Source organism: Chryseobacterium sp. SN22, from assembly GCF_008329705.1.
Taxonomy (GTDB): Bacteria; Bacteroidota; Bacteroidia; order Flavobacteriales; family Weeksellaceae; genus Chryseobacterium.
This window is the reverse complement of the sequence record NZ_VTSX01000008.1, coordinates 1-57,671: the sequence shown is the minus strand read 5'-3', so window position 1 is coordinate 57,671 and position 57,671 is coordinate 1. Positions and strand designations below refer to the sequence as shown.

Sequence of the window (57,671 nt, the reverse complement as noted above, 5' to 3'; positions counted from 1 at the left end):
GGATCTTAATGACATCACCTTCTTTTACCTCCTTGGAAGATTTTACCACAGAGGCTCCGATGGAAACCCGGTTCTTTTTAATCTCCTCAGTAGCAATGGTTCTGGTTTTATAAAAACGAATGCTCCATAAAAATTTATCTATTCTCATATTTTTTTATACTTTTGTCGTTATATTATTTGTAAAGTAATTAAACTTTTTTTAAAAATGAAAAAAATATTTTTATATATCCTTGCCGGCACGCTGTGTTTTACTGCATGTAAAAAGGATGATCAGGTGGAAACCTTTGTAGAACCGGATGATGTTGCAGTAAGAAATTCATACGATGATCAGGCCATTCAGAAATTCATGAACGACAATTATCTGGACGCGCAGGGAAATATAAAAGCTTTCAGTTCTACAGATGCTTCTGATGACAACCAGAAAAAACTGTCGGAACTTAGTCCGGTTACCCTTCCTTCAGGCGTTATTTATATTATCAGAAACGGGGCGCAGCCTTCATCCGGAGTTACTTTGGAAACCAATTCTACGGCTGCGAATGCAACTCAGATCAGAACGATGATGAGGGCCAATTACTATCTGGCGACCAATACCGACGGCAATATCGCATTCAATACCTCCGGAGCTTTACTGAATACCATCAACGGCAGCGGTTCTCCTGTAACGGACCCGATGTTTTACTACGTTAAAAATACTGTTCTAAATGCGGGTGCAACGGATGCAGCGAAACAGAGAAGCTATTACGAAATCGAAGGTCTTCAGGAAGGCCTCAAGTATTTCCAGGGATTCCAGAATATGGCTGACGGAGATGCTTACAATTTACAGGGGGTAATCATTGTACCATCCAGAGCGGCTTTCGGAAGAAGCGACCATTACAACTACATAGGTTACTCGCTGAAAAATACTTCTTTTGTATTTAATTTCCAGATTTATAAAGCCAACGCAAGGCCTGCAAGCGATCAATAAAACAAAAAGCACTTCATAACGGAGTGCTTTTTTTATATTCTTTCTAAGATCTGGCTTTATGTTTTACGTTGCCTAAAATATCCGGGAAATACAGATCCGAAAGATGATCGAATTCATCGCCTCTCATAAACATGGTGGCGTCCACCTCTTCATAGGAACTTCTTCCCGCAGCGGCAATCAGTTCGTTACAGGTATGCAGCGTGTTTTTATGGAAATGATAAACCCTTTCTGCCTTGTCCGTCACATCCAGTCCTTTGATCAGCATTTTATCCTGGGTAGCAACACCCGTCGGGCATTTGTTGTTATTGCACCGCAGCGCCTGGATGCAGCCTAAAGAAAACATAAATCCTCTTGCATTGTTGCACATATCGGCCCCCATGGCAATGGCTCTCAGAATATCCAGACTTGTCAAAACTTTTCCGCTGGCAATCACCCTTAGTTTTTTTCTTACATTATAATTGTTGAGCGTCCGGTTTACAAAAATCAACGCAGGCTCCAACGGCATCCCGACACCGTCTGAAAATTCCGGCGGCGCAGCTCCGGTACCTCCTTCCGCACCGTCGATGGTAATAAAATCAGGATAGATTTTCAGAACATTCATCTGTACGCAGATGTCCTCGAACTCTTTGGTATCGCCGATGCATAATTTGAATCCAACCGGTTTTCCTCCTGAAAGTTCCCTCAACTGCCGGACAAACCTCAGCAATCCTGCCGCATCCGAAAAGGCAGTATGGGATGGTGGTGAAAGAATGGTCATTCCCGGTGTGACGTGACGGATTTTCGCAATCTCCGGTGTATTCTTAACAGCCGGCAATACCCCTCCGTGACCGGGTTTTGCGCCCTGTGACAATTTGATCTCTATCATTTTCACGGCTGGCATGGTCGAATATTTTTCAAACAATTCAGGATTGAATTTTCCTTCGTCGTCACGACATCCGAAATAACCCGTTCCAATCTGCCAACAGAGATCTCCACCCTCCAGATGGTGCGGGGAAATCCCTCCCTCGCCCGTATTGTGATAGAAATTTCCTTTCTTCGCTCCTCTGTTCAGGGAAATCTGTGCCCTGTCGCTCAAAGCCCCGAAGCTCATCGCGGAAATATTAAACAGCGACGCATGATAAGGCTGAGCGCACTGCTCTCCTCCTACCCATACTCTCGGCAGTTCTTCCATAGGAGATTTTGCGTAAATGGAATGCTTGATCCCTTCGTATTTCCTGTGATTCACTTCCAGCTGGGTTCCAAAAGGCACTGTATCGCTCAGATTCTTGGCCCGTCTGTAAACGGCAGAACGCTGGTTTCTGGGAAAAGGCTTCCCATCGGTTTCCCGCTCAATAAAATATTGCTGCATTTCCGGGGAAATACTTTCAAAAAAATACCGGAAATAACCAAGTACCGGAAAGTTTCTTAAAATCGCGTGCTTGCTTTGGGTAACATTATAAACGCCTATGGCATAAATGATGGTCAGGAAAAAAGGAATCCACCAGTCGGCTTTGATCAGAAAAGCAACCGCCCAGGCAACCGCCAGAATAACGGCTCCCCACAGCAAAAATTTATCTCTCATATCAAGTTGAATTTACTCAAAGTTAAAGAAATTTAATTTGAATAAGTACAACGGAATGAATCAAAAAGTTAACTATTACCCTTTATTTTCATTGTAAATATATTTTAATCCGGTTTAATATGAATTAAAGACAAAGAAATACAGGGCACTATGGGAAAACAGTACTTTTATATTGAACTCATCAAAATAAAAAATGAATTTTTAAATCTTCTCCAGAAAACTTTCAAAAGAATTCATCACCGAAACCGTACCGTCCGCCTCGATTTTCTCCAGCTTCAGCCATTCGATCTGGTTGACGGAAGACGGATCGAAAGCTTTCTGCACCCTTACATAATTTTCGGTAAAGCCGAACATTTTCCCGTCTTTGTTTTCATGCTCCCACAATACAGGAAGTGTTTTTCCGAGCTGCGTCTGGTAAAAGGCCATCTTTTTCTTTTCAGAAAGGATTCTGAGCATTTTGTTACGTCTTTTTCTTTCCGGGACCGGAACAACGCCTTCCATGTCTGCCGCTTCGGTATTTTCCCTTTCAGAATAGGTAAAAACGTGAAGGTAGGTGATCGGAAGTTCATTCAGGAAATTATAGGTCTCCATAAATCTTTCCTCCGTTTCTCCCGGAAAACCGACAATCACATCTACGCCGATAGCCGCATATGGCATCACTTCACGGATCTTATGAACCCGGTCGTAATAGAGTTTTGTTAAGTAACGGCGTTTCATTTTTTTCAGCAGATCATCACTTCCGGACTGCAGCGGAATATGGAAATGCGGAACAAAGCTTTTGCTTTTAGAAACCAGCTCGATGCTTTCGTCTTTTAATAAATTCGGTTCAATGGAGGAAATCCGGATCCTTTCAATGCCTTCTACCTGATCGAGCTCTGAAATTAAATCCAGGAAGGTATGCTCATGCCTTTTGTTCCCGAATTCGCCTTTACCGTAATCACCGATATTAACACCGGTAAGAACAATTTCCTTGATGTCCCTGGCTGCAATTTCCGTTGCATTTTTCAGGACGTTTTCGACGGTATCGGAACGGGAAATACCCCTTGCCAGAGGAATGGTACAGTAGGTACATTTATAGTCGCAGCCATCCTGAACTTTCAGGAAAGCCCGGGTCCTGTCGCCGATGGAATAGCTCCCGATGAAGAAATCGGTTTCCTCGATCTCGCAGGAATGAACGATGCCCTCGCTTTCGGATTTTTCAAGATCGTCAAGATAGCTCAGGATATTGAATTTCTCCTTAGCACCCAAAACCAGGTCCACCCCTTCGATCTGCGAAATTTCTTCAGGCTTCAGCTGTGCATAGCAGCCGACGATGACCACCAGCCCTTCCGGATTGGCTTTCATCGCTCTTTTTACATGAAGCTTGCATTCCCGGTCTGCATTTTCAGTAACCGAACAGGTATTGATGACGTACACATGGGCCTTATCATCAAACCCCACCTTCTCATAACCGGCATCCGTTAATTGTCGGGCAATAGTAGATGTTTCCGCAAAATTTAATTTGCAGCCAAGGGTATGAAATGCGGCAGTTCTGTGATATTGAGACATTTATTGATTCTGAATTTTGTGGGTGCAAAGATAATCATTTTAATATGAATCTGAAATCGATTCATTCTATTGCTTAAATTCATCCCGGATTTCCGGGCTGTCCTGATAACAAACGGGGGAGAAATTAGTTCCAAAATCCTTTCCGGAAAACCTGCTTTCCATCCCGGCATTGAATTCCCCGGATTTATTTCTGGCAATGGAAAGGGTTTTCCAATCGTCATTTTTAAGCATTTTAGCAATGTAAACAATCTGCCCGACATGGTAAGGGTAATGTGCCAACTGCCTTAAGAATGCATCAATAACGGAATGCGCTTCACTTCTGATGTAGATCGTGGCATACAGGTTTTCTTCAGTAATCTGATCCAACGCCCCAAAAAGACAGGCCCAGCCTTTCTCCCAGGATTCAAGAACCTCAGCTTTTGTCGTAAAAGTACTTACAAATTCTTCATCACGGTTCCTCCAGGATTTCTCCCCGTCTTCCGTTAAAAAATTCGTCCACCGCGACAGCATATTTCCCGAAATATGCTTTACAATAAGGGCTATGGAATTGCTTCCCTCATTGTGCTGCCAGAAAATCTCTTCTTCCGAAAGCTGTGCGAAGGCCTGATCGCCCAGCATTTTATAATACTCAAAACGCTTGGTAAACAAATCTTTCATGGGTTATATTTTAATAACTAAGGTAAGAAATTTTACAAATGAAAAACCGCCACAATGTGACGGCTTTATTTAAATATAAATTATTCCCTGTTTTTCACCATGACCCAGCCTGAGTATCTGAATAAAGTATTCTTCTTATCGTTCTCATTCCAGGAAACGGAATACCAGTACGTACCGGTCTTAACTTTTTTTCCTCCGGTGGTACCGTCCCATTTGTAAGCACTGAACCGGTTGGCCTCAAACATCTTGTTTCCGTAACGGTCAAAGATGCTGAATACCAGATTCTGCTTATTTCTCAATACGGAATAGTCGATCACATCGTTTATGCCATCCCCGTTCGGAGTGATTACATTCACCAGGTTTGGAACAACAATGTCTATATCGATAGGATCGCAGTCATACGCATCTTTCACATAAATATGATGGTCACCGCGCGGAACATTGGCAAATGTATTGGAGTCCTGCCATTTCACACCGTCCATAGAATACCGGTAAGGAGCAGTACCGCCTTTAACGTTTATGGTAACGGTATTATTTTTAATATCTACATCCGAAATCACCGGCTGTCCGGATGCATATACTTTTACCGTCTGCATTACCGTACATTCTCCGGTTTTCAGTTTGACCCAATAAGTTCCTACGCCTACATTACTTATCGTCTGGGTAGTTGCGCCGGTACTCCATTCATAAGCCGTAAATCCGGGACCTGCATCCAGCGTCGTTTTATCTTCAATACAGATGGTCTTATCTTTTAAAACAGTTGAATAGACCGATGGGATAACCATTAGGTTGATTTTTGCAATGGCATAACAGCCGTTGGTATCGGTTATTTTTACAAAGACCACGCTATTCGGAGCTATGTAATTCAGGAAAGTGACAATTTCATTGCTGCCGCTCTGTGCATCAGCAAGTGAAGTATAATATTTTTTGGGCAGGGTCTGGGAAGTCACTGCAGCCGTGCTTAAATTGAATAATGCCGTGGAAGGGCTTGTTACAATAGAACATGATCTGAGGGTCGCTTCCGTTATGGCAATAGCCGGATAAAACTTCAGGGTGATCTGGGCAGTGGCCGTACAGCCGTATTGCGAGGTTACTTTTACATAGACCATTCCTTCGACAGATACAAAGGCATTGGCCGGGACGATCGGGTTGATTCCGGCATTAAGGTCGGAGAGCGTACGGTAATACTGCTTTGTAGCGGTCGGATCGCTGAATACCGAAGCCGAAGTAAGATCAAAAGTTGCCGTTCCGGCATTATTGTTATTACAGCTGAATAAAGTAACATTATTCACTGAAATATTTCCGTATTTGAATTTAAAAGCGCCCACCTGCCTGCATGAATTAATCGGGTTGTTGGGGTTAGCTGGATCCTGATAATGGATGCTGTAGTAATACGTAGTGGTTGTACTCGCCGTTATAGGCGTCAGAATAGGATTGGCTCCCGACAGGGCTTCATTCTGTGAACTGTGATAGCTGATCTGGAAATTTGTGTTTCCATTCAGAATTCCTGCTGACAGGGTATTGAAATTAAAAACTGTCGGATTCTGGCAGATTATAATCTCTCTGGGATTTGCCGGGTTTGCTGCGGGTGTTCCGGGAGGGACAAACGGCTGCGTCTGAATCGTGGGGTCTGTAAACGGAGATGCCAGGGTCGCCGTACCGCCCCAGGTGAGGGAAAAAGGAGCCATGGTAGGATTGGTAATATCTACCCAGTTATCGATATACAGATAATAGGTCTGTCCCGGCAGTACATCAAGATATTGGCAGTACGGCGTCAGAGAACCTCCGGCTGCGCTTGTGATAGTACTCGTCATATTCATTCCGGTTGATGCTCCTACTCCTATAACAGTAGCGGCGTTGCAGCGGATCGGTGCGCCGAGGTTCCCACAGTTAACATTCGGTCCGTAGATGGCCCAGTCATAATCCGCATCGGAAGAAGTGGGCACCAGGTCGAAGGTAAGGGTTCCTCCGGTTGCAATAGTAAATTTATACCAGATTGAGTTATGCTCGCCGGTAGAAAGACAGCCGCCCAGATTTTCATTAACGGCACCGATACCGTTCGGAGAATAGGTAATGTTTGAATTTCCGCATACGGACAGCGCCGTAGCACAGTCTGCCTGAGCAAAAATCATATGGGAAACGGCAAAAAAGAAAAGGAATATAGATTTCTTCATATCATTCAGAGTTTTGATTATTAATTAAATAAGGCAATTTATTGCGTATCAAATATAAACAATTCAAAAACAAAAATCACAAATAATCATTAATAATTCAACAAATACAACAAAATAATATGATTAATATAATATCTATTTGATACTTGTTATATTTCCGCAAAGATTTTCAAGGTGGAAAATCTTATGGAAAGGGCTTTTCACCTGCTCCAGGTGTTCTTTATCCCGGATAAAGGTATATCGGGAAGCAATGGAATTCATATCTGAAACGATAACAAGCCAGCATTCGTCAACCGATGTATCATAATAAGGGAATTTTTCGTTCTTTTTTTCAATGAGCTCAACAATTTTCTCGGAGCAAAGCTCATCAAACAGGCTCATGCTGTATTCATGGGTAATGAACACATTCCTGCGGTGGGAAGATTTCCGGATGCTTTTTACATGGCCTGTAGGCTTACCCTTTTTGATGCTTTTGTAAATATTCAAAATTATTTCCTGCCGGTTTTCCTGGGTATCTACCCTGATACCAGAATGGAATTCCAAAAAATAAACACCACGGTATTTTGTAGTATCTTCTTTTTCCAATACTATTTCTGCCTGACGGAAAATTTTGTTGAGATTACTTTCCACCTTCTTCATTTCAAGATGATTGATAACTTCGGTAAGCTCGATTCCTATTTTTTTATCATTGAATTTTGCTATGAAATCCGGGCTCTCACAGGTGAGATCTTCGAACTTCACTTCGGGAAAATGGTGCATGAAGGAATTGAGCAGTAAAATTTCGGCTTTCTTTTTGTACTTCTCCCGGTCGTGAAGCGGGGATGCATCTATGGTACGGTGGTATTTTTCGATCGGCTTCTTTTTCAAATGCCGGTTCAGATAATACAAGCTTAGATTTTTAATTAAATCTTCATCAGAGAATGTCTTTTTCATGTGCTTGAAATATAATGTTATGAAACACATAAAACTCCCGTTTCAGATTATGAAGTTTTGATTATCAAAAAATTACTTATTAAAGGTAAAGAAAAAAAATATTCGGAACAGTGTTTGGAATTAATTTATAAAATAATTAATATAAAATTTACTTTCATAATTGATACGCTTGTTTCTTCACTAATAAACTGTTATGCATGGATTTTAAAAATTTTAAAGTACCCTTTGAGGTCAATCCGCAATACGCTAAAAAAGTAGCTTATTTCTCAATGGAATTTGCCATTGATCAGATGTTGAAAATATATTCGGGCGGCCTCGGGTTTCTAGCAGGCTCTCACATGAGAAGTGCCTATAACCTTAAACAGGACCTTATCGGCATTGGGATCCTCTGGAAGTTCGGTTACTATGACCAAGCCAGAAACCACGATCAGACCTTACAACCAACCTGGACGAAAAAAATGTACAGCTTCCTGGAGGATACGGGTATTAAATTCCGGATCGAGATCCACAGTGCACCGGTTTGGGTAAAGGTATGGTATCTCGATCCTGAGATTTTCCATACGGCACCGATGTTTTTCCTTTCTACCGATGTTCCTGAGAATGACCATGTTTCAAAAACCATCTGCCACAAGCTCTATGATGCCAATGAAGCGACTAAGCTGGCGCAGTATATCCTGCTTGGAAAAGGCGGTGCTCAGCTGCTGGATGAAATGAATATTGAAAGGGAGGTTTACCATTTGAATGAAGCCCATGGGCTTCCTGCAGCATTTCATCTGTTAAAAAAATACAATGGCAATCTGAATAAAGTTAAAGAAAAACTGGTTTTCACTACCCATACACCGGAAGAGGCCGGTAACGAGAAGCATAATTTAAGGCTATGCCATGATATGTCTTATTTTTCAGGCCTTACCATGAATGAGGTAAAACGTATTGAAGGTTCAGATGACGACCGTTTCAACCATTCGTTGTGTGCGCTGAAAATGGCAAGGGAAGCCAATGGGGTCTCCAAACTTCACGGAGATGTTTCCAGAACCATGTGGAGCAAATATCCCGGAATCTGTGACATTACTTCGGTTACGAATGCACAGGAATTTAAATATTGGGCAGATAAACCGCTGTACAAGGCAAAAGAGGAAAATGACGAAAAGGCTTTCGACCATCGCAAAAAGTACTTAAAGAAGAGATTGTTCGATATTGTAGCCGATCAGACCGGAAATTTGTTCGATCCGAATATTTTCACTATTGTCTGGGCCAGAAGGTTTGCAGGATATAAACGCGCTGACCTCCTGCTGCATGATAAAAGCCGGTTTTATAAATTACTGAACCATCCCAAATATCCTATACAAATGATCTGGGCGGGAAAACCATACCCGATGGATTACTCGGCAATTTCCACTTTTAATTCCCTCGTGGAAGAAAGCAAAAAGAATAAACATCTGGCGGTACTTACAGGATATGAGCTTTCTCTGAGCAAATCCCTGAAGCAGGGTTCCGATCTGTGGCTTAACAACCCGCGTGTACCAAGGGAAGCTTCAGGAACTTCAGGAATGACCGCTGCTATGAACGGTTCAGTCAATCTTTCCACGGATGACGGATGGATTCCTGAATTTGCCAAGCATGGCGAAAATTCCTTTGTGGTTCCAAAATGTGATTATGAAAACATGAGTGTTTATGAACAGGATAACTATGATTTGAATAAGTTATACGAGCTCCTCGAAAACGAAATCCTGCCGACCTATTATGATCAGCCCGATCAATGGAGAAAAATCCAGTACAATTCAATGAATGACGTGAAGGATGAGTTCAACAGTGACCGCATGGCAGATGAATATTACAGGCTGCTTTACAATCAGCAGTAGAAGTAATATTGATAAAATATATGAATCCGGCGGAGCCTTTGGCTCTGCCGGATTCATTTTGAAAGTATAATCAGTAATAAAGTTTTCTTTTTTTACTACAACTGTATTAATTTTAACTGCTTATCCTGAAATGTATCCACCATAAAAAAGCTGTCCTACCTAAGTAAAACAGCTTTTAATAATAATTGATTAATCTTTTTTCTTTTTAGGTACTTTTAAACCTTTTTCTTTTGCTTCAGAAATACCAATGGCAACCGCCTGTTTTCTGCTTGTCACCTTTTCTCCGGAAGAAGATTTCAACTTTCCTTCCTTGAATTCGTGCATTACTTTTCCTACTTTGTCCTGAGCTTTCTCTGAATATTTTGTCTTGCCCATGATATATTATTTTAAGATTTTGGTAAAGAAACCGCGATTTCGTAAACGTGCGCCTGCTTGAGGTATTTTGACCGCTCTCTGGAAGTTACCGATTCAAAGTGGCCATTTTTGATCACCACAATCGGGTCTTCCGTATTTTCGATTTCGAAATTGGCCAGGTAACGTTCGTCCGGTGGAGACTGCAGTTGTTTGGCCTTTATTTTCTGTAATTCATCAGCATATTCTCTGAATCCAGGATCTGAAGAATGGATAAACTGGTATTCATCCCCTGCGTCTACAAGATAATGTATCTTTTTATCCAGCAGTCCACCTTCTGTAGTAATCTCAGGATTATCGTTTCCGTCCCGGAATCCGACTTCTACCAATTTACCGCCTTTATTCTGTGCATATTCTTCGGCATCCTGATAGCTCGAAAAACCCGTATATAATATCTGATCGTCAAATTCGTATCGGTTCAGTTCCTGATCGTAAGCATTCTTTTCCATAATGATTATTTGATTTAATGTTTTTAAACATATTCAATTTTTCTGCCAAAGGACTTGTCACAAAATGCTTTTTTCCAACACTTATAAAATTATTATATTTGAATTCTTTAAAATTAGAAATGAAAAAATTCTTACTTACCCTTACGATAGCCGCAGCATTCCAAAGCGTATCGGCTCAGGAAATCACCTTAGATAAAATATATTCAGGATATTACCGCGGCAGAGGCATTGCCGGCATTACTTCCATGAAAAACGGTGAAAATTATCTGGTGATCGAGCAAGGCGGCATTGCCAAATATTCTTACAAAACCTCTCAGAAAGAAGGCAATATTGTAGACGGACAGTTTGAAAGCTATGAGTTTTCGGACGATGAATCCAAAATCCTTTTGCTGAAAGAAAGCCAGCCGATTTACCGGCATTCTTTTTTAGGTAAATTTGAAGTAAAAGACCTCAAGTCCGGAAAAGTAACCAGCCTGAATAACGGAAATACCGTACAGGAACCGAGATTTTCCCCGGATGCAACCAAAGTCGCTTTTATTGCAGATAACAACCTGTTCTATCAGGATTTGAACACCGGTAAAATTACCCAGGTTACAACGGACGGAAAGAAGAATTCCATCCTTAACGGTTTGGCAGACTGGGTATACGAAGAGGAATTCGGACACGCCAGACAATATGAATGGACGAAAAATTCCGATGCGATTGTTTTTGTAAAATCCGATGAGAGCCAGGTTCCGGAAATCTACATTCCTGTTTACGGAAAGACCCTTTACCCTACAGAAATGCGGTACAAATATCCTAAAGCAGGAGAAAAAAATTCGGTTGTTTCCGCACAGTTGTACCGTCTTGACAATGGCAAAACAATGCCGTTAAACTTGGGATCATTTAAAAACTATTATATTCCGAATGTATTCCAGACGGCCAAAGCGGATGAAATCGTCCTGATTACTTCCGGGAGGATACAAAATGCTTCAGACCTGTTAAAAGTAAATACCAAAACCGGAGCGGTACAGAAGTTATTTACCGAAACCGATGAAAAATGGATCGATACCGACAGCCCGACGCTGGAATTCCTGGAAGACGATTCTTTCCTGTGGGCTTCCGAAAGGGACGGCAACCGGCATTTGTACTGGTATGATAAGGACGGTAAACTGAAAAAGCAGGTAACGAAAGGCAATTGGGAAGTAACCGATTATTACGGCTACAATCCGAAGTCAAAAGAAATTTACGTTCAGACTACTGAAAAAGGAAGCATCAACAAAGTGGTTTCCAAGGTAAACATTGAAAACGGAAAATCCCAGCTGATTTCCAATGCGGAAGGAAATAATTCCGCCAGCTTCAGTAAAAACTACAATTATTTTATCGAAACTTCTTCCACCGCTGCAAAACCATACACTTTTATTCTGAAGGACGGAAACGGAAAAGTGGTAAAAGAGCTTCAGAACAATGACGCCCAGCTTCAGAAATTAAAAGCGGACAGCTTTGTGGAAAAAGAGTTCATCACCATTCCGAACGCGGTCGGGGACCAGATGAACGCATGGATCATTAAGCCTAAGAACTTCGATAAAAACAAGAAATATCCTTTATTTATGTTCCAGTATTCGGGGCCGGGCTCCCAGCAGGTTTCCAATTCCTGGGACAATGGAAACGGGATCTGGTTTGAAATGCTTGCCCAGAAAGGGTATGTCGTAGCCTGTGTAGACGGACGCGGGACAGGATATAAAGGTGCCAAATTCAAAAAAGTGACTTATATGGATCTTGGGAAATATGAAATCGAAGACCAGATTACCGCTGCCAAATGGTTCGGGAACCAGCCGTATATCGATAAAACCAGGATCGGAATGTTCGGATGGAGCTTCGGAGGATACATGACGAGCCTTGCCATGACCAAAGGAGCCGATGTTTTCAAAATGGGAATCGCCGTAGCACCGGTGACCAACTGGAGATATTATGACTCGGTTTATACGGAAAGATTCATGAGAACACCACAGGAAAACCCGGACGGTTACGATAAAAATTCACCTACCGAATATGCAAACTTACTGAAAGGGAAATTCCTGCTGATCCACGGAACAGCGGATGACAACGTACATTTCCAGAATTCCATGGAGTTCTCCGAAGCCCTGATTCAAAATAAGAAACAGTTTGATTTTATGGCCTATCCGGATAAAAACCACGGCATTTACGGCGGCCAGACCAGGCCTCAGCTGTATCAGAAAATGACCGATTTTATTCTGGAGAATTTGTAATTTCAGATAAATGTAATGATAAATAAACCCGGAATTCTGATTGAAATCCGGGTTTTACTTTCTGTTTTTCCACTGTTCTGGATTCCTGGAAGTGTGGAAGACTGAAGATATTTCAATACGATTTCCTTTTCATACTAAATGAAATGAATCCCGTAAGAAATCTCTTTAGAAAAAGGATTCTTTAACGGTCATATTTACTTTCAAAAGTCAGAGGATTTTCTTTAATAAAATTAATTTTTGATTTAAATTTATCCCATAACCTTTTATCAATTTTCTTATACCAGTCAGATATTTCTTTTAAATCACTTTTTACAAAGGGGCTATAGATTAATTCAGCCTTCACTTTCAAGATCCTTTAAATCATCATTTATTTCAGATTCGGAAACAAAAGTCTGAGGATTATTCCAACCTTATTCTGCTCTTCTTGTAACCTCATCTTTTTGCCATTCGTGAATTTCATTTGGATTTGCCCTACGATGTTTGTCTTTGAGAAAATCTGTAAATCATTCACTGTAAAAGCTTTCATTCACTGACTCAAGATTTGCTTTTATTGTATCAATTGCAATTCTATTTTTCCTCTTTTTATTCAAAGTTAATAAATCTGATTATTATTTTTAAAATTCTATATTTGTGAAATTTGAAATTTGAACCTATGAAGACTAAACATCCTAAGGGATTGCCTTTTCTCTTTTTTACGGAAATGTGGGAGCGTTTCGGGTATTACCTCATTCTCGGAATTTTTGTACTGTACGTTATTGAACCTGCCGGCATCAAAGGCGGTCTCGGACTTCCCGATAAAACGGCAGATGATATTTTCGGGACTTATATTGCACTGACTTACCTGACGCCCTTCATCGGTGGATTCCTGGCCGACCGTGTCTTAGGCTATATTAAATCCATTTACATCGGAGGTGTCCTGATGGCTGCCGGATACATCGGAATGGGGGTATTCAAAGACCTGACGTTATTTTATTCTTCACTGGCTCTGATTATTATCGGAAACGGATTTTTCAAGCCCACTATTTCTACTTTACTGGGTAATTTATATTCTGAAGAACCTTATAAGGCCAATAAGGATTCGGGGTACAATATTTTCTATATGGGCATCAATATCGGCGCCTTTATCTGCAATATCATCGCAGCCTTCATGAGGAATAAATTCGGTTGGGGTGAAGCCTTCATTACAGCCGGAGTCGGAATGCTGGTAGGGTTGGTTATCTTTACGATCGGCCGAAAGCATTACCTTCATGCTGCCCAGATGAAACCGGTTCAGGAAGGCGACACCAAGCTTTCCGAAATTATGCTTAAAGTATTTTTACCTGCCATTATCGCCGGAGTTATCGGCTGGATCCTTCCCGGAAACATCTTTGGCAGCGACAGTACCGATGCCTTCATCTTTGCGTGTATTCCGGTGATTTACTTTTACGCTTCCTTGTATTTCAAAGCGAAGCCGGAGGAAAAAGCATCCATCGGAGCATTGCTATCGGTTTTCATGATCAGCATGTTTTTCTGGGCGGTGTTTAAACAGAACGGGACCGCTTTAACGAGATGGGCGAATTATTATACCGACCGGAGTGTTCCGGCGGCTATGGAAAAGCCGTTGGAAAGCATTTATATGGTAGACGGGAAAAGCTATGAAGACAAGGAAGTCCCGCTGTATGACAACCAATTCCAGTCGCAAAAAGATAAAGACGGAAAAGCAGTTAAGGTACAGGGAAAAGACGTTTACTTCAAAAATATAACTCCTGAGCAACGGACTGACCTTGAAAATAATCCTGCTAAGAAAGTCTACTTATACAATACCGAATTGTTTCAGTCGATCAATCCGTTCTGGGTAATTGCCCTGACGCCGGTAATTGTCGGTTTCTGGGCACTGCTGAGAAGAAGAGGAAAAGAACCTCTGACACCGACAAAAATCGTATTGGGATTATTCATTTCAGCATTGTCATGCCTGGTGATGGTACTGGCCGTATGGGCCGGAGATAATGGTGCGGTAAAAGTTTCGCCGTGGTGGCTGGTCGCAGGTTACGGTGTCATTACCATCGGGGAACTGTGCCTTTCGCCGATGGGATTGTCTTTTGTTTCTAAACTTTCTCCTGCGAGAATTACCGCTCTGATGATGGGTGGATTCTTCCTGGCCAACTCAGTCGGGAACAAACTCTCGGGAATCCTGGCGAGCACGTGGTACGGTTATGACAATAAAATGAATTATTTCCTGGTGAATTTCGCTCTGTTGATCTTTGCTACCCTTTTGGGACTTTCCATGCTGAAAAGACTCAATCGAATTATGAAAGAAAAAGGGCATTAATCACCATCCTAAATAACAAATCAAGCTGCAGAAACACCCTGCAGCTTTTTTATTGAATTATAAAATTAAAACCTTGCTGAAAACACAAAAAAAACTATATTTGTCAGTCTTAACAAAAATTAACAATAGAAAATGGATAATATTGATGCATTAAGTCCGAAACAGGATGAATTTGTGGAGAATAAAGGTTCCAAACATCCAAAAGGATTATGGGTTCTTTTCGGAACCGAAATGTGGGAGCGTTTCAATTTTTATGGGATGAGAGCCCTTCTGACGCTCTTTATGGTAAACTCCCTATTGATAAAAGAAGCGGATGCAGCAATCATCTACGGCGGATTCTTAGCTTTGTGTTATCTTACCCCGCTTTTGGGTGGGTTTATTGCCGACAAATACATCGGTAACCGGAATGCTATCCTGATTGGAGGGTCGTTAATGGCCATTGGGCAGTTTTTGCTTTTTATCAGTGCTTCAACATTTTCCGGAAGCATAGACAGCGCCAAAACATTCATGTGGCTGGCTTTATTCATTATCATTTTCGGTAACGGATTTTTCAAACCGAACATTTCTTCGATGGTGGGAAGCCTTTATCCGAAGCAGGAAAAATCCAAATTGGATTCTGCATTTACCATCTTCTATATGGGGATCAACATCGGTGCGTTCCTGGGCCAGTTTATTTGTCCTTATGTAGGAGACGTGAAAGATGCGACCACCGGTGTAAGGGATATATTTGCTTTCAAATGGGGATTCCTGGCCGCTTCAATTGCCATGATTATCGGTACCATTACGTTCTTTATTCTTAAAAACAAATATGTAGTTACTCCGGAAGGAAGACCGATCGGTGGACTACCGAAAAATAATACCAGTGCAGACTTTGAAGAAGGAGAAACTCAAACGGCTAAGTTCTCAGGAGCAGCCTTAGGTATTACAGGCGTCCTGTTTGTTATTTTATTCTTTGCTTTCCGGTATCTTTTAGTAGGTGAATTCGGTTTCAATGCGGTAGAAATGGGTCAGCTGATCAAAGGAATTATTTATCCTTTCATTTATGCTGCCGGTATTTCCCTGGCATTTCTGATCATGAGCTCTGCTGAAAATAAAATTGAAAGACAGAGAATCTGGGTAATCTATATCGTATCGTTCTTTATTATTTTCTTCTGGGCCGCTTTTGAGCAGGCTGGTTCTTCACTGACCTTTATTGCAGATAACCAAACCGACAGAAATATTTTAGGATGGAATATGCCGCCTTCCATGGTACAGATTTTCAACGGGATCTTCGTTGTTGCCCTGGCAGTTCCTTTCAGTTTGCTTTGGGATAAACTGAGAGCAAAAGGAAAAGAGCCGGTTTCTCCGATGAAACAGGCCATGGGTCTTGCCCTGATCGCTTTAAGTTATTTCATTATTGCCCATAACGTAAAAGATCTTGGGAACTCAGGATTATTGGCCATCAAATGGTTAATGTTATTATACTTCATCCAGACTTGTGGTGAACTTTGCCTTTCGCCGATCGGTTTATCATTAGTAGGTAAACTGGCTCCGAAAAGATTCGCTTCATTGCTCTACGGGGTATTCTTTATTTCCAATGCGGCAGGATATGCTTTGGCGGGTTCGTTAGGAGCTTTGATTCCGGCTACAGGAGACAAATTCTCCAAAGCCCAGGAAATCGGCGTGAACCTTCAGGATGTCCTTGATAAAAAAGTAACCTTGAACCCAGAGCAGGTTGCCGCTTTCGAAAAGGCACAGCTGCCTTTGGAAAACCCGACTTTTGCAGGATTTGAAATCCACAACCTGTTTGAATTCTTCATGGTATTCGTGGTGCTGTGTGGGATTGCAGCCGTTATTCTGGCTTTAATTTCACCTATTTTAAAGAAAATGATGCACGGTGTAAACTAATCTGCATTAAAATAAAATATATTGTAAACCTCTGCCAAGTCAGAGGTTTTTTTTATTTTCGTAAGATGGAAATTTCTGAGGATTCTTTATTTCAGTCGGTAAAAGAAATTATTATACAGTCGCGCGAAAAGATGTTCCGTATGGCCAATTCTACCCTGCTGCTTACCTATTGGCAGATCGGGAAACTGATTGTTGAAGATGAACAGAAAGGAAAAGAACGTGCTGCATACGGAAAATATACCCTGAAAAATCTTTCTAAAAGGTTAACGCCTGAGTTTGGAAAAGGGTTTGATGAAAGTAATTTAAGAAACATGAGATCTTTTTATCAGGTATTTCCAATATGTGACGCATTGCGTCACGAATTGAGCTGGACCCACTACAGACTGTTAATAAGGCTTAACAATCAGCATAAAATCAACTACTACATTAACGAATCCATCCAAAATAACTGGAACTCGAGAGACCTAAAACGTCAGATCAATGCCCTGGCATATGAAAGAGTGCTGAAACATACGGAAAACACGACTGAAACGATCCATAACGTACTTAAAGACCCCTATATTTTTGAATTCCTCGGATTAAAGCCGGATGAAAAGATTTCCGAAAAGGATCTTGAAACAGCCATTATCGATCACCTTCAGAAATTCTTACTGGAATTCGGGAAAGGTTTTGCTTTCGTAGCCAGGCAGCAGCATATTGCCACCGATACTTCCGATTTTTATATTGATCTTGTATTTTACAATTATATTTTAAAATGCTTCGTTATCATCGACCTGAAAACCGGTGAGCTTTCCCATCAGGATATCGGGCAAATCGACATGTATGTAAGAATGTACGACGATCTTAAACGTGGCGAAGGGGATAATCCTACCATCGGCATTTTATTGTGCTCTGAAAAGGATGAAACGATTGTAAAATATTCCGTTCTCAATGACAAGAATAATCTTTTTGCCAGCAAATACCTTCTCTATCTTCCAAAGGAAGAAGAATTAAAACAGCTCATCGACGAGGACCGCATCCGTTTTGAACTGGGTCAGGATGACCAAACCAACTTTTAATTAAAAATTCCATCATACAATTATGAATTTAACTTTAGACGAAATACAAGATTTTAAAGGAAAATACCCGAAGCAGATCTGGAGCCTTTTCTTTTCTGAAATGTGGGAACGCTTCTGTTTCTACGGAATGAGAGGTATGCTGGTTTTCTTTATGATCTCCCAGCTTAATTTTCATGAAAGTGAAGCCAATCTTCAATACGGCGCCACTCAGGCTTTTGTATATGCTTTTACCTTCATCGGCGGTTTATTTGCTGATAAGATCCTCGGATTCAGGAAATCCCTGTTTTGGGGCGGGCTTCTGATGATTATCGGAAGCTTGATTCTCGCAGCGGACCCGCATCAGTTTTTCTTCTTAGGCATTGCGTTTACCGTTGTGGGTACCGGCTTCTTCAAACCGAATATTTCATCGATGGTCGGCCAACTCTATAAACCGAACGACTCAAGGGCAGATGCAGGGTTTTCGCTTTTCTATGCGGGAATTAACCTTGGAGCCCTGCTTGGAGGATATCTTTGCATTGCCATCGGGAAAGGTGAGATTTTAGCGAAAGTCATTCCAGAAGCTTTACGATGGAATGTTGCTTTCGGACTTGCAGCCATTGTCATGGTTATAAGCTTAATCAATTTCGTCTTTACTCAAAAAATGCTGGGCCCGATCGGACTTCAGCCGGGGCATCCTGAAAATGAAACGCAATCAGCTCCTATCCCAAAATGGGTGGAATACGGCGTTTATGTTTTATCCCTGATTTTTGTACCGGTCATTATGGTTATGGTGGCAAAAACTGAGTATACCGATTATTTTATGTGGACTGTCGGACCTTTAACATTGATCTATTTATTTTATGAAATGACTAAAGTGACTGCTTCAGAGCGTAAGAAACTCTGGGCAGCTCTGGTATTCATATTATTTTCCATTTTATTCTGGGGAATTTATGAGCAGAGCGGTGGTTCTTTAAGTATTTTCGCTGCAAAAAATTTAAATAAAGATTTATTGGGTCTGGATCCGAATGGGGTCAATAATTCCGGAGGGGCATTCTTCATTATTTTCCTTGCACCGCTGATCGGTCTTTTGTGGATCTGGATGAATAAAAGAAAAATCGAACCGAATACCATCATCAAATTCGGATTAGGATTCATATTCCTCGGCCTGGGATACTATATTTTATTTGCGACAAAATTTTTTGCAAACCTACAGGGGATTACTTCGCTTAACTTTTTCACTATTGCCTTACTGGTAATTACCTTGGGAGAGCTCTGCCTCTCTCCTATCGGATTATCGATCATGACAAAACTTTCCACCAAAAACCTTCAGGGAATGATGATGGGCATGTGGTTTCTGGCTTCTGCTTACGGCCAGTATGTCGCAGGAATTATCGGAGCAGGCCTTGCAACAGCGAAAGAAGGATCTACCAATTATGATGCGCTGATTACGTATACCGACGGTTATAAACAATTAGGATTATATGCCGTGATCGCCGGAGTTGTATTAATCATCATTTCTCCTCTTGTAAAAAAATTGATGCAGGATGTAAAATAGACGGAGCAAATGCTTACTTTTACTTAAAATACCAAATCATGAAAAAAGTGATAATCATCATCTGCCTGTTTTGGCTGACTTTCAGTTCCGCACAGGTAAAATGGATGACCATTGAAGAAGCCCTGAAAGCACAGAAAGAGAAGCCTAAAAAAATACTGATTGATTTTTACGCAGACTGGTGCGGCCCATGTAAGATCATGGATAAAAAGACCTATGGCCACCAGGTAATTGCTGATATTTTAAATGAAAATTATTATTCTGTAAAATTCAATGCAGAAGAGAAGAAAACCATTGAAATTTTTGGCAGGAAGTTTTCCAATGACAACAAGGAACACAAAAAAGGCCGAAACTCTTTGCATGAATTTACCCAGTATATGAATGTAGGGGCCGTTCCAAGCACGGTTTTTCTTGATGAAAAAGGCAATCCCATTACCATTCTGCAGGGTGAGCTTTCAGCCAAAGAGCTGGAGCCCTATCTCGAGTTTATCTGCAAAGACCTTTTCAAAAAAATCCGTTCCCGGGAGCAATGGGAAGATTATCAGAAAAAATTTAAATCTAAAATAAAAGATTAACCTTACAAGACTTTCAGACCCGAAAGTCTTTTTTAATTTCTAATTTTTCCCGAAATTCGTGGTTCTTTAAAAATGACGTTAGAAACTTCCATAGAATATGTGAAAGGGATCGGTCCCGAAAAAGCCAAGCTCATCAAAAGTGTATTGGGAATTTCCACGGTGGAAGATCTTCTGAACTTCTTTCCCATCCGCTATCTGGACAAGAGCAAAGTACATAAAATTGCCGAACTAAGCGATCTGACGACTGATGTGCAGCTGAAAGGAAGAATTACCAATGTTCAGGAAATACAGACCGGAAAAATAAAAAGGCTTTCTGCCAAATTCAATGACGATACCGGGTCTATGGACCTTGTCTGGTTTCAATACTCCAAATGGCTGAAAGAGCAGCTTCCGGTGAATAAAGAAGTTTATATTTTCGGGAAAATCAATGTTTTCAACCATCAGTTTTCCATGCCGCATCCGGAAATCGAAGTCGAAGAAAAAAAAGATACCGAAAAACGGTTGAGACCCATCTATCCGAGTTCTGAAAAATTAACCAAACGAGGGCTGAATCAAAGGTTCTTTCAGATGGTTATAAAAAATATATGTAAGGAAATCCCGAATCTGATCTATGAGAATTTTCCGGATTACCTGATGAAAGCTTTTAAGTTTTTATCCAGACAGCATACTTATCTCAACATCCATTTCCCGAAGGATATGGATCATTTTGAAAAGGCCAACTACCGTCTCAAATTTGAGGAGTCTTTCTTTTTTCAGCTGGGATTCGGTCTGAAGAAGCTGCATCATAAAACCCATACTGCCGGAAATCCTTTTCCGGTAATCGGAGATTGTTTCAATGATTTTTATGAAAATCATCTTCCGTTTGAACTCACCGGGGCCCAAAAAAGGGTACTGAAGGAAATCCGTATGGATATGAAGCGGCCGATTCAGATGAACAGATTATTGCAGGGAGATGTGGGTTCAGGAAAGACCATGGTCGCACTCCTTACCATGCTGATCGCCAAAGACAACGGTTTTCAGAGCTGCATTATGGCCCCGACAGAAATTCTGGCCCAGCAGCATTATAACGGTATTAAGGAGCTTCTGGAAAACACAGAAGTCCGTGTCCGGCTTTTAACGGGCTCCAGCAAAAAATCAGAGCGCAATATTATTCATAATGAACTGGAATCCGGCGAACTTTCTATTCTGGTAGGAACCCATGCAATTCTGGAAGATAAGGTTAAATTTAAAAATTTAGGGCTTGCCATTATAGATGAGCAGCATCGCTTCGGCGTGGCGCAGCGGGCAAAACTCTGGGCAAAAAATAAAATTCCGCCGCACATCCTGGTCATGACGGCCACCCCTATTCCGCGGACCCTGGCCATGAGTTTTTACTCAGATCTTGATGTCTCGGTGATCGATGAGCTTCCTATTGGCCGAAAACCAATTATTACCGCACACCGAAGGGAAAAAGACCGGGCATATGTCTACGATTTTTGCCGTGAAGAAATCCTGAAAGGACGGCAGATTTATTTTGTGTATCCTCTGATTGAAGAATCGGAAACACTGGATTACAGAAACCTGATGGAAGGAATGGAGAATATCATGGATAATTTTTCAAAATATAATGTAACCATGCTCCATGGAAAAATGAAACCTGATGAAAAAGATGCGGCGATGACATATTTCGCTTCCGGCAATGCCCAGATTATGGTGGCAACCACTGTAATTGAAGTCGGTGTAAATGTTCCGAATGCTTCGGTTATGGTAATTGAAAGTTCGGAAAGGTTCGGCCTTTCACAGCTTCATCAGCTGCGGGGACGTGTAGGCCGTGGCGCCGAGCAGAGCTACTGTATTCTGATGACTTCCGATAAATTATCCAAAGACAGCAGAACCCGAATTAAAACAATGGTTGAAAGTACTGACGGCTTTAAAATTTCCGAGGTTGATATGCAGCTTCGAGGTCCTGGAGATATTCTGGGGACACAGCAAAGCGGTATCGTCGATTTTAAAAAACTGGATCTTGTGAATGATTCAGCAATTATTCGGACGACCAAGAATACTGTGGAAAAAATTCTGGAAGCCGATCCTCTACTTACAAGGCAGGACAATCAGATCATTAAAAATTACTACCTGAGAAATTATAAAGGTAAAAACAAATGGAGTAAGATTTCATAAAAAAACCGCACAAAGATTTAATCTCCATGCGGTTCCCCTTATAAAACTGTTATTTGAAGAAATTACTTTACTTCGATGATAATTACTTTAATATTTTGTGATTTGGTGTGAAAATATTTATTTAATGTGATTGGGTTAAGCTTCATAAAGTAAAAAACAAAATGAATTATATTCCAACTTGTTATTATAAAAACTAACTGATATTCACCGAAAGGCTGGTAATGAAACGAATATTATACCTTCCGACTACTTTCAAGTTTTCATGATTGTACCGTTTTGTTTAAAGATCTCCTGCGCTTTCTAAATTGGAAATTTAAATTCATTTTGTTTAAACTAACATTGTGATTTATATAAGCTGTTCCGTATACGAAACAAATTCTTACGGTTTACTATCCAAAAGTTACAAAAATTACCTGAATATCCGTAACCATCCGATACCAATTATCACTATCATGTGAATATTATACCACAAAGATAATACAATAATTTTAACTGCAAAATAATTAATAAGTTTTTTTCACACTTTTATGATAAATTATTTTTATCCGGTCGTACATGTGAGATTATCATCTGATGATCGCAGATGATGTGATTGTTTTTCAACGTATTAATTAATTGCCATCTTCATTTCCATAGGGGTTATGACAAAAAAAAACTCCTGCATTTATTGATAAATACAGGAATTTAAACACTAAGGATGAAAAAAATATACTGATAAAAAGCTAAAACAGCTTAGCACCAAGCATATGAATGTATTGTTATACGTGATTTGGTTCTGCAGCAAATATACAAATTATAAATCACTTTTAATAGAAATATTAAATTATTTTTAAAAATTTTCAATTCCCTGATTTTCAAGATAAAATTCCATCAGGTAATCATCCATTACAAAGCCGTTCCCGATGTCAAACACGCCTTCATCATAAACACTGAAACCCTGTGATTCATAGAAATTTCTCGCCTGGTTATATTTGTTTACATTCAGAATAATCCTGCTGTCCCCATATTGGGCTACTTTTTCCTTTAAAAATCCGAGAGCGCTTTTTCCTGCTCCTTTCCCTTTGCTTTCAGGAATCAGATAAATCCGGTGAAGCTTCGTTGTATTTTCTTCATAGCTGTTCTCATAGCCGATAAAACCGTCATACGAATCGTTGCTTTCATCTTTAATTAGATAATAATGGTAACAGGGTTGCTGCAATTGTACTGCAATTTCTTCTGCTGAATACATAGTGGAAAGCATATATTCCATCTGTTCACCGGAAAGTAGTTCGGCATAAGCATGTTCCCATGATCTTCTTGCCAGATCCTGAATTACAGAAATGTCTTTTTCCGTAGCTTTTATCAATTTCATTGAATATTAATATTTATTTTTAACACAAAATTTACAAAGATTTTCTTTAAATACGCTAAGCTCTAACCTCTTACAGGTACTTTGACAGTCTCAGTATAATACGTTTCACTCACCAAAGAACTTAATTAAAAAGGTGAAAAGTATTAACCTTCCACCTTAATCTATTGCTATAATTTAAAATTTATCTGAAAATTCACCATTTACTGCATAGCAGATGCCTTATTCATTTTAAATGTTTGCCATTTCGGCTTTTATTTTAGTATAAAGGTTTTCAGACGCAGGAACCAACGGCAATCGTAAATAGTTTTTTACAATTCCTTTTTCCGTTAAAACGGCTTTGATTCCGCAAGGATTCCCTTCCGCAAAAATCAGCCGTGTAATTTCTACCAGCTTATTGTGGATCTCATAGGCTTCTTTCACTTTACCGTCAAAAGCATGTTGAACCATAGTTGAGAACTCTTTCGGATATGCTTGTCCGATTACGGAGATCACCCCATTTCCGCCAGCCAGTGTAACCGGAAGCGTATATTCGTCATCCCCCGATACCAGATTAAAGCCTTCCGGTTTTTTCCTTAAAATATCGAAATACTGAAGAATATTCGGAGCCGCTTCTTTGATCAGGAATAAATTCGGGAATTCCTTGGCCAGACGCAGGGTTGTTTCCGCTTCGATATTCTGCCCGGTTCGCGACGGAACATTATAAATAATGATATTCTTGCCTGTGGAAGCTAATGCTTTATAATGCTGATACAATCCTTCCTGATTGGGTTTATTGTAATAAGGAGACACGGATAATACCGCTTCGAAAGCAGATAAATCCGCCTCTTCGATCTGTTTCTTTACTTCCAGAGTATTATTTCCGCCAATTCCCAAAACCAGGGGAACGCGTTTATTAGTAACCTTAATGATATGTTTAATTACCTGTTTCTTCTCCTTTGCAGAAAGCGTTGCCGCCTCGGCTGTAGTCCCCAGCACCACTAAATAATTGGTTCCGTTTTCGATGTTGTAGTCTACTAATTTTGTAAGACTGTCGAAATCTACGGATAAATCTTCATTAAAGGGCGTCACCAATGCAACACCTACTCCTTTTAAAATGCTCATCTGTTAGAATTATTTTTGTCAAATTTAATAATTTACGAGAAGAATTTCTAATAATTACTAATGTTTTATTATACATATAATTATATTTGCATATACTAAAAAGACAGGATAAGACTGCCACATAAAAAACCGGCAGCTTTACCTGTAATGATAATTTTGCTGTATATGAAAAATAAATTCTTGTTACTAGGGATTGCCCTGGCTGCACTTTCGGGCTGTAAGACGGCTTCATCGGCCTCTTCCATACACCTCGGAAAAGTGGAGATCCGGAAAAATATTTCTATTAATAATGAGCTAAAGAATGATGAGGAGTTTATAAAAACCATTGAACCTTATAAGCAGAAGCTGGATAAGGAGATGAACCAGAAAATCTCGCACACCAGTGTAGATCTTACAAAACAGGGCGACAACAGCAATCTCGGAAATCTTTTGGCAGACTACACGTTCGACGGAGCCAATGAATGGGCGAAGAAAAACCTGCAGAGAAATATAGATGCCGCACTCATCAATATCGGCGGAATCCGTACCACGATCGGCAAAGGCGATATTTTACTGAAAAGCGTATTTGAAGTCATGCCCTTTGAAAATGAAATAATCATTGTAAAAATGAAAGGAACGGATCTGCAGGGGCTGTTTAACTATTATGCAGAACGCCAGGTGAACAATCCGGTTTCCCACTTATACATCGAAACCAACAAAGGACAAATTACCAAGACGCTGATTGACGGAAAAACTGTAAATACCGACCAGGATTATTACATCGCCACATCCGATTATCTGGCGCTCGGCGGAGACAATATGAAATTTTTCTCTAAAGGGGAAATGATTCCGACAGGACTTAAATTAAGGGATCTTTTTATTGATTATTTCAAAAAAAATCCTGAGGTCGTGCCCCATACAGATGTTCGTTTAAATTTTACCGGTAAGAAATAATGGATAGAAAAAGTTTTTTAAAAGCAATAGGTGGCGGAACCCTGGCAATGGCCTTGGCTCCAAATATGGTGATGGCGGAAGAGTTCAAGATCCTTGATCTGAAATCCGCAAATAAACTGACGATCCTTCATACCAACGATCAGCATAGCAGGATAGAGCCTTTCGACTCAAGCTATACCAGAAATCCCAACCAGGGAGGCTTTGCCAGAAGGGCCAGCCTGATCCAGCAGATCAGAAACCAGGAGCCTAACCTTTTACTTCTGGATTCGGGAGATATTTTTCAGGGAACTCCTTATTTCAATTTTTTTGGAGGAGAACTGGAGTTTAAACTCATGTCCATGATGAAGTATGATGCTTCCACGATGGGAAATCATGATTTTGATAACGGACTGAATGGTTTTTTAAAGGTGCTTCCCAATGCGCAGTTTCCTTTTATCTGTTCCAACTATGATTTTAAAAATACCGTGCTGGAGGGCAAGACTTTGCCCTATAAGATTTTCAATAAAAACGGGATCAAAGTAGGAATTTTCGGAGTGGGCATTAAGCTGGACGGACTGGTAGGAAAAAAGCAGTATGGCGAAACCGTATACTCTGATCCGGTAGAGGTAGCACAACACTATTCCAGTTTTCTTAAAAATGATCAGAAATGTGATCTTGTTATCTGTCTTTCGCATATCGGCTACGAGTACGAAGACGAACCCAATAAACTGAATGATAAGATCCTGGCTGCCAAAACAGAAAATATAGATCTAATTCTGGGAGGGCATACCCATACTTTTTTACCGGAGCCCCAGGCTTTTACCAACAGAGCAGGCAAAAATGTGCTCGTCAATCAGGTAGGATGGGCCGGTCTTTTACTGGGCAGGATAGATTTCTTTTTCGATTCAGATAAAAACGTAAAACATATTTCCTGGAACAACCAGGTAATAGACAGCAGCATAATAGCATAAGCATGAAAAAACTCTCTTTAATTTCTCTTGGTATCTTAGCATCACTGCATGTTGCAAATGCACAGACTATTTCTTCAAAAAAATGGGCCGACTTATTTTCTTACAATAATGTTCTGGCCATGAAAGAAGACAATGGAAAAATAGTCGCAGCAGCGGAAAACGGAGTTTTCTATTATACCATTTCTACAGGTGAAATTACAAAGCTTTCCAAAGCTAACGGCCTGCATGAAGTTAAAATTTCAGCTTTTGATTATAATCCGCAGACCAAAATCGGACTTGTCGGTTATCAGAACGGTTCAATGGACGTTATTACACCGGATGGCATTACTTATATTGTGGATATCCCAATCGCAACCGGCTATAACGGAAGCAAGAAGATCAACCACATTTCAATTACCGGAGATCTGGCTGTGATTTCCGTAGGCTATGGAGTATCTATTTTTGATCTGAAGAAAAAAGAGTTTAAAGATTCAACGTTCTTTCTTTCCGCAGGCGTATACGAAGCGAGCAATGAAGCCACTATTTTCGGTAATAAAGTATATTCTGTTACCAATACCGGCCTAAAAAGCCATGAAATGAATACCAACTTCCCCGTTTATACTACATGGACAACAGAGATACCGGGTTCATTTAAGCATATTGATTCGGAGGGGGTTTTAAGTTTTTCGTCTGCTACTACAGCTTATGTGTCCAACGGCGGAACACCGGTTCCGATTGCCCAGTCATTCACCAATGTACATGATCTGGTGGTAACCTCAGGCAGTATTATTGTTACCGATCTCAGCAGGATCTATACTTTCAATACCAACGGGACCTTCAACAACAATGTAACTTTCGGGGAAGAATGCAACACCGCTACCAAGATCGGAAGCAATGTATACGGAGGAACGATCATGTCTGGCATCAAAAATGAAGGCGGAAATTCGTTCAGGCCGGACGGACCGTATTTAAATTTCGCCTATAAACTGAACGTTTACGGTGATAATCAGATTCTGGTTTCCACCGGGGCAAGAGAGAGCAGGTTCAATACGCCTGTAACCAATACAAAAAACCCTGGCTTTTATTATTTCAACGGAGCTGAATGGATCCATCCTTCTTATTTTAAACCGAACACCAACATCTTCAATGTCCTGGATGTGATGGCCGACCCGGCAAACCCCAATGAGGTTTTCCTCGCGAACTATACATTCGATAGTAACCGCGGAGTATACAAGATGAAATATGACGCAGGCAGCAAAGATTTTACCTTGGTCAAACGATACAATCTGGGTACGGAGGATATTTATTACATGAGGCCTGTGGGCTTTGCTTCCGATGAGGTAAACAACGTTTTTGTGTCCATTGGTTTTGCCAATGACGGACCGCCTACCGCTGCCTATGTGGCCATCGGCGGTTACGACCGGGCAACGGACAATTTCCTGATCAGAAATGCTGCCCAGAATTTCGGGTCAGCCCAAAAACCGCTATATCAGGACGGCCTGCTCTGGCTTCCCAACCCGAGAACCAATAATTTCATTGCCTATGATGCCAAAAAAACCATCAATACCTCTGATGATAAAGAATATCTTTTAACCCAGGCCAACGGTTTTGCCCCAACTTCGGGAGGTACCCTTTCCGTAGCCATTGATAAATCAGGAGATGCATGGATTGGTGGCGATGTAGGTTTAAGAGTGCTGCCGAATGCAGTGAATGCTATAAAAACACCTGCAACGGCCAAAGTGGAACCGATTATTATTGAGCAGAACGGATTAGGGGAAGAGCTTTTCCGGGACGGACAGATCTTACAGATTGAAGTGGATGCCGGTGACCACAAGTGGGTTTCAGTTGACGGCGGAGGCGTCTATTATTTATCTTCAGACGGCCAGCAGACGATCAAGCATTTTACCAAGGAAAATTCCCCGCTGCCAACGAATACCATTACCGATATAAAGGTCGATAAGAAGACCGGAAAAGTTTATTTTGCTTCCTATGAGGGAATTGTAACGTATCAGGGCGATGTTTCAGATGTTACTTCGGATTTCGGAAATGTTCTTGTTTACCCTAATCCGGTAGTATATTCTAATTTCAAGGGTAAAGTAACCATCAAAGGACTTGCAGAAGTGACCAATATCAGAATCGTTGATGCTACAGGAAATATTGTACATTCAGCTGTAGCAAGAGGCGGATATTATGAGTGGGACCTTAACAATCAGCGGGGACAGCGTGTTGCTTCAGGTGTTTATTTTATGCTGATGACCAACGAAGACGGCACTGATAAAGCAACGGCAAAGATTGCTGTGGTAAATTAATGAATTCACAGAACGGATTTTTATTATCATACATAAAATATGGAGAAAACGATGCCGTATTGCATTGTTTTACCGAAGAAGACGGGTTTCAGTCTTATTTTCTGAAAGGAATTTATACCAAGAAAAATAAGAAAAAAGCCCTTCTTCTGCCATTGAGTAAACTCAATTTTTCTTTAAATCCCCTGAAGGGAAACGGAATCCAGACGATTTCAAAATTTGAAATGGTAAAAAGCAACGATATTTATACGGATATCCGGTGCAATACCGTGGTCTTTTTTATTTCAGATTTCCTCAATCAGAATTTAAGGCATGAAAACAAAAACCACACGATTTTCTCTTGCCTGGAAGAATTTATTGATGAACTTCAGAACCGGAATTACCAGTCGCATCTCATTTTTTTAATTAAAATCCTGAAAATTCAGGGAGTGGCTCCGCTGATTAATGACAGCAGGTACCTTGATCCTGAAACCGGAACATTTACTTCCGAAGTAATGCATCAGATGTTTACCGGAGAAATTTCTGCAGTGTGGAAAAGCATTCTTACCATAGAAAATCCTTACCGTATGAGAATTCCTTCGCGGTTCCGGAAAGATTTTTTAGATAGTGTGCTTGTTTACTACCATTATCATATTACGGAATTTAAAATTCCTGCTTCATTAGAAGTTATCCAGCAGATTTTCGAATAAGGCAGATTAAACCTACTTCTTTTCCTGTCTCGATTTTTCCGGCATTTCGGTTTCAGACTCGGCAATTTGTTTTTTGGAGAACCTCGGCATCAGGATTTTGGCAATCAGTCCGGTCCAGCCGGTTTGATGTGAAGCGCCTACTCCACGGCCGTTATCCCCGTGAAAATACTCATAGAACAGGATATAATCCTTGAAATCCGGATCGGTCTGAAATCTCGGATATTGACCGTTGAAAGGTCTTTTTCCGTTTTCATCCATTAAAAATAATTTCGAAAGCCTATGGCTTAAAGCATCCGCAATTTCATCCAGATTGGAATATTTTCCGCTTCCTGTGGGAAACTCCACGAGGAAATCCGGGCTGTAATAAAAGAAAAACCGCTGCAGGCTTTCAATAATTAAAAAATTAATCGGAAACCAGATCGGCCCGCGCCAGTTGCTGTTGCCGCCGAACATTCCGCTGTCACTTTCCGCAGGGGTATATTTTACGGTGTAATCCGTTCCGTTCACCGTCATCGTATAAGGATTGTCTTCATATTCCTTCGATAAGGCACGGACGCCGAAGTCACTCAGAAACTGACCCGGATCCAGCATCCTGCTTAACAGCCTTTTCAAGCGGTGACCACGCAGGAGGGATAATAAATGTTTGGATTCATCACCTTTTACTTCCCAGTGGGAAACCAAGGCAGCAAGCTCCGGCTTGTTTTCCAGTACCCAATTCATTCTTGCCTTAAAATTAGGCAGCTTTTCGATCATCTCGTCATCAATCACCTCAACAGCAAACATCGGGATTAAACCAACAATGGTCCGTAATTTAAGATACATATGACTGCCGTCGTTTGAAGCAATGGCATCATAGAAGAATTCGTCCTGCTCATCCCAAAGGCTGAAACATTCATCCCCCATATTATCTAGGGAATTTGCAATCGCCAGGAAATGTTCAAAGAATTTCATGGCCATTTCTTCATAAATATTATTATAAAGGGCCAACTCAAGGGCAATCCGCATCATGTTCAGGGCAAACATCGCCATCCAGCTGGTTCCGTCAGACTGTTCAAGATGTTCCCCGTCGGGAAGCGGTGCATTCCGGTCGAACACCCCGATGTTATCGAGCCCGAGAAATCCCCCTTCGAAGATATTGTTTCCGTTATGATCTTTTTTATTCACCCACCAGGTAAAATTCATCAGCAGCTTTTGAAAGGCGCTTTCCAGAAATTCAATATCGGGTTTTTGGTTCAGGTATTCATCGATTTTAAAAACCCGGAATACCGCCCAGGCATGAACCGGCGGGTTGACATCGCTGAAATCCCATTCATAAGCGGGCAGCTGCCCGTTTGGGTGCATATACCATTCGAAAAGAAATAATTTGAGCTGCTGCTTGGCAAAACCCGGATCGATCAGTGAAAAACTGATGGTATGGAAAGCCAGGTCCCAGGTGGCGTACCAGGGATATTCCCACTTATCGGGCATCGAGATGATGTGCTCGTTGTTGAGATGTTTCCATCCGGAATTCCTGATTTTTCCACGGGATTTAGGCGGCGGAATTTCACCGGGATCGCCCTTCAGCCATTTTTCAACGTTGTAATGGTAGAACATTTTGTTCCACAGCATTCCGGCAAAGGCCTGGCGCTGAACCATTTTTTCATCATCGGTCCTGATGCCGCACTGAATATCGCTGTAAAATTCATCTGCTTCCTGCTGTCTTAAACTGAAAGCAGCCTCAAAATCTGCAAAAGGATGTTGTAAGTCTTTATCGGACAGCCTGAATTCAAAAACCTTTGTTTCTTTCGCTTTAAAAGTTTCATCTATAAAAAATGACGCCTTTGTCCCAAAATCTTTAGGGTTCACCGCCTGTGAATTGCCATTGATCACAAAATCGTTGATGCCGTCTTTGGTATATTTCGATGCATTGGAAGATTGGTAAAGCCTTTCATTATTGGTTTCGTTGTCGCAGAACAATACTTTTTCAGACTGACTGGCATACAGGTTTTTAATTTCCAGCTCTTTATGGTTTATTTTTATGATCTGTACATCCTCGGAATTCATTTGTGGCTTATAATCATTGTAGCCCCAGTTCCAGGTGTTTCTGAACCATACTGTTGGTAGTATCACCAATGGTGCTTCCTTTTCGGATTTATTAACGACCGTCAGTTTTACCAGAATGTCATTCTGGCCTTCCTTGGCATATTCTATAAAAATATCGAAGTATTCATTTTGGTCAAAAATTCCGGTATCGATTAATTCGTATTCGGGTTCCTGCCGGGAACGCTCGGCATTGGTGCGGATAAGGTCATCATATGGGAAAGCATTCTGAGGGTACTTGTACAGCATTTTCATGTAGGAATGCGTAGGGGTCCCATCCAGGTAATAAAAATATTCTTTCACATCTTCCCCGTGGTTTCCCTGTTTGTTGGAAAGCCCGAAAAAACGTTCTTTCACCATTTGGTCTTTTTTGTTCCAGAATCCGACGGAGAAAACCAATTTCTGAAAGTCATCACAGATCCCGCAGATGCCTTCTTCGCCCCAACGGTAGGTTTTGGCTTCCGCGGTATCGTGGTTGGTATAAGTCCAGGCTTTACCGTCCGGGCTATAGTCTTCCCTTACTGTGCCCCATTCACGGTTGCTGACGTAAGGTCCCCATTTTTTCCAGGTAATGTCGGATAATCTTTCTTTTTCTTTCATGTGTCAGATGATGGTAATAAATAATAATTGATAAATGATAATCGATGAAATAAAGACCTAACTTAAATATAAAAAGTTTATTTCTAACTTTATCTGATTAAAAAATGGTTGTCTGTATTACGGCTGACGTGCGCCCCGGATTGAGCGGCCTGTCTGAGCTCTTTTTGTAAGCCCGGAAAAGCCCGGCACAAAAAAGCGAGTAGTGAAAGCCGGAAATGTGCGCCCTAAATTACCCTCCGGTAGAAAAACTCTCGAAAGTTGTCATTCCGCCATCAATGAAAATGCTGGCACCCGTAATGTAGTCGGAAACATCGCTCGCTAAGAATACGGCCAGGTTTCCGATATCCTGCGGCTGCCCGATTCTGTTGTAGGGAATCAGGGTCATTAATGAATTTAAAGCTTCGGGCGTGCTCCATGCATCTTTGTTGATTGGCGTCTGGATGGCTCCCGGGCAAATGGAATTCACGCGGATTCTGTCGGCTCCGTATTCCTGTGCCAAAGTCTGCATCAGCATCCGGATAGCTCCTTTGCTGGCAGCATAATTGGCATGCCCTGCCCACGGAATGACTTCATGAACCGAACTGATGTGAATGATTTTACCACAAGCAACGGAGCGTGACGTATCGATCCCGCGACGAAGGAATTCTTTGATTGCTTCCCTTGCGCATAAGAACTGACCGGTAAGATTGATGCCGATAACCGTGTTCCACTGATCGAGGGTCATTTCGGTGAATTTTGCATCTTTCTGAACGCCGGCATTGTTTACAAGAATATCGACCGTACCGAATTGTGAAACGACTTCACTGAACATTTTGATGACTTCGTCTTCGTTGGAAACATCGCACTGGTAAGTAATTCCGCCTCCGCCGGCATCCGTGATTTCCTTTAAAACCGCTTTGGCATCATCCAGCGAATGTTCCGAAGAGTGATTAATAACGACTGTGGCACCGGCCGCACCCAATGATTTTGCAATTCCTGAACCGATTCCGCTGGAGGCTCCTGTGATGATGGCCACCTGATTGTGAAGAGAGATTTCCATATTTATTATTTGATGTTACCCCAATTTAGCAGAAAGTTTCACGCCAAACCCGAAAAATAGGGATTAAAATTTCTTAAAGTTTTGTTTGTTGCGATTTTCCTGCCGAACCGTTCAAGGTAATGGTGAATTCCTGCGGATAAATTAATTGCTGTTGGAATTCGCAAAGGCGCAAATTAAATAGGCAAACATGCTGCTTTAGGGCGCAAGGAATTGGACGATGTCAAATTTTTATTCCGCTTAATTTCAACTATGATCTGCGTAATCTGCAAAATCTGCAAGAGATTACATCTCGGGTTAAATGCAAACGATCCTGAGCAATCCACAAATTTATCGAAGATAAATCTTACGACTTTTCCACGTGAAATATTAAAAAACCTTTTGCGCCTTTGCGAATTCCAATAATACCCACCGTATACAATTTACCATTGACCATTTACTTGTGAAGCAAAATTGACCATTCACCTATTATCAGAGCTTGTGTTTAAATACATTTAGACATTAAATATTGCGGACCGCTTCTGCCCATCCTGGTTTTGCCTTCGTAACGATAACCGACTTTCAGATAAAGTTCGTAAGCAGAAATGTTATTTTGATTAACAGCAAGAACAATTTCATGGCAGTCTCTGAAATTTTCGCGCACAAAGTCATCTACCCGGCCCATAGCAGCTTTTCCAATCCCTTTACCCTGCATTTCCGGATTAATAGATAAGGACCTTAATAAAACTGAATCTGGATTATCGGTAAGCTCCGATTTATCGTCGCCGAAATCCAGTGTGAAAAATCCCACAGCTATTTCGGCATCAAACACTGTGACTGGAAATTCGAATCCGGTATTGCGGTCTGCTATTCTCTTAAGGGCATTTGCCGCAGAGGAAGTATACAGCAGCTGATTTTCATCCAGCATATAATTAACACCGGAAAAATCTTCTTCTCTAAAAAACTGTAGCCTGATCATCTCTAATGATGATAAATATCTTCGTACATCACGCCTGCCCGGATTTCAACCGGCAGCCTGTTTTCCTGCGGTACCACCGGGCAATTGTAGTCATATGCGTTATATGCACAATAGGGGTGGTAGGATGTATTAAAATCCAGAATGATGGTACTGCCTTCAGGAATGGTTAAATCCATGTACTTTCCACCACCATAGGTTTCTTTTCCATTTGTGGCATCTCGGAACGGCAGGAATAGGTAATCTTTATATTTTTCCTGTTTGATCAGGTCCATGCTTTGATATAAAGTCAGGGTGTATGGTTTTCTATCCAGTGTAAAATTTGCTTTTCCGTATTCCTTATAAACTTTTGTTTTTCCGGAAGAAGTCGGCAGGTCGAAAGGTTCTGCATTTTCCGTTTTTGTGAATTGTGCCGTAATCCTGTATTTCATGTCGACCGGAAAGAAAGGGTGCGCTTTGAAACGGGTAAAATTATCGTCCCTTAAAGGAGTTTTTTTGGGATTCCGGTATTCTGCATTCAGTTCCTGCTGAAACTTTTTTATTCCGGATTTTTCTTTGGATAGGCTTTGTGAGAAAAATAACAGAGGAAAGAGCAGGAAGAGGGAAAAGTATTTTTTCATATGAACTAAATATAAGATTCTGAAATTTTTACCCGGTAAATATCAGAAGAATTCCTTTTGATAGATTCAACAAAGAAGCCGCCTTCTTCGGGAATAACTTCTTTGAGGTCAAAACTTTTGCAGCCTTTCGGAAGGCCGGAAAAAACCAGTGTAAACCAGAAATCCCTCATAAAGGGAACCGGTGTCCAGTTGGGATAGATGGTAATATTTTCCGCATGGATCAGCTCACTCCGGTGTTCCGACTTGTTATCGAAAAGGTAAGTGGACTGCCAGATCCTGATGAGATTGCCCAAAAACGGCGAAGCGGGAAAACAGCAATGCACAATGACCTGCTGCTCCTCTTCCACTTTTGCCTGAAGGGATTCCAGTAATTCTTTAACAATAATGGGTTTTACAATGGTTTCGGACATTAATAAAATGAGTAATAGGTAATGAGTAGCAGGTAATGGTAAATGTTCAATTGTGAATTAAAGAATTGAACATTCACCATTCACATTTAATATTCAAGTTCTAATTTTTCTTTGGAGTAATTTCTTACTTTCTGGGTAAGTTCAGGGTTGCCGGCCAGTTTCTGTCCGTACGACGGTACCATTTCAAGCAGCTTTTCTTTCCATTCGCCGTGAAGTTTTTCAGGGAAACATTTTTCCAGAACATTCAGCATGGCGTAAACGGCAGTGGAGGCGCCGGGAGACGCTCCCAATAAAGAAGCGATTGTTCCTTTTTTGTTGACCACGACTTCGGTTCCGAATTCCAGCTTACCGCCGTCTTTCTGATCTTTTTTGATGACCTGAACGCGTTGCCCGGCCACTTTCAGTTCCCAGTCTTCTTCTTTGGCATCTTTGACAAATTCCCTCAAATGTTGTATGCGCTGGGCTTTGTTCATGGCCACCTGCTGAATCAGGTATTTCGTTAAAGGAATGTTATGCCACCATGCTCCGAAAAGTGACCGTAAATTTTTGGTATTCACGCTTTCAGGCAGATCCAGGTAACTTCCTTCTTTTAAAAATTTGGTTGAAAAACCGGCAAACGGCCCAAACAATAACGCCTTTTCACCGTCGATGATTCTAAGGTCAAGGTGAGGAACCGACATTGGCGGCGCTCCTACAGTAGCCTGTGTATATACTTTGGCCTGGTGTTTTTCCACCAGTTCCTGGTTATGGCTCACCAGCCATTGTCCGGAAACCGGAAAACCTCCGTATCCTTCGCTCTCCTTGATGTCCGAACTGTCCAGCAAGGGCAATGCATACCCTCCGGCCCCGATGAAAACAAAATCTGCTTCGACCTCCTGCTTATGGTTATTGATCCGGTCTTTCACTTTCATTTCCCAGGTTCCGTCTTCTCTCGGATCGATGTCTTTTACTTCATGGTACAGAAATACTTCTACATTGGAATCTTCCACCAGATGCCTTCCCATTTTCCTGGTCAGGGTTCCGAAATTGACATCGGTCCCCAGATCCATTTTTGTAGCGGCCATTACTTCCGACTGATTTCTTTTCTGCATTACCAGAGGAATCCATTCCCTCAGCTTATCGTGGTCTGTCGTAAATTCCATTCCCTGGAAAAGAACGGATTCAGACATTTTATCGTGTCTCTTTTTCAGGTATTCGGCGTCTTTCTCCCCGAAAACCAAACTCATATGCGGACAGGAATTGATGAAATCCTTCGGATCCCGGATGTATTCTTTTGAAACAAGGTATGACCAAAACTGCTTGGAGATTTCAAACTGCTCGGCAATACTTTCCGCTTTGGAAATATCGATGGAGCCGTCGGGTTGTTCAGGGGTATAATTCAGTTCACAAAACGCAGAGTGGCCGGTTCCTGCATTGTTCCAGGCGGCGGTGCTCTCTTTGGCAAACCGGCCTAATCTTTCAAAAATGGCAATCTCAAGATCCGGATCAAATTCATGAAGTAAAGTGGCCAGGGTAGCACTCATGATGCCTCCTCCTATTAAAACCACATCGTATTTAGGCTTGGGTGTTCTGCTGATAAGCTGTGACATAAACTGTATTTTCTATCAAATTTCGGGAAAAGTTTTAATAAACCCTATGATTTTGCGAAATTTTAACAGCTCATTTGGTAGCAAAACATAAGTTTTTATTATGCTACCAATTCCAATTAAAATTATCGATAACTAACCATTGAACGATTAATCGGTTCTGAATATTTAAATTTGAACTTAAATATTATAAAGTTCAGGATGGACTCATATTCGATCTCCCTCTCTTACCGGTTTCGACGATGCTTTTAAACTACTCCTCTGAACTTAGAGGATTATTAGATCGATAAAGTTTTCCACTTCAGATGGTTTTAATCTTTAATCCAGTTTGGCCGTCAGTTTTTTGAATTGTTTTTCTGCGTTTTTGCCTTCATAGAGAATGCTGTAAATGGTATCGACGATCGGCAGTTTCAATCCTTTTTCCTTTGAGGTTTTGTAAATGGAATCTGCGGCATAGTACCCTTCCGCCACCATGTTCATCGACTGGATTGCAGATTTTACGGTATAGCCTTTTCCGATCAGGTTTCCGAGATTTCTGTTTCGTGAGAAAAGCGAGTACGCAGTTACCAGCAAATCCCCAAGATAGGCACTTTCATTTACGTCCCTCGGTGCTTCATAGATAGCTTCCAGGAAAGTTTCCATTTCACGGATGGCATTGGAAACGAAAACGGCCGTAAAGTTGTCCCCATATCCCAGACCGCTGGCAATTCCGGCCCCGATCGCAAAAATATTTTTCAGGATGGCACTGTATTCATTCCCTAAAAGGTCCTTGCTGGAATGCATTTTTATAAAATCCGAATTGAAAATATTTACCAATTTTGTAGAAACCTCTTCTTCTACTGTAGCCACGGTAAGGTAGGAAAGTCTTTCCATTGCAACTTCTTCTGCGTGACAAGGACCTGCGATCACCGCCTGGTTCCGGAAACCGATTTTGAATTCATCCCTAAGATAATGTGCTACAACGTCATTCACCTTAGGAATAATTCCTTTAATAGCGGAAACGAAGATTTTATTGGTACAGTCACATGTCATTTTCTCCATGGTATCAGAAAGATAAATGGAAGGGGTCGCGAGCACCACTACATCACAGGCCGAAACCAGTTCATTGATATCCGTTGTCAGCTTTAAATTTTTAAGGTTAAAATTCACCGCCGTAAGGTAAGTCGGATTATGGCCTCTCTGCTCGATGGCACCTTTTACATATTCGTTTCTTACACACCAGTGCACGACTTTACAGTTTTCCACCAGCATTTTCACAATAGCCGTAGCGAAACTTCCGCTTCCGACAACCCCTACCGGGAGGTCATTTTTGCTCTTTTTAGAATTCGATTCTGTATTGGTTTTCTTTTTAGCCATAATAGAAATGTGAACTGCAAATATATTAAAACAAAGATGGAAGAAAAATGTTTAGGGACATGATAAAACCCATTTTATGTTAAATTAACAGTTCCGAACAATTAAATAGCTAAAACGCCGTTAATTACCGATATGCCTAAAGTTCTGTTAAAAATATGCCTTAAAGTTTATTTTTAATTAAATTTGCAGGCTTAAAACCGTTTTGTAATTGACTAAGAGAAGAAAAATGAAAAGATTTCTAAGCCGAAAAAAGAACGTAAATATGCTTCTGGGAGGCCTTTTACTAGTAGTTTTTGCCCAAGGGATTTTCATTGCCAAGCTGTATTCTGAAAAGGATAACAGAAACTATGAAGTAAACCTGGTAAAGATAAACACTGAAAAAGACAGTGTGGATTATCTGAAGATGAAGACCGATCTCACTTTGATGGATCAGACCGTAGCAGAACTGAATTCTTTCCTGAAATCCAAAGATGTTCCCAATGAAAAGGTAACGATTCTCAGCAAGGACAGCATTTCAAACTCCGTTTATCTGGCCAAGCAGGCCAACCGGTACAGCCAGTATCTGATGAATCTTCAGAACAAGCTGCTGCAGGTTCCGCTGGGAATGCCGACCGAAGGCTATATTTCATCCAACTTCGGGATACGGAAAAACCCGATTCCTTTTAAAACCGTTTTTGCCGCTGTAAAAACCGGTAATGGTACAAAACCGGCTGCTGTAGCCGTTGCCGCTCCGGAAGTTAAGGCTGAACCCGTGGAAAAAATCATTGAGGTAACGGACAGTTACGGCAATAAAAGGGAAGTTAAAGTGATGGTTACTCCAAAAGCAGCATCTTCAACCCCTGCTCCTGCGGCAGCCAATACTTCTTCAAAAGCAGTTGCTGCCAATACCGATAAGCCGGCTGAGAAAAACAACCCTCCTGCCGAAGCCGATCAGATGCAGTTTCACAAAGGATTGGATATTGCCGTTGCCTTCGGTTCTGATGTGATAGCGACCGCTGCAGGCACTGTGATTTTCTCCGGACAGAAGGGCGGTTACGGAAATTGTGTGATTGTCTCCCACGGAAACGGACTGGCTACCCTTTACGGGCATTTATCCCAATTGGTAGCGAAGGTAAATGATAAGGTGAAAGTAGGACAGGTAATTGCCAAATCCGGAAATTCGGGACGTTCTACCGGACCTCATCTTCATTATGAAGTACACAAGAACAATACACCGGTCAATCCGAAGTTGTTTATGAATCTGTAACAGGCTGATAGCAATTGGCTGTTGACTTCTTGCTTTAGTAAAATAATAAAAAATAAATAGGATGCTTTTGGGCATCCTATTTTATTATGAGCAGGACTGGACTGCTGCAATTCTTTTTATTGAATTGATTAATACGCTGCTGTAAAACGCTCACGGATGTGGTTGTTCTGCTCAAGTTCATCTGCCAGAACCACCGCTACATCTTCTACGGAAAGAACGCTTCTGCCGTTTTCATCAAATACCGGATTTTCAAGTGCCGTTCTGTATTTTCCTGTTCTCACACCGGCTGTTCCCTGATGCATTTCAATGGCCGGGCTGAAGAATGTCCAGTCCAATGTTGTGTTTTCTTTGATTTTATTTAAATAATCTCTTGCTGCGGCTGCTCCCGGTTTGATGTCGGCAGGAAAATCAGGACCGTCTACCAACTGATTTCCATCGATGTAGAGACTTCCTGCTCCACCTACGGTAATGAATCTCTTAACACCTGATTTTTCCACTGCTTTTTCGATATTTACCGAACCGTTAAGGAAATCATCATACAGGTTTGGGTTGGTCCATCCTGCATTAAAGGCATTAATGACCGCATCATTTCCCTTTAAGGCTTCTGCCAGTTCATCCACATTATTTACATCCACGCTTTTTGCAGTTACTTTTTCGTTCTGGCCGACTTTTGAGGCATCCCTTACAATCGCTTCAACTTCATACCCTCTGTTGGTTAGTTCGTTCACTAATGGTGTTCCCACAAATCCTGTGGCTCCGATTACGGCTACTTTTTTCATAATAATTTATTTAAAATTAAATTGTAATAATTTTTGTTACATTTATGATTAAAAATTTTTATCTGAACTGATCACAGAATTCTTTCAGGGATTTGGTGCCCAAAAAGTTTAAAACCAGCTGATCGGTTTCAGAAAATAAACTTTTTAAATGATCGTTGATCTCTTTTCCTACCGGACAGGCCGGATTCGGATTATTGTTTTTTTTCCCCAGAACTTCCGTATTCTTTACCGCCAGGTAAATTTCGGAAATACAGATTTCTTCTGCATTCCTGGCCAATTGGCTCCCTCCTTCTTTTCCCTGCCGGCTGACAATTAATCCTGCTTCTCTCAATATGCTTAATTCCTTACGGACGATTACAGGATTGATACTAATGCTTCCCGCCATCCACTCGGAAGTAAGCCAATCCTGCGGACTTTCCGCCAGTAGGGTCATGATATGTATTGCGGTGGCAAATCTTGTATTGTTCATGATAATTACAGGACAAAGGTAAACAATAATTTTAATGTAACAAATTTTATTACATTAAAATTATTCAGTTTCTATTTTTACCATTTTTTTTCCTGCTTCACCCAGATACTGATCAATCAGCGGTTCATACAGTTGGTATCCGTGATCCACATTGGTAAAAATTACCAGCCCCTGCTTTGTTTCCGGCAGCATGACCACCAGAGTATTTACTCCTTTATCCGTACCACCGTGCGAAAGGGCTGTTTCTCCGTTTCCCAGCTCATATATTTCAAAGCCTAGTCCGAAATACTTGTCTTTTTTTGTTTTAACCTGTCCGGTTTTCATTTCCTTAAATATTTCTTTTGACAACAGGCTGTTATTCATCACGGCGATCAGAAACCGGCTGTAATCTTCTATAGAGGTAATGAGATCATCCGCGGCGTTCGGCCGGTTATTTTTCACGATATCATAAGGTTTGCCGTCATTGTCATAACCGGTAACGATTCTTTCCGCATCTTTTTTCTCATTCCAGATATAGCTTGTATCATACATGCCTACAGGCTGAAAAATCATTTCTTTCGCTAATTCTTCTAGGTTTTTATGGAATTTATTTTCCACAGCCTTGCGCAGATATTCATAGCCTTCGCCGGAATACTGGTATTTCGATCCGGGATCAAACTCGAAGCTTAGCCGATGGTCCGGCTTCTGCCATCTCCAGTTCGGAAAACCGGTCTGATGGCTCAAAATTATTCTGGTTGTCAATTTTTTGTGTCTTGGATCTTTTACAATATCGGGATCGGTCCAGTATTTGTCCAGCGGTTCGTCAAGGTTCCATTTTCCCAGGCTTACCAGACGTAAAACGGTGAGTGCAGTTACCGGTTTGGTAAGGGAAGCTACATTAAAAAGACTGTTGTAAGGGGCTGTCGTTTTCCCGTCAAGGGTTCCATACACTTTTATCTGGGTTAATTTTCCGTTTTCGATAACGCCTAACCCTAACGTCGGAATATCGTTGTCTTTCAGTAGCTGTTCAACAGGATCTGCGATTAGAGTATGGCTAGGACCTCCGTGATCATAACTTAATACATCGCTCATGATCCAGCTTCCGTTTTTCTTCGTCCAGACTGTTGTAAATTTTGCCCTGCCGCTTAAAACATCTTTTTTATAAGGTTCGCGCATGTAAAACTGATGTTCTCCGGACTGTATTGCACCATACAGATCCCCATTGCTGTACAGAGGAAAAACTTCAAGGCTCCCAGGAACAACTTTGCGGATCGGCTTTTTAAGAGGATCGGAACAGATATTTTCGCGGGTTCTTTCCAAAAACAATTTCTTATCCTGGAAGCCGCCTTTATCATGATAAAATTTCAGATCGTTATCCATAAACTTTTCAAGGTATGCCATATCGCAGCTGTTGAAACCTCTTTCGAAAAACAGACTGTCCTGTTTTTTCAATTCTAAAAATAAGTCTGAATTTTTATCGCTCTGAGCATCTGTATTCACCGAGAAAAATAAAAAAGTCATCACGTATGGGAAGAATCTGTTTGCCATTGCTTAAATTTTTTGACAAAGATTCGGAATTGTTGAATCTCCCTCAAAAACAAAGCACGACAAAAACCCGACAATAGCACGACATGTTTATAAAATACTGAAATTCAATTTATAATAAAGCTTCCCCTTTCGATCTATTTCGTAAGCGTTTCTCAGGATGACGTACATATTTATCAATACCAGCATAACCATAACCGCTAAAACAGCAGAATGTCCCGGCTTGAAAAGCGCAGTTATTATAAAAATAACAGGAGAAACAATTGTTAAAAATATCTGAAGGGAAATGATCTGTCTGACGATCTGAGATTTCTCTTTTGTAAAAAGCATGATCAATAAGGGCGGAAGCACATTAGCTACCGGAAACCACGCAAAAGGAAGTGAAGAAAGATTGATGAGCTTAACCAAAGTGAAATTAACGGATTTTTCTTTTTCCGGCATTTCAGGAATTTCTTCAACTTCAATCTCTTTCCGGAATTGTATTTCAGGAATCCGCAAATCGCTTTCAGGAACATCCAGGCTCAGAGCGAGTGTCTTTAAAGTATATCCTTTAGGCTGCACACCGGCTTCGATCCGTTGAATAGTTCTTACGGAAAGCCCTGATCTTTCAGCCACCTCTTCCTGAGTAAGATTCCTCAGTTCTCTTATTTTTTTTAATTCCGACATAAATATCAAGCTGACACAAATTTACAATTTCAGGATTATAAAATCAATTTATCCAGATCCAGCAGCAGGTAATTGATATTCTGGTTGATCGTCCTTGTAGCCGACTGCATCTGATTGAGCATAGCCGCACGGTTGTGAAGATCCTGCGACCGGTAAAAGCCTCCATCGCTGAAAATCACCGACTGATCCGCCTCCTGCTTATCATCATCAAACTGATAATGCAGCCAACGTTCTTTCATACTGGAAATAATAGAGTGCTTTTCCCGGTTCGAAAATCTTTTTTCGGTATACATGTACCAGATAAACGGCGGGAAGTTCGGGGATTCGAGTCTTTCTTTCCAGATATCTCTCAGCAGGTTTCTCTGATGGATAAATTCTACCTTCCGGCCTTTGGGATTAAGGGTCGCCAGTCCGAAGCCGGCTCCCAAGCCTCCTCCGCCGATGTCGATCGCACTGCTCCATGCTTCGCTTTTCACGATTCCTCCGGCAATTGATGCGGCGGCTCCCGTTACAATCGAGTAAAGAATAAGCCTGTTGTTTCTGGAATCGTTCAGGTTATCCACATAATTTCCGATCTGGGCCACCCGCTCCCCTTCACAATCGAATTCTGCAGCTACGGCATCCAGTTCCGTCAGTGCAATCGTTATTTTGCTGTTGATCCTGGTTTTCAGCTGCAATACTTTTACCTGCGACTGTAGGGAAGAATCTTTTTTAAGTTTTATGATTTGATGTACTTCATCAAGGTTATCCAGCGCATTGAGGATCAGGATGCTTTGATCAGAGAAAATCCCTTTGAGATCTTTATTGGCCGCTATAACGGAATCCGAATTACAGGAGGGTAATTTATTGCCGTAATTGTATTTAAAAGGGGCTTTGCAATAGCTGTCCCTAAGCGTAAGGATATTCTGCTTAATGGCCTGGTTTTTCTTTGAAACACAGGAGGCCAACAGGCAGACTGCCGGTAAAAAATAAAGCAGTTTTTTCATTTTTTATTTCTTTAACTTAGCAAAGAATTCATCTGTGCCGAAGCAGCTACCTTCATCTTTAAAGAACGGACTTTGGTCTTATGTTTAAATGAAATTCTTCTGCTAAAGCCGGCTACGAATATACATAAATAAAAAATTTACCCGGAGCCCGGATAAATTTTTTAAGCTATCTTTAGATAATCTATTTGATATCAAGCAATTCCACCTCAAAAACAAGGGTAGAATTCGGGCCGATTTCCTTACTGATCTGCTGGTCGCCATACGCCAGGTGCGGCGGAATAATCAGTCTCCACTTGCTGCCCACCGGCATCAGCTGAAGTGCTTCCGTCCATCCTTTGATTACTTTATTTAAAGGAAATGAAGCCGGCGTTCCTCTTTTCACGGAGCTGTCAAACACTTTCCCGGTAATGGTTGTTCCGTGGTAATGGCATTTTACCGTTGACCTAGGCCCAGGTTTCGGCCCGTCGCCTTCGGTAATAATCTCATACTGCAGTCCGCTTGGCAGTTCAACAACACTTTCCTTCTTGCCGTATTCTGCCATATATTCCTGACCGTCTTTCAGGTTCTTTTCTGCCTGCTCTTTTTTACGTTTGAATAACATATCTGCTACGCCCATAATTAAATTTTTTACAAAGATAGGATTTTAAGGCGGGATTAACGGAAGCTGAAGAATGGAAGTTTCTCAGTACCATTATCATAAGGATTATTTAAAATTGTATTCCTAGCATTCCAACTGTCTGAAAATCAAAGTTCGATTCTTAAGTTCGGAAATTTCAGATATGTTTAACACTGTATTAACATGTTTACGGAAAGTTGGCGTTATAATTGGACTTAAAAACTAAATGCCGAGTCCATTAAAATATAATAAGAGTTTTGATAAGCTGACTGATGAGGAACAGGAACTTCTCGAAATCAACAAAAAAAGCATTGCTGATTTTGTAGAACAGTCATCTTCTGTGAGTGATGTTGATTATGCCACCCGGAACGCTCACGCCAAAACCTATGCCGTAACAAAAGGAGTATTCATTATTGAGCGTGATCTTCCGGAAGAATTACAGCCTTTTTTCGATAAAGAAAAATACGATCTTACCATCCGTTTCTCTAATGCTCATCCGAAAATTATCAGAGGTAAAAAGGATATTCCGGCTTATGGTTTTGCTGTAAAAGTAAAAGACGAAAATGGCGTACTGATGGCAAATTTTCCACTGGTAAATTTTCCGTTGTTCCCTATTAATGCCGTAAGTACTTTTCTGAAACTGTTCACTTCGGTGAATCGTTTTTTCATTAAGAAATGGAGTTCCTTTTCTTTAATGCTGCAGATCATTAAGGTAATTCCATCCACGTTTACGGGCTCATTTGTAAAGAATATTTTCAAGCTCTGGAGAAAGCGGAATGATTTTTTCCTTTCTTTCGACTATCATTCGGTGGGCGTATACCGCCTGGGCGATTACATGATGAAAATTAAGCTGAAGCCACGATCCGTCCCTAAAAATTTCGGAAGACGGCTGAAAGTAAAAGATGCCCTGGAAAGTTATTTAAACACAGAAAATTTTACGGCTGATATCATGATCCAGCTTTGTTATAACTTGAAGGACCAGCCCATTAACCAGCTTAATGTGGAATGGAAAAACTCCCCTTTTATTAAAATCGGAGAAATAAAAATTGATCAAGGCTGTCTTCTGGATCCGTATGCCTGCGAAAATGAAATGCTTTCGTTCAACCCCTTCGAGAGCAAGATCTTCTTCCAGCCGGTCGGAAAATTACAGAAACTGAGAGAAGACGCCTATAAAATTTCCATGCAGACCAGATTGAAGATCAATAAGCTGTTGAAGTATAACAAGTAAATAGTGAATTTTGCTTCGCAAGTGAATAGTCAGGGTGAATTTACCTACAGTCATGTTGGAAAAACGCTCAGGCAAAATCTTTTGAAATACGGAATGTTTTAAGACGCAGGGATTTTATCTCTGATAAAATTGAAAACTGTTGATTTTGTAAAGCATAAATATTCAAATATTAGTATTAGCGGAATGATTGTGCAATTCCCTTTCGTCTTAGCACATCCCAACAACCGTCAGAAGCACAGATTAAAATTGACAAGCGCAGCGGATTCACCCACAGGAATTGACAATTCACTATTTATTTTTTAAAACGAAAAGGCTTTACGCAGAGTAAAGCCTTTTTGTTTTATCGATCAAATAAATTAGTCTTCGAGTTTTTCTTTTTCTTCCTTTTTATCGGGAAAGATGAGTGACAGAATAACCGAGATCACCAGAACCCCGCCTACGATTCCCAAGGATACCGGCGAGGGAATATGGATCCACGGAGCAATCAGCATTTTTATCCCGATGAACGTCAGAATAACGGCCAGACCATAAGGCAGCTTGCTGAACATATGGATGAAATTGGCCAGCAGGAAATACAAAGACCTTAATCCCAGAATCGCGAAAATATTCGAGGTATACAGGATAAACGGATCATTGGAAATAGCAAAGATCGCCGGAATGGAATCTACCGCGAAAAGCACATCGGTAAATTCGATAACGGCTACGACCACCAATAGCGGTGTGGCCATTTTCACCCCGTTCTGAATGGTAAAGAATTTATCGCCGACATAGTTATCGGAAACTTTCCAGAATCTTTTGATGAGCCGGGCTCCTGCAGTATTGCTGTAGTCTTCATCTTCGTCATCATCACCGCCACCCCAGGATTTGATTCCCGCATAGACAAGAAAAAGCCCGAATAGAGCCATGACAATATTTATTTTTACCGGATGGCCGAAAATATTCATTTCCGGCAGATAGGTAAGATTAATCAGGCCTACGCCTGCAAAGATGAAAACGGCCCTGAAGATCAATGCTCCGATAATCCCCCAGAACAGCACCTTGTGATGCAGGTATTTCGGAACCTTAAAAAATCCGAAAACCAGGATAAAAACGAACAGGTTGTCCACCGAAAGCGCTTTTTCAATCCAGTACGCTGCCTGGTATTGCGTGAATTTCTCTACAGCCACTTCATGGCTGCCGGGTCCCAGATCTGAGTTGTATACCCAGTAAACAACACCGGAAAACAGCATGGACAGCGAGATCCATACAACTGACCAGATTGTGGCTTCTTTAGAAGAAACCTCATGACTTTTTTTGTTGAAAACCCCTAAGTCAAGGAGCAACATGATAACCACCGTTACCGCGAATCCCCAAACCAGACCGGGATGAAGATCCAAAATGCTAGTATTTTGTCCCACTTTTTACTCTATGTTGTTATATGATAAAAGCAATAGCTGCATGAAAACAGATATTGCCATTTTAAATGATATTAAAGCCAATGGATTCAGCATAGGTTTTAGCTAAGCTGATTCTTATATTTTCTTCTACAAATATTTCTGCTTTACCGTTTCTATCGTTTCCTGCAGTTTTCGGTCGGCTGTCGGATCTCCGATTGCGTTGAATTTCCATTCTCCGTTTCTTTTGTAGAAAACACCCATTACCATGGCGACATGGCCTTTGAAAGAAGCGTCGTTTGCAATATCATATTTCGCGAAAACTTCCCTTACGTTGGTTGGCGTACCTTCATAAATCCTGATGGAAGCAAAAGGAATGGTACCGAAATCCTGGCCTTTGTAGCTGTTCAGCACCAATGCCACATGTTCTACATTAGAATCCAAATTACTGAAATCTACAGTAATCACTTCATTATCCAGTCCGTCATTTCCGTTTACGTCACCGGTTAAGTCGTCCCCGCTGTGTCTTACCGCTCCGTTTTTAGACTTCAGGTTCCCGAAATAAATGATTTCAGTAGCGTTTTTGTTAGTATCATATAAAATACAGCTTCCGTCCAGGTCCACCGCCTCTCTGGTAACGCCGCCGAAAAATCCTTTTTTCTCGATTGCCCCCCAGTTGATTCCCACACAAGCCTGTGAAAGCGTGGTCCCGTTTTCCTTGGTAAGGTTTATTCTCTGACCTTTTTGTAAGTTAATAGCCATCTTTTTATGTTTAGTTTGTTAATTTGTTTTTTGCAAAGCATCATCTGATCTTCGCTTTAATTGTTATTTAAATTTAAATTCAGCATCGCTCGGAGAATATTGGTTTCTTCATTGATGTCGAACATCTTGCTCATGATATCGGTATTTTCCAGATTTCTGATATAATCTTTCAACACGTTCACCACCTGCTCCGGCAGTATTTTTTTCTTTTCGTTCATCGTTTCTTCCAGCTGCTCGTTTTTTCTTTTAAGCTGATGAATGATGGTCCCCTGGTTTGATTCATTGGGCGTAGTATCCAGCTTTTCCAGTTTTTTGGGATCTACCAGATACATTTTCCGGCTTTCCACATCAAAAATAAAATAATCTTCAGACTGAAAAATCTTGAAAAGCTCATATTCATTACCGGAAATTGCATAGCCACATACAAAACGGACTTTAAAGTTCTGAATATTAAGCCGTCCCAGCAGTTTTCGTTCAATCTGATATTCCTGATACTGATAAGCCGGAAAGCTTCCCGATTTCAGCAGTTCTTCATCAACATCCGATCTGTAAAACTCAGCGGCATACTTTTTATAAAAATACAGCACATGGTCCCAGTTTAGGCGGAATTTATTTTCCGTAAGATCGGTGTATAGGTTTTTAAGGTGACTTGAAAAAATACCGCTGTACATTTTCCGGTCGGTCTCAAAACCGTCTGCCCGTTTTTCCTCAAATTCGGAGATGTATTTACTGTTGACCTCCATCTCGTTGATCACTGCCAGCATATCATTTTCCTTCTGCCTTTTGATCTTTGTTAAAAGCTCAATAAGGCTGTCGGTGAACTGCAGGTGAAAAAGTTCCAGTTTACTGTAATCCAGCCCCTTGTTTTCCTGAAAAAGATTGTGGATAATATCCGTCTTGATGTAAATGGAAATGATATCGACATTTTCAAAAAAATTCGCAAGAAGCTTAAGTTTCGTTAATCTTCTCTTGCTTTGGGACATGATATTTACGGCATCTTCATTCACCTTGCTGCTGCGATTATCCTCTTACGTTGGCTTTCAGTTCGTGCTCCAGGGTCATCAGATCCTGATCCAGCTTTCTTCGTCCTTCCGCCCCCTGCTTCTGGATCTGTTTTACTTCATTCAGCGTATTGATCAGTTTCGACGTTGTTTCTCTCAAAACATCTACTGAAACGATGGTCTGCTCGTTGGCCCTTGCCACATTCACGGAGTTCTGCCCCAGACGTTCAGCATTTTTCCTCAGGATTTCTTCGGTAGTTGCTGAAACTTTCTGCTGGATCTCGATGCTTTGCTGCTGCCTGTACATCGCCACTGCCAATGAAAGCTGGTTTTTCCAGAGCGGCAGTGTTGTCGTAAGGATCGTCTGTGCTTTTTCAGCAATCGAAACGTTGTTGTTCTGAACCAGTCTGATTTGCGGAAGGGACTGCATCATGATCAGGCGAACCACTTTCAGGTCAGCCAGTCTCCGGTCCAGTCTTGCAATAAAATCCCTTTTGTCAGCAATCTGATAATCCTGAAACTCCTGTGGGCGGGCTTCCATATGGGCCAGTTCCGCACCGGCCTTTTCCATTCTCAGGTTTCCGATGATCACAAGCTCCTCAATCTGTTTGATGGCATTCACATTGCTTTCGAAAATCGTCTGCAGAACAGCATTATCCTTTGTAGAAGTAATGATTCCTGCATTTACTTTATAGGCAATCTGATCGATGTTGTTGATGATCTTATCGTATTTGGCAAATAAATTCTCGATCTGCGTCATCACACTTTTCATGAAAGGCAGCTTGCTTAAAAAGCTTTTGAATTTATTCTGGTTTAATTCTTCAACATCCACATAGTTCAGCTCGACCAATAAATTATTGATCAGCTCCCCTACTTCTCCGGAATTGGATCTTCTTACATTTCCTAAGAAGCTGTCACTCTGGTTGGAAAGCGTCCTCTGAAGATCCGCTCCGAAATTTACAATGGATCCCGGATTGGTTTCGTCGATAGAATCCGCCAGGGTTTCATATTTCTGACGCTCTTCCGATTTCAGCTGGGTAAGGTTTACGTTTCCGTCACGGTCTACAAGGGGAGCCGGCGGCGTACTGGGTGCCGCCATGTTTGGCGGCGGTGCCATCGGCGTAGGTTCAAACGTTTTTAAAGGCTCAATGGATCCAAGCGGATCTATAGGTTGATTTTCCTGATTGTCCATGGTAAATTATTGATAGATTGCTACAAATTTTTCAAGGCCTTCCCGCTGTCCGGAGCCTACGGCTTCAAACTTCCACTCGCCGTTTCTATTGTAGATCCTTCCGAATTCCACTGCGGTTTCAATGGAGAAGTCTTCATCCAGTTCGTATTTTAAAATTTCTTCGTTCGTTTCCGTATTGAAAATGCGGATAAATGAGTTTCTTACCTGCCCGAAGTTCTGTCTCCTGGAATCGGCCTCATGGATTGTCACCACAACGGTGATTTCTTTTACGGCAGGATCAATTTTAGTCAGGTCGATCTGGATCTGCTCATCATCCCCGTTTCCGTCTCCCGTCAGGTTATCTCCCGAGTGGATCACGGCTTTATCCGGAGATTCCAGGTTGTTGTAAAAGATAAAGTGGTTATCGGAAACCAGCTTTTTGTTTTCGCCTAATAAGAATAAAGAGGCATCCAGGTCAAAAGCCGTTCCCGTTGATGTATTATTAGTGTCCCATCCTAAACCTACGGTGAATTTCGGTGCATTTATATTTTCTCTCTGTCCTTTCTGTAAGTTAATAGCCATAATATAATTCGGTTTGTGTTAAAGTGTTTATATTGTTTTCGTATTCTTTTATTAAATGATAATTGTTGCTGATGGCCAGCTCTAACAGCTGATCCATCTGCTCTTTTTTTACTTTAGACGTAAGATACTCAAAATTACCTGAATCCAGGCCTAAAATATATTTTACGATCCTGGTATTGAACTGAAAACCCGGTTTTGCCATTACTTCTGCAATATGCTCTGCATTTTTTACTGCAAAATAATTGAAATAGTTTTCAATTTTAGGATCCAGGTCAAAATTCATCAGCTCCGCATAATACATGAATAAAAAATCGGCTTCCACCTTGTATTCATCCAGAATCTTGTTCACGGTAAACTCGTGGCTTCCGGTAATTTTAATATCATCTATAAAAATACAAAGTTTTCCCCGAAGAAAATCCTTATCCAGATAATAAGTATCGTTGGCAATTAAATTTTTGCGGTCTTCGAAACTCAGGTTCCCATAATCCGTCGTATAGGTATGGTTCCTGTTGATTTTGGAGAGGATGCTTGATCTTTTTCCTTTCTGAAACAGATAAAAATCCAGATGCTTTTTAAAGTAAAAGCAGAGGAAATTGGAAGCGGTAGGAATGGCCATGTATGGGCTTGGCAGCACCACAATGTCTTTATCCGTATTTAAAACAGATTCATGTCCGGAAATAAATCCTTTAAACAGCTCTTTTGCAAATTTCTCGGCGTAGAAGGTGTCGCCATACTTGAAAAAGCTGTATTCCTCAGGCGAAAAAGTAAATTCATCCGCCGAATGAATGTGGTGTAAACTGTATCTTTTGTTCATAATTATATTTTGTGGGTAAGCAGGTGTGCATTGAAACCGAAATCTTTCGCGCCTTTATAGTCGGCTATCGGATTATCGCCGATGTGGAGAACCTGCTTTAAGTCCAGTTCAGGATTTTTAATGAGGTTTTTCACTTCCTGAAAGATCTTCGGATCCGGTTTGGAACAGTTGATCTCATCGGAGTAGATATGGAAATCGATGTATTGGTCAAGGTTTTCACTGATCAGGAACTTCCTCATGGTTTTTCCTTTGATAAATCCCGTATTGCTCAGGATGCTGATGGTTTTTCCCTGATTTTTAATTTCATCAAAAAACTGACGTAAGCTTTCAAAAATTACCACAGGCCTGTATTCGAGGAATAAGTCTTCGCTTTTCTGATAAAATCCATTCAGCTGATCTTTACAGATCGTTTTTAGATCTACATCAAGCACATTTAAAATCAATAGGTAAATTTCAAAGGTATCCACATTCCCGCCAATGACTTCATTAATGGTATTGCAGAGATCGTCATAGTATTTTACGGCTTTCGCTACCTCATCAAGCGGCTTATCCACCTCGAAAAACGATGCAAACAGTTCCACTCTTTTTGCTTTGAATTCAGGGTGAGATTTTATTAGGGTAAGCCACAGATCAAAAGAAAAATGGGAGTGACTGCGGATGTCTATATCTGTTTTCAAAATGTTACAAGTTAAAATTCATTTAGCTTTCCTGAAAAAGATCAATGGGTTCATGCTTTTTCATCATTAGTTTTAACGAATGATTACAATTCTCTCCAAAGATAGAATTTTCTGCTTTATCCTGTTTTTTTTTAAGAATATTTAAGATACCTACCTAAGAAAAATTCAGTAAGCCTAAAATGTCTTGTCATAAATCGAATAACATGAATTATCAAAATATATTCATTTTAAATAATTATTAGCTATAATTTATACATTAAAAACAAAGTAAATCTCATAAAAACACCATAAGTTCTGAATTTCTATCCTATCTTATTTTCGAATTGTTAAAATAAATAATCTAAGAAAATTGTCTGTTAGCCTTTCCTTTTTACATGATTTCCCATGCGCAACACCGGCTTATGTTCGTGTTTCAGAATTGATTACCTGGTTGAAATCCAGCTGAGATAACAATATTCTTGCGGTAAACGGCGCCACCTTACCACCGACCGTTACGGGAATAAAAATTCTGCTTATCCATTCAGCAAAACCATTAATCAATTAAATAACAATACTTTATATCATATCAACAGAACTGGAACTTCAGATGGGGTTACCATGATGAGCGGATCCAACGCTTCTTTCCATTTTATCTGGCTGATCCGGTCTGATACTTCTAAAATTGTTTACGTCACCAATAAGCAGGGAGCATCCGGACTGGTTAAACATCCCGGTTTATACGGCAGGTGTCCAAGGGGATCATTATGTTGCCGTATACAGCATTATTCTGAATCCGGCTAAAGATTATACTAAACTTCATAGCCTAATAAGGTTTAAAAATTTACACAATTACCGACGCCAACAAAGGCTTTTATCAAAAGGACAGGTTTCGGACAAAGAAAAAGTTGATAGGTCTGCTCTTTCCAAAGGAATTTATCTGATGGAAATCAGAGGGGTGAAAACGTTAAAGTTTATTAAATAATAATATTGACTATCAATACATTACGCCGTCCTCTTTTACAGGGACGGCTTTTCTTTTCACTTCATTTATAATACCGCCATTATAAAAAATTTAAAATTCTTTTTTGATTTTTTAAAAATTTCGCTAATTTCGCAACCGGTTAACAATCAACAATGTCAACAACAATGATAAATATTATAACTTTAAACAACCCTATCAGAGCAGTGTACTTTGGTAGCACTGAATATTTATCTGAATAACGATCGACCTTTATAAAAAATATAACGAAGGCCTGTCTGTTCAGATAGGTCTTTTTGCTACCCTACTTTCAGCACATATCTACTGAAAGCTGCCTGAAATTTACCGGAAAACAGAATTTTATTCTTGCTGACCTTCAGACAAGAACAGGGAATTCCTGTGCTTAGCCGCTAATGACGCAGCCTTAAAATCAAACATTTAAAACAACAAAATGAAATACAACACACGAAATATAGGGATTATAGCACACGTTGATGCAGGGAAAACAACCTTAACGGAACGATTGCTTTATTACACGGGAATGATTCACAAAATCGGAAACGTAGACGAAGGAAATACGACGATGGATAAAGACATTCAGGAGAAAAACCGCGGAATTACGATTTCGTCGGCAGCCATCTCAACCCAATGGAAAAAGGAAATGATCTTTTTAACATAAACCTCATTGATACACCGGGACACATTGATTTTGCCGTTGAGGTAGAACGTTCTTTACGGGTATTGGACAGTGTGGTTGCTGTCTTCTGTGCTTCTTCGGGAGTTCAGCCGCAAACGGAAAACGTCTGGTTCCAGGCAGAAAAACATGGCATTTCTAAAATCTGCTTTATCAATAAAATGGACAGGGTCGGTGCCGATTTCTTTGCCGTACTGAATGAAATAAGGACTAAGCTGAATGCTGTTCCTCTCGCTCTGCAAATCCCGATAGGTTCAGAAGACCGTTTTGAAGGCGTTATCGATCTGATTACCCAAAAGGCTCTTTACTGGACCGATGAATATGGAGAGACCATTCAGGAAAAAGAGATTCCTGAAGACTATCAGGCAGAAACGGGCGAATACAGATTAAAATTAATGGAAACCCTGGCCGAATCTGATGAAATGTTCTTCGATGTTTTCTTCGATACAGAAAAAGAAACCACTGAAGAAATAATTTTTGACATGATTAAAAAGGCCTGCCAGCTGGGCAGACTGGTTCCCGTCCTTTGCGGCTCTGCTTTTAAAAACAAGGGGGTTCAGCCATTACTCGATGCGATTGTTGCTTATCTTCCGTCTCCGGACCAGATGCCTGCAGTAAAAGCGAAAGATGCCGGAACAGGAGATACCATGGAGTTGAAAAGAACTGAAGATGAAACTTTTTCCGGACTGGTCTTCAAGGTAGTTATTGATAAGCATATGGGAAAACTGGCGATGCTGAGAATTTATTCAGGAAGCATCCAACCCGGCGACACAGTACAGAATGTAAGAACCGGCGAAAGCTTCCGGATTTCAAGGATTCTTCAGATGCAGTCAGACAAAACTTTACCCGTAGAAAAAGGGAACGCCGGCGATATTGTGGCCTTAACAGGTATTAAAGATGCGAAAACAGGAGATTCCCTGTCTTCTCCCGAACATGCCGTCCTGCTTGAATCGATTACGATTCCTGCTCCGGTGATCCGCGTTTCGATTGAACCGAAAACCAACGCCGATGAAAAATCGTTCAGCCTTGTGCTGGCGAAAATCCAGGAGGAAGATCCTTCTTTAGTTGTGGAAAGGGACCGGCAGACCGGGGAAACTTTGCTGAGCGGTCTTGGAGAGTTGCATTTGGAAGTAACACTGGAAAAAATCCGCCTGAATCACGGGATCGAAATCAACCAGGGAAAACCGAAGGTTTCTTATCGGGAAATTTTAACCCAAACCGTAAGACACCGGGAAAAACTGTCCAAGCAGAATGGCGGAAGCGGACAGTTTGCTGATATCACCTTTGAGATCGGACCGCGGGAAGACCATGAACCCGGAATGGAATTCATCAATCAGATTAAGGGTGGAGCTGTTCCGGGTGAATTTATCCCTTCTGTGGAAAAAGGATTTCGGGAAGCCATGGAAGGCGGACCGATTGGCGGCAATCCGCTGGAAAGCATGAAGGTTGTGCTTCTGGATGGTTCAGCACATAGTAATGATTCCCATGCCCAGGATTTTGAAGTCGCTGCCAGAGATGGTTTCAGAACCATTGGAAAAACCTGCAAACCGAAATTAATGGAGCCGGTCATGCAGGTGGAAATCCAGACCATTGAGGAATATACCGGGGTTGTAACGGCGGATATCAATAAACGAAGGGGAATGATTACTTCGATTGATGAAAAATCAGGAAGAAAGATCTTCATCGCTGAAGTTCCTCTGGCTTCCACTTTCGGATATATTTCCGATCTGAGGACGTTAACGAGCGGAAGGGCTTCGATCAGCATGAAATTATCGCACTATGCTTTGGTGCCTGATTTTATGATCAATACTTTAATCACCTAAAAGACAAGGGCTGTAAAATTTATTTTGCGGTCCTTGTTGGCGTTATAGGGATCAATGGTAAATCGTGATTTGTAAATTTTCCCATGGATTTTATGTATTGACACCTATTTACATCAGAAAGCAGACTAAAGTCCACTTCTATTGATGGAATTCGCGACGCAGTGGTAAACTTCCAGCATCCTACTTCTCCGGCATTACCTTATATGTCGGGTCTTCCTGTATATTCACCTCGATAACGGCTTCGGCGTTCTTGAGCATCTTCCGGCAGTCTTCGCTGAGGTGTTTCAGATGCAGCTTTTTGTTGTGCTGGGCGTACCTTTTCGATAATTTATCCAGGGCATCGATGGCACTCATATCCACAATGCGGCTTTCTCTGAAATCGATCACAGTCTGTTCAGGATCATTCACTGGATCAAATTTATCGGTAAAAGCAGTCACCGAACCGAAGAACACCGGTCCGAAAATTTCGTAATATTTAGTTCCGTTTTCATCGGTATGTTTCCGGGCACGGATTCTTTTGGCGTTATCCCAGGCAAAAACGAGCGCAGAAATTACCACCCCTACCAAAACGGCCAAGGCCAGATTATGTAAAACAATCGTAACCAATGCGACCGTTATTCCCACAAAAATATCGGATTTCGGCATTTTATTGATAATGCTGATGGAAACCCATTGAAAGGTACTGATCGCCACCATCATCATAACTCCGACCAATGCAGCCATCGGGATTTTTTCGATAAACGGGGCTCCGACCAGAATAATAATTAAGATGGTAACGGAAGCAATAATTCCGGAAAGCCGGGCCCTGGAACCGGCATTTAAATTCACCAGGGTTTGGGCTACCATGGCGCAGCCGCCCATCCCGCCGAAGAATCCGTTGGTGATATTGGCAAGTCCCTGCGCAACCGATTCTTTATTTGCATTTCCTTTAGAATTGGTAATTTCATCCACCATCGATAAGGTTAAGAGTGATTCGATCAGTCCGACACCGGCCATAATCAGGGCATACGGAAAGATAATCTGCAGGGTTTCCAGGGAAAAAGGAATTCCCGGAAGATGAAAACGGGGCAAACTGCCGCTGATACTGGCGATATCGGCTACGGTTTTGGTATTGATATTAAACCCGGCAACGACGGCAAAAATAAATACAATAGCAACCAAAGAAGCCGGAACCGCTTTGGTAATTTTAGGAAAAAGGTAAACGATAGCAATGGTCAAAACGACAAGTCCGGACATGATGTATAAAGGTGTACCCTGCATCCAGCTTGTGATGCCATCAGCACCGGTGATTTTAAACTGCTCAACCTGGGCCATGAAAATGATAACGGCCAGACCATTCAGAAAGCCGTACATAACGGGCTGAGGAATAAGCCGGACAAATTTTCCCCATTTGAAGATCCCGACCAGCATCTGGAGGATCCCGGCCAGTATAACGGTAGCAAAAAGGTAGTCTATGCCATGGCTTTTGATCAAAGCGATCAGGACAACAATGGTAGCTCCGGCCCCTCCGGATACCATTCCGGGGCGTCCGCCGAAAACAGCAGTCACGAGCCCCATCATAAAGGCTGCGTATAAACCCGTCAGAGGAGAAAGTCCTGCAAGGATAGCAAAGGAAAGCGATTCGGGAATCATGGTCATGGCAACAGTGAGACCTGCCAGCAACTCATTTTTGTAATTGATTTTTTTCGAAAAGTCGAATAAAGCGAGGGTATTTTTCATGCATTGCAAAGGTAGGGGTAAGATTCATTCCGTACAATTCCACAGTATTCTATTTTATCTATTGAAGAAATCATGAATATTCAGAAGTGTATTGCTTGTATTTTTCACCTCCGTACCGAAAGAAGAACCGGACTTGATTAATAAAGATGTATTATCAGCTTTATCTTCATGAAACTTTACTATTATTCTATCGTAAATTAAATTCTTTGAAATATCCTGACTATATGCATTAAAAATTTGCTAAATAACCATATTGACACCACATTTTTTTAACTAAACCCATGGTATTTTATATCATTTTTAATATTTTT

48 protein-coding genes (1 of these 48 running past the window's edge) are annotated in these 57,671 nt (G+C 41.1%); 17 read left to right on the top strand and 31 right to left on the bottom strand.

Annotated elements, in window-relative coordinates:
• Positions 1-148: the 5' end (the start) of an RNA-binding S4 domain-containing protein gene (locus tag FY557_RS06820; RefSeq protein WP_149246538.1), read on the bottom strand. 290 nt of this gene lie to the left of the window's left edge; 148 of the gene's 438 nt are visible here — the first part of the coding sequence; its start codon is at positions 146-148; its stop codon lies beyond the left edge, outside the window.
• Between the two features lie 57 nt (positions 149-205).
• Here FY557_RS06820 and FY557_RS06815 point away from each other — a divergent pair, with 57 nt between their 5' ends.
• Positions 206-964 carry a hypothetical protein gene (locus FY557_RS06815; protein ID WP_149246537.1) on the top strand — a complete coding sequence of 253 codons (759 nt, stop codon included), beginning with the start codon at positions 206-208 and terminating at the stop codon, positions 962-964.
• A 43-nt stretch (positions 965-1,007) separates the two neighbouring features.
• On the opposite strand, the gene FY557_RS06810 is transcribed toward FY557_RS06815, so the two are convergent.
• From FY557_RS06810 to FY557_RS06790, 5 genes are all read right to left on the bottom strand, one after another.
• Complete coding sequence (locus FY557_RS06810) at positions 1,008-2,525, bottom strand: FMN-binding glutamate synthase family protein (protein WP_149246536.1); 1,518 nt, start codon at positions 2,523-2,525, stop codon at positions 1,008-1,010.
• Between the two features lie 201 nt (positions 2,526-2,726).
• Complete coding sequence (gene mtaB / locus FY557_RS06805) at positions 2,727-4,073, bottom strand: tRNA (N(6)-L-threonylcarbamoyladenosine(37)-C(2))-methylthiotransferase MtaB (RefSeq protein ID WP_149246535.1); 1,347 nt, start codon at positions 4,071-4,073, stop codon at positions 2,727-2,729.
• A 66-nt stretch (positions 4,074-4,139) separates the two neighbouring features.
• Entirely contained in the window at positions 4,140-4,730 is a 591-nt protein-coding gene (locus FY557_RS06800; RefSeq protein WP_149246534.1) for a DUF1572 domain-containing protein, read from the bottom strand.
• 80 nt (positions 4,731-4,810) lie between these two features.
• Positions 4,811-6,904, bottom strand: a complete 2,094-nt coding sequence (locus FY557_RS06795) for a T9SS type B sorting domain-containing protein (protein WP_149246533.1) — start codon at positions 6,902-6,904, stop codon at positions 4,811-4,813.
• 135 nt (positions 6,905-7,039) lie between these two features.
• Positions 7,040-7,837: a hypothetical protein gene (locus FY557_RS06790; protein WP_149246532.1), complete on the bottom strand. Its 798-nt coding sequence runs from the start codon at positions 7,835-7,837 to the stop codon at positions 7,040-7,042.
• A 197-nt stretch (positions 7,838-8,034) separates the two neighbouring features.
• On the opposite strand from FY557_RS06790, the gene glgP reads away from it, so the two are divergent.
• Entirely contained in the window at positions 8,035-9,696 is a 1,662-nt protein-coding gene (gene glgP, locus FY557_RS06785) for an alpha-glucan family phosphorylase (RefSeq protein WP_149246531.1), read from the top strand.
• 189 nt (positions 9,697-9,885) lie between these two features.
• On the opposite strand, the gene FY557_RS06780 is transcribed toward glgP, so the two are convergent.
• Both FY557_RS06780 and FY557_RS06775 read right to left on the bottom strand, forming a co-directional pair.
• Positions 9,886-10,071, bottom strand: coding sequence for a DUF6496 domain-containing protein (locus FY557_RS06780; RefSeq protein ID WP_149246530.1), 186 nt, complete (start codon positions 10,069-10,071; stop codon positions 9,886-9,888).
• Between the two features lie 11 nt (positions 10,072-10,082).
• Complete coding sequence (locus FY557_RS06775) at positions 10,083-10,556, bottom strand: hypothetical protein (protein WP_149246529.1); 474 nt, start codon at positions 10,554-10,556, stop codon at positions 10,083-10,085.
• Positions 10,557-10,675: 119 nt separating this feature from the next.
• Between FY557_RS06775 and FY557_RS06770 the strand changes: the two genes are divergently transcribed.
• The 7 genes from FY557_RS06770 (at position 10,676) to recG (ending at position 22,321) form a co-directional block, all read left to right on the top strand.
• Positions 10,676-12,805: a S9 family peptidase gene (locus tag FY557_RS06770; RefSeq protein ID WP_149246528.1), complete on the top strand. Its 2,130-nt coding sequence runs from the start codon at positions 10,676-10,678 to the stop codon at positions 12,803-12,805.
• 652 nt (positions 12,806-13,457) lie between these two features.
• The gene (locus tag FY557_RS06765; protein WP_149246527.1) at positions 13,458-15,113 is read left to right on the top strand and encodes a peptide MFS transporter; all 1,656 of its coding nucleotides are present in this window, start codon (positions 13,458-13,460) and stop codon (positions 15,111-15,113) included.
• 132 nt (positions 15,114-15,245) lie between these two features.
• Positions 15,246-17,000, top strand: coding sequence for a peptide MFS transporter (locus tag FY557_RS06760; protein ID WP_149246526.1), 1,755 nt, complete (start codon positions 15,246-15,248; stop codon positions 16,998-17,000).
• A gap of 65 nt (positions 17,001-17,065) precedes the next feature.
• On the top strand, positions 17,066-18,058 hold the full coding sequence (locus FY557_RS06755) for a YhcG family protein (protein ID WP_149246525.1): 993 nt from the start codon (positions 17,066-17,068) through the stop codon (positions 18,056-18,058).
• 22 nt (positions 18,059-18,080) lie between these two features.
• Positions 18,081-19,592, top strand: coding sequence for a peptide MFS transporter (locus tag FY557_RS06750; RefSeq protein WP_149246524.1), 1,512 nt, complete (start codon positions 18,081-18,083; stop codon positions 19,590-19,592).
• A gap of 38 nt (positions 19,593-19,630) precedes the next feature.
• A complete protein-coding gene (locus tag FY557_RS06745; protein WP_149246523.1) occupies positions 19,631-20,164 on the top strand; it encodes a thioredoxin family protein in 534 nt (177 codons plus the stop codon).
• A 72-nt stretch (positions 20,165-20,236) separates the two neighbouring features.
• Positions 20,237-22,321, top strand: coding sequence for an ATP-dependent DNA helicase RecG (gene recG, locus FY557_RS06740; protein ID WP_149246522.1), 2,085 nt, complete (start codon positions 20,237-20,239; stop codon positions 22,319-22,321).
• 829 nt (positions 22,322-23,150) lie between these two features.
• On the opposite strand, the gene FY557_RS06735 is transcribed toward recG, so the two are convergent.
• Positions 23,151-23,672 carry a GNAT family N-acetyltransferase gene (locus tag FY557_RS06735; protein ID WP_149246521.1) on the bottom strand — a complete coding sequence of 174 codons (522 nt, stop codon included), beginning with the start codon at positions 23,670-23,672 and terminating at the stop codon, positions 23,151-23,153.
• A 228-nt stretch (positions 23,673-23,900) separates the two neighbouring features.
• Positions 23,901-24,773, bottom strand: coding sequence for a 4-hydroxy-tetrahydrodipicolinate synthase (gene dapA / locus FY557_RS06730; protein ID WP_149246520.1), 873 nt, complete (start codon positions 24,771-24,773; stop codon positions 23,901-23,903).
• Between the two features lie 165 nt (positions 24,774-24,938).
• Here dapA and FY557_RS06725 point away from each other — a divergent pair, with 165 nt between their 5' ends.
• The 4 genes from FY557_RS06725 to recO are packed head-to-tail and all read left to right on the top strand — an operon-like array spanning position 24,939 to position 29,630.
• Entirely contained in the window at positions 24,939-25,706 is a 768-nt protein-coding gene (locus FY557_RS06725) for a 5'-nucleotidase C-terminal domain-containing protein (RefSeq protein WP_149246519.1), read from the top strand.
• Positions 25,706-26,656, top strand: coding sequence for a bifunctional metallophosphatase/5'-nucleotidase (locus FY557_RS06720; RefSeq protein ID WP_149246518.1), 951 nt, complete (start codon positions 25,706-25,708; stop codon positions 26,654-26,656). Before FY557_RS06725 ends, FY557_RS06720 begins: the two co-directional genes overlap by 1 nt.
• 2 nt (positions 26,657-26,658) lie before the next feature.
• The gene (locus tag FY557_RS06715; protein ID WP_185151667.1) at positions 26,659-28,944 is read left to right on the top strand and encodes a T9SS type A sorting domain-containing protein; all 2,286 of its coding nucleotides are present in this window, start codon (positions 26,659-26,661) and stop codon (positions 28,942-28,944) included.
• Positions 28,944-29,630 (top strand): DNA repair protein RecO, encoded by a 687-nt coding sequence (recO, locus tag FY557_RS06710; protein ID WP_149246517.1) that lies wholly within the window; start codon positions 28,944-28,946, stop codon positions 29,628-29,630. The genes FY557_RS06715 and recO overlap by 1 nt, the downstream gene beginning before the upstream one ends.
• Before the next feature lie 12 nt (positions 29,631-29,642).
• Here the strand turns inward: recO and FY557_RS06705 are convergent, their stop codons facing one another.
• The 7 genes from FY557_RS06705 to FY557_RS06675 all read right to left on the bottom strand — a co-directional run bounded on the left by FY557_RS06705 (position 29,643) and on the right by FY557_RS06675 (position 38,272).
• Positions 29,643-32,309 carry an MGH1-like glycoside hydrolase domain-containing protein gene (locus FY557_RS06705; RefSeq protein ID WP_149246516.1) on the bottom strand — a complete coding sequence of 889 codons (2,667 nt, stop codon included), beginning with the start codon at positions 32,307-32,309 and terminating at the stop codon, positions 29,643-29,645.
• 229 nt (positions 32,310-32,538) lie between these two features.
• Positions 32,539-33,348: a glucose 1-dehydrogenase gene (locus tag FY557_RS06700; protein WP_149246515.1), complete on the bottom strand. Its 810-nt coding sequence runs from the start codon at positions 33,346-33,348 to the stop codon at positions 32,539-32,541.
• Positions 33,349-33,829: 481 nt separating this feature from the next.
• Positions 33,830-34,303: a GNAT family N-acetyltransferase gene (locus tag FY557_RS06695; RefSeq protein ID WP_149246514.1), complete on the bottom strand. Its 474-nt coding sequence runs from the start codon at positions 34,301-34,303 to the stop codon at positions 33,830-33,832.
• A gap of 2 nt (positions 34,304-34,305) precedes the next feature.
• On the bottom strand, positions 34,306-34,920 hold the full coding sequence (locus tag FY557_RS06690) for a DUF1684 domain-containing protein (protein WP_149246513.1): 615 nt from the start codon (positions 34,918-34,920) through the stop codon (positions 34,306-34,308).
• A 5-nt stretch (positions 34,921-34,925) separates the two neighbouring features.
• Complete coding sequence (locus FY557_RS06685; RefSeq protein WP_149246512.1) at positions 34,926-35,330, bottom strand: hypothetical protein; 405 nt, start codon at positions 35,328-35,330, stop codon at positions 34,926-34,928.
• Positions 35,331-35,416: 86 nt separating this feature from the next.
• Positions 35,417-36,919 carry a malate dehydrogenase (quinone) gene (gene mqo, locus FY557_RS06680; RefSeq protein WP_149246511.1) on the bottom strand — a complete coding sequence of 501 codons (1,503 nt, stop codon included), beginning with the start codon at positions 36,917-36,919 and terminating at the stop codon, positions 35,417-35,419.
• 315 nt (positions 36,920-37,234) lie between these two features.
• The gene (locus FY557_RS06675) at positions 37,235-38,272 is read right to left on the bottom strand and encodes an NAD(P)H-dependent glycerol-3-phosphate dehydrogenase (RefSeq protein WP_149246510.1); all 1,038 of its coding nucleotides are present in this window, start codon (positions 38,270-38,272) and stop codon (positions 37,235-37,237) included.
• 226 nt (positions 38,273-38,498) lie between these two features.
• Here FY557_RS06675 and FY557_RS06670 point away from each other — a divergent pair, with 226 nt between their 5' ends.
• Positions 38,499-39,518, top strand: coding sequence for a M23 family metallopeptidase (locus FY557_RS06670; protein WP_149246509.1), 1,020 nt, complete (start codon positions 38,499-38,501; stop codon positions 39,516-39,518).
• Between the two features lie 128 nt (positions 39,519-39,646).
• Here FY557_RS06670 and FY557_RS06665 read toward each other — a convergent pair whose 3' ends face one another.
• The 6 genes from FY557_RS06665 to FY557_RS06640 form a co-directional block, all read right to left on the bottom strand.
• Entirely contained in the window at positions 39,647-40,297 is a 651-nt protein-coding gene (locus FY557_RS06665) for an NAD(P)-dependent oxidoreductase (RefSeq protein ID WP_149246508.1), read from the bottom strand.
• A gap of 58 nt (positions 40,298-40,355) precedes the next feature.
• The gene (locus FY557_RS06660) at positions 40,356-40,766 is read right to left on the bottom strand and encodes an Rrf2 family transcriptional regulator (protein ID WP_149246507.1); all 411 of its coding nucleotides are present in this window, start codon (positions 40,764-40,766) and stop codon (positions 40,356-40,358) included.
• Between the two features lie 60 nt (positions 40,767-40,826).
• Positions 40,827-42,293, bottom strand: a complete 1,467-nt coding sequence (locus FY557_RS06655; protein ID WP_149246506.1) for a serine hydrolase — start codon at positions 42,291-42,293, stop codon at positions 40,827-40,829.
• 87 nt (positions 42,294-42,380) lie between these two features.
• Entirely contained in the window at positions 42,381-42,956 is a 576-nt protein-coding gene (locus FY557_RS06650) for a helix-turn-helix domain-containing protein (RefSeq protein WP_149246505.1), read from the bottom strand.
• A 35-nt stretch (positions 42,957-42,991) separates the two neighbouring features.
• The gene (locus FY557_RS06645) at positions 42,992-43,942 is read right to left on the bottom strand and encodes a hypothetical protein (RefSeq protein WP_149246504.1); all 951 of its coding nucleotides are present in this window, start codon (positions 43,940-43,942) and stop codon (positions 42,992-42,994) included.
• 181 nt (positions 43,943-44,123) lie between these two features.
• Positions 44,124-44,558: an FKBP-type peptidyl-prolyl cis-trans isomerase gene (locus FY557_RS06640; RefSeq protein ID WP_149246503.1), complete on the bottom strand. Its 435-nt coding sequence runs from the start codon at positions 44,556-44,558 to the stop codon at positions 44,124-44,126.
• A 226-nt stretch (positions 44,559-44,784) separates the two neighbouring features.
• On the opposite strand from FY557_RS06640, the gene FY557_RS06635 reads away from it, so the two are divergent.
• Positions 44,785-45,786, top strand: coding sequence for a catalase (locus FY557_RS06635; RefSeq protein ID WP_149246502.1), 1,002 nt, complete (start codon positions 44,785-44,787; stop codon positions 45,784-45,786).
• A gap of 356 nt (positions 45,787-46,142) precedes the next feature.
• On the opposite strand, the gene FY557_RS06630 is transcribed toward FY557_RS06635, so the two are convergent.
• The 7 genes from FY557_RS06630 to FY557_RS06600 form a co-directional block, all read right to left on the bottom strand.
• Positions 46,143-47,183 (bottom strand): TerC/Alx family metal homeostasis membrane protein, encoded by a 1,041-nt coding sequence (locus tag FY557_RS06630; RefSeq protein ID WP_149246501.1) that lies wholly within the window; start codon positions 47,181-47,183, stop codon positions 46,143-46,145.
• A 126-nt stretch (positions 47,184-47,309) separates the two neighbouring features.
• Positions 47,310-47,921, bottom strand: coding sequence for a TerD family protein (locus tag FY557_RS06625; RefSeq protein ID WP_149246500.1), 612 nt, complete (start codon positions 47,919-47,921; stop codon positions 47,310-47,312).
• Between the two features lie 56 nt (positions 47,922-47,977).
• A complete protein-coding gene (locus FY557_RS06620; protein WP_149246499.1) occupies positions 47,978-48,928 on the bottom strand; it encodes a hypothetical protein in 951 nt (316 codons plus the stop codon).
• Between the two features lie 13 nt (positions 48,929-48,941).
• Entirely contained in the window at positions 48,942-50,114 is a 1,173-nt protein-coding gene (locus FY557_RS06615; RefSeq protein ID WP_149246498.1) for a toxic anion resistance protein, read from the bottom strand.
• 6 nt (positions 50,115-50,120) lie between these two features.
• Complete coding sequence (locus FY557_RS06610) at positions 50,121-50,675, bottom strand: TerD family protein (protein ID WP_149246497.1); 555 nt, start codon at positions 50,673-50,675, stop codon at positions 50,121-50,123.
• Entirely contained in the window at positions 50,665-51,489 is an 825-nt protein-coding gene (locus tag FY557_RS06605; protein WP_149246496.1) for a phosphoribosyltransferase family protein, read from the bottom strand. The genes FY557_RS06610 and FY557_RS06605 overlap by 11 nt, the downstream gene beginning before the upstream one ends.
• A 2-nt stretch (positions 51,490-51,491) precedes the next feature.
• Entirely contained in the window at positions 51,492-52,166 is a 675-nt protein-coding gene (locus tag FY557_RS06600; protein ID WP_149246495.1) for an HAD family hydrolase, read from the bottom strand.
• A gap of 1,409 nt (positions 52,167-53,575) precedes the next feature.
• On the opposite strand from FY557_RS06600, the gene FY557_RS20460 reads away from it, so the two are divergent.
• On the top strand, positions 53,576-53,803 hold the full coding sequence (locus tag FY557_RS20460; RefSeq protein ID WP_262713530.1) for a GTP-binding protein: 228 nt from the start codon (positions 53,576-53,578) through the stop codon (positions 53,801-53,803).
• On the top strand, positions 53,773-55,641 hold the full coding sequence (fusA, locus tag FY557_RS06595) for an elongation factor G (protein ID WP_262713529.1): 1,869 nt from the start codon (positions 53,773-53,775) through the stop codon (positions 55,639-55,641). The genes FY557_RS20460 and fusA overlap by 31 nt, the downstream gene beginning before the upstream one ends.
• Before the next feature lie 180 nt (positions 55,642-55,821).
• On the opposite strand, the gene FY557_RS06590 is transcribed toward fusA, so the two are convergent.
• The gene (locus FY557_RS06590) at positions 55,822-57,360 is read right to left on the bottom strand and encodes a SulP family inorganic anion transporter (RefSeq protein WP_149246494.1); all 1,539 of its coding nucleotides are present in this window, start codon (positions 57,358-57,360) and stop codon (positions 55,822-55,824) included.
• Positions 57,361-57,671: the final 311 nt, after the last annotated feature.

Bases quoted from the DNA above. Each gene is read 5' to 3' on its own strand.
- FY557_RS06660 (WP_149246507.1), bottom strand. From the start codon at position 40,766: ATGAACAATACAAGATTTGCCACCGCAATACATATCATGACCCTACTG.
- recO (WP_149246517.1), top strand. From the start codon at position 28,944: ATGAATTCACAGAACGGATTTTTATTATCATACATAAAATATGGAGAA.
- FY557_RS06650 (WP_149246505.1), bottom strand. From the start codon at position 42,956: ATGTCGGAATTAAAAAAAATAAGAGAACTGAGGAATCTTACTCAGGAA.
- FY557_RS06685 (WP_149246512.1), bottom strand. From the start codon at position 35,330: ATGTCCGAAACCATTGTAAAACCCATTATTGTTAAAGAATTACTGGAA.
- FY557_RS06775 (WP_149246529.1), bottom strand. From the start codon at position 10,556: ATGGAAAAGAATGCTTACGATCAGGAACTGAACCGATACGAATTTGAC.
- FY557_RS06615 (WP_149246498.1), bottom strand. From the start codon at position 50,114: ATGGACAATCAGGAAAATCAACCTATAGATCCGCTTGGATCCATTGAG.
- FY557_RS06720 (WP_149246518.1), top strand. From the start codon at position 25,706: ATGGATAGAAAAAGTTTTTTAAAAGCAATAGGTGGCGGAACCCTGGCA.
- FY557_RS06795 (WP_149246533.1), bottom strand. From the start codon at position 6,904: ATGAAGAAATCTATATTCCTTTTCTTTTTTGCCGTTTCCCATATGATT.
- FY557_RS06800 (WP_149246534.1), bottom strand. From the start codon at position 4,730: ATGAAAGATTTGTTTACCAAGCGTTTTGAGTATTATAAAATGCTGGGC.
- FY557_RS06750 (WP_149246524.1), top strand. From the start codon at position 18,081: ATGAATTTAACTTTAGACGAAATACAAGATTTTAAAGGAAAATACCCG.
- FY557_RS06790 (WP_149246532.1), bottom strand. From the start codon at position 7,837: ATGAAAAAGACATTCTCTGATGAAGATTTAATTAAAAATCTAAGCTTG.
- FY557_RS06725 (WP_149246519.1), top strand. From the start codon at position 24,939: ATGAAAAATAAATTCTTGTTACTAGGGATTGCCCTGGCTGCACTTTCG.
- FY557_RS06590 (WP_149246494.1), bottom strand. From the start codon at position 57,360: ATGAAAAATACCCTCGCTTTATTCGACTTTTCGAAAAAAATCAATTAC.
- FY557_RS06755 (WP_149246525.1), top strand. From the start codon at position 17,066: ATGGAAATTTCTGAGGATTCTTTATTTCAGTCGGTAAAAGAAATTATT.
- FY557_RS06810 (WP_149246536.1), bottom strand. From the start codon at position 2,525: ATGAGAGATAAATTTTTGCTGTGGGGAGCCGTTATTCTGGCGGTTGCC.
- FY557_RS06770 (WP_149246528.1), top strand. From the start codon at position 10,676: ATGAAAAAATTCTTACTTACCCTTACGATAGCCGCAGCATTCCAAAGC.
- FY557_RS06625 (WP_149246500.1), bottom strand. From the start codon at position 47,921: ATGGCTATTAACTTACAAAAAGGTCAGAGAATAAACCTTACCAAGGAA.
- FY557_RS06665 (WP_149246508.1), bottom strand. From the start codon at position 40,297: ATGAAAAAAGTAGCCGTAATCGGAGCCACAGGATTTGTGGGAACACCA.
- FY557_RS06635 (WP_149246502.1), top strand. From the start codon at position 44,785: ATGCCGAGTCCATTAAAATATAATAAGAGTTTTGATAAGCTGACTGAT.
- FY557_RS06670 (WP_149246509.1), top strand. From the start codon at position 38,499: ATGAAAAGATTTCTAAGCCGAAAAAAGAACGTAAATATGCTTCTGGGA.
- FY557_RS06645 (WP_149246504.1), bottom strand. From the start codon at position 43,942: ATGAAAAAACTGCTTTATTTTTTACCGGCAGTCTGCCTGTTGGCCTCC.
- mqo (WP_149246511.1), bottom strand. From the start codon at position 36,919: ATGTCACAGCTTATCAGCAGAACACCCAAGCCTAAATACGATGTGGTT.
- FY557_RS06690 (WP_149246513.1), bottom strand. From the start codon at position 34,920: ATGAAAAAATACTTTTCCCTCTTCCTGCTCTTTCCTCTGTTATTTTTC.
- FY557_RS06705 (WP_149246516.1), bottom strand. From the start codon at position 32,309: ATGAAAGAAAAAGAAAGATTATCCGACATTACCTGGAAAAAATGGGGA.
- FY557_RS06610 (WP_149246497.1), bottom strand. From the start codon at position 50,675: ATGGCTATTAACTTACAGAAAGGACAGAGAGAAAATATAAATGCACCG.
- FY557_RS06675 (WP_149246510.1), bottom strand. From the start codon at position 38,272: ATGGCTAAAAAGAAAACCAATACAGAATCGAATTCTAAAAAGAGCAAA.
- FY557_RS20460 (WP_262713530.1), top strand. From the start codon at position 53,576: ATGAAATACAACACACGAAATATAGGGATTATAGCACACGTTGATGCA.
- FY557_RS06760 (WP_149246526.1), top strand. From the start codon at position 15,246: ATGGATAATATTGATGCATTAAGTCCGAAACAGGATGAATTTGTGGAG.
- FY557_RS06655 (WP_149246506.1), bottom strand. From the start codon at position 42,293: ATGGCAAACAGATTCTTCCCATACGTGATGACTTTTTTATTTTTCTCG.
- FY557_RS06640 (WP_149246503.1), bottom strand. From the start codon at position 44,558: ATGGGCGTAGCAGATATGTTATTCAAACGTAAAAAAGAGCAGGCAGAA.
- FY557_RS06715 (WP_185151667.1), top strand. From the start codon at position 26,659: ATGAAAAAACTCTCTTTAATTTCTCTTGGTATCTTAGCATCACTGCAT.
- FY557_RS06780 (WP_149246530.1), bottom strand. From the start codon at position 10,071: ATGGGCAAGACAAAATATTCAGAGAAAGCTCAGGACAAAGTAGGAAAA.
- glgP (WP_149246531.1), top strand. From the start codon at position 8,035: ATGGATTTTAAAAATTTTAAAGTACCCTTTGAGGTCAATCCGCAATAC.
- fusA (WP_262713529.1), top strand. From the start codon at position 53,773: ATGGAAAAAGGAAATGATCTTTTTAACATAAACCTCATTGATACACCG.
- dapA (WP_149246520.1), bottom strand. From the start codon at position 24,773: ATGAGCATTTTAAAAGGAGTAGGTGTTGCATTGGTGACGCCCTTTAAT.
- recG (WP_149246522.1), top strand. From the start codon at position 20,237: ATGACGTTAGAAACTTCCATAGAATATGTGAAAGGGATCGGTCCCGAA.
- mtaB (WP_149246535.1), bottom strand. From the start codon at position 4,073: ATGTCTCAATATCACAGAACTGCCGCATTTCATACCCTTGGCTGCAAA.
- FY557_RS06765 (WP_149246527.1), top strand. From the start codon at position 13,458: ATGAAGACTAAACATCCTAAGGGATTGCCTTTTCTCTTTTTTACGGAA.
- FY557_RS06815 (WP_149246537.1), top strand. From the start codon at position 206: ATGAAAAAAATATTTTTATATATCCTTGCCGGCACGCTGTGTTTTACT.
- FY557_RS06700 (WP_149246515.1), bottom strand. From the start codon at position 33,348: ATGGAAATCTCTCTTCACAATCAGGTGGCCATCATCACAGGAGCCTCC.
- FY557_RS06745 (WP_149246523.1), top strand. From the start codon at position 19,631: ATGAAAAAAGTGATAATCATCATCTGCCTGTTTTGGCTGACTTTCAGT.
- FY557_RS06605 (WP_149246496.1), bottom strand. From the start codon at position 51,489: ATGAACAAAAGATACAGTTTACACCACATTCATTCGGCGGATGAATTT.
- FY557_RS06735 (WP_149246521.1), bottom strand. From the start codon at position 23,672: ATGAAATTGATAAAAGCTACGGAAAAAGACATTTCTGTAATTCAGGAT.
- FY557_RS06695 (WP_149246514.1), bottom strand. From the start codon at position 34,303: ATGATCAGGCTACAGTTTTTTAGAGAAGAAGATTTTTCCGGTGTTAAT.